Origin of the sequence: Streptomyces sp. NRRL WC-3618 (genome assembly GCF_001280005.1) — a bacterium.
Classification (GTDB): Bacteria; Actinomycetota; Actinomycetes; order Streptomycetales; family Streptomycetaceae; genus Streptomyces.
The window spans coordinates 1-57,671 of the sequence record NZ_LGDW01000426.1 but is presented as its reverse complement, the minus strand read 5'-3'; the positions used below and the strand labels follow the sequence as shown (position 1 = coordinate 57,671).

General features: G+C 70.6%; 43 protein-coding genes and 1 pseudogene (1 of these 44 running past the window's edge). 16 read left to right on the top strand and 28 right to left on the bottom strand.

The window, feature by feature from the left end:
• The 3 genes in view from zwf to ADL01_RS28255 are tightly spaced (at most 19 nt apart) and all read right to left on the bottom strand, a layout consistent with a single transcriptional unit that may run on beyond the window.
• Positions 1-237, bottom strand: partial view of a glucose-6-phosphate dehydrogenase gene (gene zwf, locus ADL01_RS28265; RefSeq protein WP_053744825.1) — the beginning only. It extends 1,329 nt beyond the left edge of the window; only the first 237 of its 1,566 coding nucleotides appear in the window; its start codon is at positions 235-237; its stop codon lies off the left edge, out of view.
• Positions 234-1,382 (bottom strand): transaldolase, encoded by a 1,149-nt coding sequence (tal, locus tag ADL01_RS28260; RefSeq protein WP_053744824.1) that lies wholly within the window; start codon positions 1,380-1,382, stop codon positions 234-236. The genes zwf and tal overlap by 4 nt, the downstream gene beginning before the upstream one ends.
• Positions 1,383-1,401: 19 nt before the next feature.
• A complete protein-coding gene (locus tag ADL01_RS28255; protein WP_053744823.1) occupies positions 1,402-3,366 on the bottom strand; it encodes a transketolase family protein in 1,965 nt (654 codons plus the stop codon).
• Between the two features lie 155 nt (positions 3,367-3,521).
• On the opposite strand from ADL01_RS28255, the gene ADL01_RS28250 reads away from it, so the two are divergent.
• A complete protein-coding gene (locus tag ADL01_RS28250) occupies positions 3,522-4,433 on the top strand; it encodes a helix-turn-helix domain-containing protein (RefSeq protein WP_053744822.1) in 912 nt (303 codons plus the stop codon).
• Positions 4,434-4,523: 90 nt separating this feature from the next.
• Here the strand turns inward: ADL01_RS28250 and ADL01_RS28245 are convergent, their stop codons facing one another.
• From ADL01_RS28245 to ADL01_RS28235, 3 genes are all read right to left on the bottom strand, one after another.
• Complete coding sequence (locus tag ADL01_RS28245) at positions 4,524-5,933, bottom strand: glycoside hydrolase family 16 protein (protein ID WP_053744821.1); 1,410 nt, start codon at positions 5,931-5,933, stop codon at positions 4,524-4,526.
• 155 nt (positions 5,934-6,088) lie between these two features.
• Complete coding sequence (locus tag ADL01_RS28240; RefSeq protein ID WP_053744820.1) at positions 6,089-6,844, bottom strand: IclR family transcriptional regulator; 756 nt, start codon at positions 6,842-6,844, stop codon at positions 6,089-6,091.
• Positions 6,845-6,900: 56 nt separating this feature from the next.
• Positions 6,901-7,326 carry a MarR family winged helix-turn-helix transcriptional regulator gene (locus tag ADL01_RS28235; RefSeq protein ID WP_053744830.1) on the bottom strand — a complete coding sequence of 142 codons (426 nt, stop codon included), beginning with the start codon at positions 7,324-7,326 and terminating at the stop codon, positions 6,901-6,903.
• Between the two features lie 221 nt (positions 7,327-7,547).
• Between ADL01_RS28235 and ADL01_RS28230 the strand changes: the two genes are divergently transcribed.
• From ADL01_RS28230 to ADL01_RS28215, 4 genes are read left to right on the top strand one after another with little or no spacing between them, the layout of a single operon-like run.
• Positions 7,548-8,465 (top strand): SDR family NAD(P)-dependent oxidoreductase, encoded by a 918-nt coding sequence (locus tag ADL01_RS28230; protein WP_053744819.1) that lies wholly within the window; start codon positions 7,548-7,550, stop codon positions 8,463-8,465.
• Between the two features lie 2 nt (positions 8,466-8,467).
• Positions 8,468-9,361, top strand: coding sequence for an amidohydrolase family protein (locus ADL01_RS28225; protein ID WP_053744818.1), 894 nt, complete (start codon positions 8,468-8,470; stop codon positions 9,359-9,361).
• A 54-nt stretch (positions 9,362-9,415) separates the two neighbouring features.
• Complete coding sequence (gene menE, locus ADL01_RS28220; protein WP_053744817.1) at positions 9,416-10,921, top strand: o-succinylbenzoate--CoA ligase; 1,506 nt, start codon at positions 9,416-9,418, stop codon at positions 10,919-10,921.
• A 58-nt stretch (positions 10,922-10,979) separates the two neighbouring features.
• Positions 10,980-11,435 carry a MaoC family dehydratase gene (locus ADL01_RS28215; RefSeq protein ID WP_053744816.1) on the top strand — a complete coding sequence of 152 codons (456 nt, stop codon included), beginning with the start codon at positions 10,980-10,982 and terminating at the stop codon, positions 11,433-11,435.
• Here the strand turns inward: ADL01_RS28215 and ADL01_RS28210 are convergent.
• The 8 genes from ADL01_RS28210 to ADL01_RS28175 all read right to left on the bottom strand — a co-directional run bounded on the left by ADL01_RS28210 (position 11,426) and on the right by ADL01_RS28175 (position 23,493).
• Entirely contained in the window at positions 11,426-12,274 is an 849-nt protein-coding gene (locus ADL01_RS28210) for a PaaX family transcriptional regulator C-terminal domain-containing protein (protein ID WP_078960798.1), read from the bottom strand. The genes ADL01_RS28215 and ADL01_RS28210 overlap by 10 nt on opposite strands.
• Before the next feature lie 318 nt (positions 12,275-12,592).
• Entirely contained in the window at positions 12,593-14,263 is a 1,671-nt protein-coding gene (locus ADL01_RS28205) for a PHP domain-containing protein (protein WP_053744815.1), read from the bottom strand.
• A 77-nt stretch (positions 14,264-14,340) separates the two neighbouring features.
• Positions 14,341-16,200, bottom strand: a complete 1,860-nt coding sequence (locus ADL01_RS28200) for a LamG-like jellyroll fold domain-containing protein (RefSeq protein ID WP_053744814.1) — start codon at positions 16,198-16,200, stop codon at positions 14,341-14,343.
• A 236-nt stretch (positions 16,201-16,436) separates the two neighbouring features.
• Positions 16,437-19,361 (bottom strand): glycoside hydrolase family 2 TIM barrel-domain containing protein, encoded by a 2,925-nt coding sequence (locus tag ADL01_RS28195; RefSeq protein ID WP_053744813.1) that lies wholly within the window; start codon positions 19,359-19,361, stop codon positions 16,437-16,439.
• The gene (locus ADL01_RS28190; protein WP_053744812.1) at positions 19,358-20,197 is read right to left on the bottom strand and encodes a carbohydrate ABC transporter permease; all 840 of its coding nucleotides are present in this window, start codon (positions 20,195-20,197) and stop codon (positions 19,358-19,360) included. Before ADL01_RS28190 ends, ADL01_RS28195 begins: the two co-directional genes overlap by 4 nt.
• A gap of 14 nt (positions 20,198-20,211) precedes the next feature.
• Complete coding sequence (locus ADL01_RS28185) at positions 20,212-21,162, bottom strand: carbohydrate ABC transporter permease (RefSeq protein WP_053744811.1); 951 nt, start codon at positions 21,160-21,162, stop codon at positions 20,212-20,214.
• Positions 21,162-22,448 carry an ABC transporter substrate-binding protein gene (locus tag ADL01_RS28180; RefSeq protein WP_053744810.1) on the bottom strand — a complete coding sequence of 429 codons (1,287 nt, stop codon included), beginning with the start codon at positions 22,446-22,448 and terminating at the stop codon, positions 21,162-21,164. Before ADL01_RS28180 ends, ADL01_RS28185 begins: the two co-directional genes overlap by 1 nt.
• 40 nt (positions 22,449-22,488) lie before the next feature.
• The gene (locus ADL01_RS28175; RefSeq protein WP_053744809.1) at positions 22,489-23,493 is read right to left on the bottom strand and encodes a carbohydrate kinase family protein; all 1,005 of its coding nucleotides are present in this window, start codon (positions 23,491-23,493) and stop codon (positions 22,489-22,491) included.
• Positions 23,494-23,620: 127 nt separating this feature from the next.
• Here ADL01_RS28175 and ADL01_RS28170 point away from each other — a divergent pair, with 127 nt between their 5' ends.
• The 3 genes from ADL01_RS28170 (at position 23,621) to ADL01_RS28160 (ending at position 28,863) form a co-directional block, all read left to right on the top strand.
• Positions 23,621-24,385 carry a DeoR/GlpR family DNA-binding transcription regulator gene (locus ADL01_RS28170; protein WP_053744808.1) on the top strand — a complete coding sequence of 255 codons (765 nt, stop codon included), beginning with the start codon at positions 23,621-23,623 and terminating at the stop codon, positions 24,383-24,385.
• Positions 24,382-25,719, top strand: a complete 1,338-nt coding sequence (locus ADL01_RS28165; RefSeq protein WP_053744807.1) for a 6-phospho-beta-glucosidase — start codon at positions 24,382-24,384, stop codon at positions 25,717-25,719. Before ADL01_RS28170 ends, ADL01_RS28165 begins: the two co-directional genes overlap by 4 nt.
• Before the next feature lie 90 nt (positions 25,720-25,809).
• Positions 25,810-28,863, top strand: coding sequence for an alpha-mannosidase (locus ADL01_RS28160; RefSeq protein WP_053744806.1), 3,054 nt, complete (start codon positions 25,810-25,812; stop codon positions 28,861-28,863).
• 136 nt (positions 28,864-28,999) lie between these two features.
• On the opposite strand, the gene ADL01_RS28155 is transcribed toward ADL01_RS28160, so the two are convergent.
• Positions 29,000-30,151 (bottom strand): ATP-grasp domain-containing protein, encoded by a 1,152-nt coding sequence (locus tag ADL01_RS28155; RefSeq protein WP_053744805.1) that lies wholly within the window; start codon positions 30,149-30,151, stop codon positions 29,000-29,002.
• A gap of 364 nt (positions 30,152-30,515) precedes the next feature.
• Between ADL01_RS28155 and ADL01_RS28150 the strand changes: the two genes are divergently transcribed.
• A complete protein-coding gene (locus ADL01_RS28150) occupies positions 30,516-31,376 on the top strand; it encodes a metallophosphoesterase family protein (RefSeq protein ID WP_053744804.1) in 861 nt (286 codons plus the stop codon).
• On the top strand, positions 31,373-32,086 hold the full coding sequence (locus ADL01_RS28145) for a 4'-phosphopantetheinyl transferase family protein (RefSeq protein ID WP_053744803.1): 714 nt from the start codon (positions 31,373-31,375) through the stop codon (positions 32,084-32,086). The genes ADL01_RS28150 and ADL01_RS28145 overlap by 4 nt, the downstream gene beginning before the upstream one ends.
• Here ADL01_RS28145 and ADL01_RS28140 read toward each other — a convergent pair.
• Positions 32,061-32,288 (bottom strand): hypothetical protein, encoded by a 228-nt coding sequence (locus tag ADL01_RS28140; RefSeq protein ID WP_053744802.1) that lies wholly within the window; start codon positions 32,286-32,288, stop codon positions 32,061-32,063. The two genes, ADL01_RS28145 and ADL01_RS28140, sit on opposite strands and share 26 nt — an antisense overlap.
• A gap of 214 nt (positions 32,289-32,502) precedes the next feature.
• On the opposite strand from ADL01_RS28140, the gene ADL01_RS28135 reads away from it, so the two are divergent.
• Positions 32,503-33,513: an alpha/beta fold hydrolase gene (locus ADL01_RS28135; protein WP_053744801.1), complete on the top strand. Its 1,011-nt coding sequence runs from the start codon at positions 32,503-32,505 to the stop codon at positions 33,511-33,513.
• On the opposite strand, the gene ADL01_RS28130 is transcribed toward ADL01_RS28135, so the two are convergent.
• Genes ADL01_RS28130 through ADL01_RS28120 form a run of 3 tightly spaced genes read right to left on the bottom strand, consistent with a single transcriptional unit; the run spans position 33,491 to position 35,932 of the window.
• Entirely contained in the window at positions 33,491-34,702 is a 1,212-nt protein-coding gene (locus ADL01_RS28130; protein WP_053744800.1) for an MAB_1171c family putative transporter, read from the bottom strand. The two genes, ADL01_RS28135 and ADL01_RS28130, sit on opposite strands and share 23 nt — an antisense overlap.
• 13 nt (positions 34,703-34,715) lie before the next feature.
• A complete protein-coding gene (locus ADL01_RS28125; protein ID WP_053744828.1) occupies positions 34,716-35,243 on the bottom strand; it encodes a hypothetical protein in 528 nt (175 codons plus the stop codon).
• 32 nt (positions 35,244-35,275) lie between these two features.
• Positions 35,276-35,932, bottom strand: coding sequence for a helix-turn-helix domain-containing protein (locus tag ADL01_RS28120; protein ID WP_053744799.1), 657 nt, complete (start codon positions 35,930-35,932; stop codon positions 35,276-35,278).
• Positions 35,933-36,156: 224 nt separating this feature from the next.
• Here ADL01_RS28120 and ADL01_RS28115 point away from each other — a divergent pair, with 224 nt between their 5' ends.
• A complete protein-coding gene (locus ADL01_RS28115; protein ID WP_053744827.1) occupies positions 36,157-36,828 on the top strand; it encodes a hypothetical protein in 672 nt (223 codons plus the stop codon).
• A gap of 101 nt (positions 36,829-36,929) precedes the next feature.
• On the opposite strand, the gene ADL01_RS28110 is transcribed toward ADL01_RS28115, so the two are convergent.
• The 5 genes from ADL01_RS28110 to ADL01_RS28095 all read right to left on the bottom strand — a co-directional run bounded on the left by ADL01_RS28110 (position 36,930) and on the right by ADL01_RS28095 (position 40,982).
• On the bottom strand, positions 36,930-37,865 hold the full coding sequence (locus tag ADL01_RS28110; protein ID WP_053744798.1) for a PDR/VanB family oxidoreductase: 936 nt from the start codon (positions 37,863-37,865) through the stop codon (positions 36,930-36,932).
• Positions 37,862-38,035: a hypothetical protein gene (locus ADL01_RS45495; protein ID WP_199834951.1), complete on the bottom strand. Its 174-nt coding sequence runs from the start codon at positions 38,033-38,035 to the stop codon at positions 37,862-37,864. Before ADL01_RS45495 ends, ADL01_RS28110 begins: the two co-directional genes overlap by 4 nt.
• Entirely contained in the window at positions 38,032-39,096 is a 1,065-nt protein-coding gene (locus ADL01_RS28105; protein ID WP_053744797.1) for an aromatic ring-hydroxylating dioxygenase subunit alpha, read from the bottom strand. The genes ADL01_RS45495 and ADL01_RS28105 overlap by 4 nt, the downstream gene beginning before the upstream one ends.
• A gap of 249 nt (positions 39,097-39,345) precedes the next feature.
• On the bottom strand, positions 39,346-39,729 hold the full coding sequence (locus ADL01_RS28100; protein WP_053744796.1) for a hypothetical protein: 384 nt from the start codon (positions 39,727-39,729) through the stop codon (positions 39,346-39,348).
• Positions 39,726-40,982 (bottom strand): glycosyltransferase, encoded by a 1,257-nt coding sequence (locus ADL01_RS28095; RefSeq protein WP_053744795.1) that lies wholly within the window; start codon positions 40,980-40,982, stop codon positions 39,726-39,728. Before ADL01_RS28095 ends, ADL01_RS28100 begins: the two co-directional genes overlap by 4 nt.
• A gap of 166 nt (positions 40,983-41,148) precedes the next feature.
• On the opposite strand from ADL01_RS28095, the gene ADL01_RS28090 reads away from it, so the two are divergent.
• Positions 41,149-42,138, top strand: coding sequence for an IS701 family transposase (locus ADL01_RS28090; RefSeq protein ID WP_324614641.1), 990 nt, complete (start codon positions 41,149-41,151; stop codon positions 42,136-42,138).
• A gap of 1,149 nt (positions 42,139-43,287) precedes the next feature.
• Positions 43,288-46,107 (top strand): helix-turn-helix transcriptional regulator, encoded by a 2,820-nt coding sequence (locus ADL01_RS28085; RefSeq protein ID WP_053744793.1) that lies wholly within the window; start codon positions 43,288-43,290, stop codon positions 46,105-46,107.
• Positions 46,108-46,173: 66 nt separating this feature from the next.
• Here the strand turns inward: ADL01_RS28085 and ADL01_RS28080 are convergent, their stop codons facing one another.
• Positions 46,174-46,923: a hypothetical protein gene (locus tag ADL01_RS28080; protein ID WP_159049672.1), complete on the bottom strand. Its 750-nt coding sequence runs from the start codon at positions 46,921-46,923 to the stop codon at positions 46,174-46,176.
• Between the two features lie 506 nt (positions 46,924-47,429).
• On the opposite strand from ADL01_RS28080, the gene ADL01_RS28075 reads away from it, so the two are divergent.
• The gene (locus tag ADL01_RS28075; protein WP_053744791.1) at positions 47,430-49,058 is read left to right on the top strand and encodes a flavin monoamine oxidase family protein; all 1,629 of its coding nucleotides are present in this window, start codon (positions 47,430-47,432) and stop codon (positions 49,056-49,058) included.
• A gap of 68 nt (positions 49,059-49,126) precedes the next feature.
• Here the strand turns inward: ADL01_RS28075 and ADL01_RS28070 are convergent.
• The 3 genes and pseudogenes from ADL01_RS28070 to ADL01_RS28060 form a co-directional block, all read right to left on the bottom strand.
• Positions 49,127-49,714: pseudogene (locus ADL01_RS28070) on the bottom strand (transposase); the annotation flags it as partial.
• A gap of 134 nt (positions 49,715-49,848) precedes the next feature.
• Positions 49,849-50,673 carry an ABC transporter permease gene (locus ADL01_RS28065; RefSeq protein WP_053744790.1) on the bottom strand — a complete coding sequence of 275 codons (825 nt, stop codon included), beginning with the start codon at positions 50,671-50,673 and terminating at the stop codon, positions 49,849-49,851.
• The gene (locus ADL01_RS28060; RefSeq protein WP_078960793.1) at positions 50,670-51,614 is read right to left on the bottom strand and encodes an ABC transporter ATP-binding protein; all 945 of its coding nucleotides are present in this window, start codon (positions 51,612-51,614) and stop codon (positions 50,670-50,672) included. The genes ADL01_RS28065 and ADL01_RS28060 overlap by 4 nt, the downstream gene beginning before the upstream one ends.
• 282 nt (positions 51,615-51,896) lie before the next feature.
• Between ADL01_RS28060 and ADL01_RS28055 the strand changes: the two genes are divergently transcribed.
• A partial coding sequence (locus ADL01_RS28055; protein WP_159049670.1) for a type I polyketide synthase occupies positions 51,897-57,671 on the top strand: 5,775 nt, incomplete at its 3' end.

The window sequence follows — 57,671 nt, the reverse complement described above, 5'->3', positions numbered from 1 at the left end:
CCAGTCCCGGCGGGCGAACCCGACGAGCGAGAAGCCCGGCGGGAGCAGACCCCGGTTGGCGAGGTCGTAGACGGCCGGCATCAGCTTCTTGCGGGACAGGTCACCGGTCACCCCGAAGATGACCAGCCCGGACGGGCCCGCGATCAGCGGCAGACGGCGGTCGCCGGGGTCGCGCAGCGGGTTGTGCCACTCCACGTCGAAGTCCTCCTCGGTCACCAACGTCGATTCGTCGCTCATTCCCCGTCAACTCCCTTGCTGTCCAGCGACTTGGTGACGGCGTCCAGCAGCTCGTTCCAGGCGGTCTCGAACTTCGCGACGCCCTCGTCCTCCAGCAGCTTCACGACCTCGTCGTACGAGATCCCGAGCCCCTCGACGGCCGCGAGATCGGCGCGGGCCTGGGCGTAGCCGCCGCTCACCGCATCGCCGTGGATGACACCGTGGTCGGCGGTCGCGTTGAGGGTGGCCTCCGGCATCGTGTTGACGGTGCCGGGCGCGACCAGTTCGTCGACGTACAGGGTGTCCTTGTACGCGGGGTCCTTGACGCCGGTCGAGGCCCACAGCGGACGCTGCTTGTTGGCGCGGGCGCCGCCGAGGGCGGTCCAGCGCTCACCCGCGAAGACATCCTCGTACGCCTCGTACGCGAGCCGCGCGTTGGCCAGCGCCGCCCTCCCCTTGAGGGCGAGCGCCTCCGCCGTGCCGAGCACCGTCAGACGCTTGTCGATCTCGGAGTCGACGCGGGAGACGAAGAAGGAGGCGACGGAGTGGATGGTCGCGAGGTCGATGCCCGCGGCCTGCGCCTTCTCCAGGCCGGCCAGATAGGCGGCCATGACCTCGCGGTAGCGCTCCAGCGAGAAGATCAGGGTGACGTTGACGCTGATCCCGAGGCCGATGACCTCGGTGATCGCGGGCAGGCCCGCCTTCGTCGCCGGGATCTTGATCATCACGTTGGGCCGGTCGACCAGCCAGGCCAGCTGCTTGGCCTCGGCGATCGTCGCCGCCGTCTCGTGGGCGAGACGCGGGTCGACCTCGATCGAGACACGGCCGTCCCGGCCGGCCGTGGCGTCGTACACCGGGCGCAGGATGTCGGCGGCGGCACGGACGTCGGCGGTGGTCATCATGCGTACGGCCTCGTCGACCGTGACGCCGCGCACGGCCAGGTCGGCGAGCTGCTCCTCGTACCCCTCGCCGGAGCCGATGGCGGCCTGGAAGATCGACGGGTTGGTGGTCACCCCCACGACGTGGTGGGTGTCGATGAGTCCGGCGAGGTTGCCGGAGGCGATGCGCCCTCGGGAGAGGTCGTCCAGCCAGATCGAGACGCCCTCGTCCGAGAGGCGCTCGAGTGTTCCCGCGGTGGCGGTTGCTTCGGTGGTCACTGTGATCATCTTCCTTCTGGCGTGCGGATCAACCGCGGGCGGCGGAAAGGGATTCCCGCGCGGCCCGGGCGACGTTCTCGGCGGTGAAGCCGTACTCGGCGAACAGGGTCTGGGCGTCGGCGGAGGCGCCGAAGTGTTCGAGGGAGACGATGCGTCCTGCGTCACCGACGTAGCGGTACCAGGTCAGACCGATGCCCGCCTCCACCGCCACGCGCGCCTTCACCGACGGCGGAAGGACACTCGCGCGGTACTCGGCCGACTGCTCCTCGAACCACTCCACGCACGGCATCGACACCACGCGCGTACCCACCCCCTCGGCCTCCAGCGCCTCGCGCGCCGCCACGGCGAGCTGGACCTCGGAGCCGGTGGCGATCAGGACGACGTCCGGGGCGGCCGTGGAGGCCTCCCGCAGGATGTACCCGCCCTTCGCGGCATCCTCGTCGCGGGCGTACGTCGGTACACCCTGCCGGGTGAGTGCCAGGCCGTGCGGGGCCGGGTCGGTGGCGTGCCGCCTGAGGATCTCGGCCCAGGCGACGGCCGTCTCGTTGGCGTCGGCCGGGCGCACGATGTTCAGGCCCGGGATGGCACGCAGGGAGGCCAGGTGTTCGACCGGCTGGTGGGTCGGGCCGTCCTCGCCGAGGCCGATGGAGTCGTGCGTCCACACGTAGTTCATCTCGGCGGCCATCGAGTGCTCGCGGATACCGAAGTGGATCGTGCGGCCGTAAGGGTCCGCCTCCGGCAGCGGGTTGTCCGCCGGGAGGAAGGACGAGGTCTTGTCGATGGTGGTGTTGTTCGAGCCGGCCAGGTCGGCCGAGCCGCCCCACAGCTCCGGGATGACCGGACCCAGGGCCTGGAGCACCTTGCCGGAAGCCGCGCGGGTGGCGACGGAGGCGCCCTCCTCGAACACCGGCAGCGCGTCCTCCCAGCCCTCGGGCAGCTGACCTGCCACGACCCGGTCGAACAGCTTCGCCCGCTCCGGCTGCGCGACGCGCCACTCGGCGAGCCGCTTGTCCCAGGCCGCGTGAGCCTCGGCGCCCCGGTCCAGGGCCTGGCGGGAGTGGGCGAGGACCTCGGCGGCGACCTCGAAGGACTGCTCCGGGTCGAAGCCGAGGACGCGCTTGGTGGCCGCGACCTCGTCGTCACCGAGCGCCGAGCCGTGGGAGGCCTCGGTGTTCTGGGCGTTCGGGGCGGGCCAGGCGATGATCGTGCGCATCGCGATGATCGAGGGGCGCGCGGTCTCGGCCCGCGCCTCCTGGAGCGCCGTGTACAGCGCGCGTACGTCGATGTCGCCGCCGGGTTCGGGCTCGATCCGCCGCACGTGCCAGCCGTACGCCTCGTACCGCTTCAGCACGTCCTCGGAGAACGCCGTCGCCGTGTCGCCCTCGATGGAGATGTGGTTGTCGTCGTAGACGAAGACGAGGTTGCCGAGCTTCTGGTGGCCGGCCAGCGAGGACGCCTCGGCGGAGATGCCCTCCTCCAGGTCACCGTCGGAGACGATCGCCCAGACGGTGTGGTCGAAGGGCGACTCACCCTCCGGCGCCTCGGGGTCGAAGAGGCCGCGCTCGTAACGGGCGGCCATCGCCATGCCGACCGCGTTGGCGACGCCCTGGCCGAGCGGGCCGGTGGTGGTCTCGACGCCCGCCGTGTGGCCGTACTCGGGGTGACCCGGAGTCTTCGAACCGTGCGTGCGGAACGCCTGGAGGTCGTCCAGCTCCAACTCGTACCCGGACAGGAACAGTTGCGTGTACAGGGTCAGCGAGGTGTGGCCGGGGGAGAGGACGAAGCGGTCGCGGCCCGTCCACTCGGGGTCGGCCGGATCGTGACGCATCACCTTCTGAAAGATCGTGTACGCGGCGGGCGCCAGACTCATCGCGGTGCCGGGGTGGCCGTTGCCGACCTTCTGCACGGCATCGGCCGCGAGTACCCGGGCCGTGTCGACGGCACGCCGGTCGAGATCGGTCCACTGGAGGCTGTCGGATGTCTGCGTACTCATCTTCAAGAAGTCCTCGGTCGGTGTGGATGAACGGGGATGAACTGGCTGGACGCGTTCAAACTTAAAAGTCTGACTTTTACGAGGCCAGGTGCCTGTGTGTCACCCTTTGGTGAATGTGGGACACGCCAGGCGGGCCGGCACGGCAAGAGAAGGACATGACGGACAGAACCACCCGAGATGTCGATCAGGGCACCGTCCGGGACACAGGCGGCATCAGGACGTTTCCCTTCCCGGTCGATCTGAGCGTCCTGGGTGTGGGCATGCAGGTCGGCGCGCTGTCACCCGACCGCACCTGGCACGAGGACGCCCCGCTGGAGCGCGTCCACCGCATCGACTTCCACGTCGTGATGCTGTTCGACGACGGCCCCGTCACCCACATGGTCGACTTCGCCGAGCACGAGGCGACAGCGGGCGACCTGCTGTGGATCCGCCCCGGGCAGGTCCACCGCTTCTCCCGCACCAGCGAGTACCACGGCACCGTCCTCACCATGCAACCCGGTTTCCTGCCCCGGGCCATAGTCGAGTCGACCGGCCTCTACCGCTACGACCTGCCCCCGCTGCTGCGCCCGGACGGCCCCCAACTCGCGGGCCTGCGGGCGGCCCTGGCCCAGCTGGGCCGTGAGTACGAGGACACGGCCACCCTCCCGATAGGTCTGCACACCTCGGTACTGCGCCACTCGCTCACCGCGTTCCTGCTGCGGTTGTCCCATCTCGCCGCGAGTTCCGCGGAGGCTGCGCGCGGGCCGGCCGACACCACGTTCACCCTGTTCAGGGACGCGGTGGAGAAGGGCTTCGCCACCAACCACAGCGTCAGCGCGTACGCCGACGCCCTCGGTTACTCCCGCCGCACCCTCGTCCGCGCGGTGCGCGCCGCGACCGGTGAGACACCCAAGGGCTTCATCGACAAACGGGTGGTCCTGGAGGCCAAGCGTCTGCTGGCGCACACGTCCCTGCCGATAGGGCGGGTCGGGGTCGCTGTCGGATTCCCGGACGCGGCGAACTTCTCGAAGTTCTTCCACCTGCACACGGGAGTCACGCCGGTGGCGTTCCGGGCGGAACTGCGCTGAGGGCGGCGCACGACCCAGGGGCGGACCTCTCGGCCCGCCCCTCGTCGTCCTCAGCCGGCACCTCGTACAACGCCTCGTACAACGGCCTTGTCAGTGGCCGAAGTTGAACCAGTTCACGTTCACGAAGTCCTGCGCCTGGCCGCTGGTGAAGGTCAGATAGACGTCATGGGTGCCGGTGACTGCGCTGATGTTCGCCGGTACGGTCCGCCAGCTCTGCCAGCCGCCCGTGGTGCCGATGGAGAAGCTGCCGACCGGCTGGCTCGTACGGCTGTCCAGGCGCACCTCGACCAGCCCGCTCACGCCCGACCCGGCGCCGCTCGCGACCCTGCCGACGAACTGGGTGGCGGGCGTGGAGCCGAAGTTGACGTTCTGGTAGAGCGCCCAGTCGCCGTTCGCCAGCGAACCGATGTTCTGCCCGCCGCCGGTGTCGGTGGTGGTCTCCGTGCTGGTGCCCGACTGGCTGTTGTACGACTCGGCCTGCACGGCGCTGTACGCGTCCCGGGTCCCGGTCGGCGGAGGCGTGGTCGTGCCGCCACCGGTGGTCGACCGGAGCACCTGCACGTAGTCGACGACCATCGGGCGCCCCGAGATCGTCCCCGCGTCCGGCCCGCCGCCGAACGCCGCCGGGAAGGCGCCGCCCATCGCCACGTTCAGGATGATGAAGAAACCGTGGTTCGTGGCGTTCGCCCAGGTCGTCGCGTCGACCTGGTTCGCGGTCACCGTGTGGTAGTTGGTGCCGTCGACAAAGAAGCGGATCGCCTCCGGGCTCACCGAACGGTCCCACTCCATACGGTAGGTGTGGAAGCCGGCCTGACACGTCGTGCCGGCGCAGCTGGTGGTGGAGCCGATGCCGGTCGTCTCGTTGCAGGCGCCGCCCGGACTCGTGCCGCAGTGCATGGTGCCCCAGATGGTGTTGCGGCCCTGGGTGTTCTCCATGATGTCCAGCTCGCCGACGCTCGGCCAGTTCTGGTAGTTGCCCCGGTAGGGCGCCCCGAGCATCCAGAACGCGGGCCAGTACCCGAGGGCGGCCGCACCGGTGACGTTCGGCACCTGGAGGCGGGCCTCGACGCGCAGCTTGCCGCCGGCCGGGGGCTGGAAGTCGGTGCGGTTGGTCTCGACGCGGCCCGAGGTCCAGTTGCCGGCGGAGTCGCGCACCGGGGTGATCCGGAGGTTGCCGCTGCCGTCGAGCGAGACGTTGTTCGTGCTGTTCGTCATCGTCTCGATCTCCCCGGTGCCCCAGTTGGCGGGGCCACCGGGGTACGAAGTCCCGGTCGCGTACTGCCAGTTGCCGGTGTTGATACCAGTCCCGGCGGTGCCGTCGAAGTCGTCGAGGAAGACCTGCGTCCAGCCGGTGGGCGGGGCCGGCGCGTCCGCCTGGGCCACCGTCACGGCGGCTGCCGCGAGGCTGAGGACGGCGCCGACGGCGACGAGTGTGCGCCGGAGTGGGCCGCGCCCGACGGGTGGGCCTGAAGCGGGTGAAGTGCCTGAAGTGTCCCTCATGGGTGCCTCTTCGGGTACGGAGTGGGGGTGCGGGGGGCCTTCGAGAAGCCTTGAGAGCGCTCTCAAAGTGGGCCCAATGTGCTCCCGGTGGCTCCGGCCGTCAAGAGGGGGAAGGCGAATTTCCTTCTGCCACAGGTGAGTTCACCCGATGCGACTCAGGCCTGCTGCTCCGGACGCCAGCCCAGCGCGCGCGAGATCCCCCGCGCCGCCAGTCGCACCGCGGGCACCAGCACCGGAACCTGGGCGTGGGCGATGGGCACCACGACCGACACCGCGGCGGTCACCGCGCCGCCCGGCCCGCGTACCGGCGCCGCCACCGATACGGCGTCGTCGGTGACCTGACGACTGCTCACCGCGACGCCGGTGCGCCGCACTTCGGCCAGGATGCGGCGCAACCGGGCCGGGTCGGTGATCGTGTGCCGGGTGAAGGCGGTCAACGGGCCCTCGCAGTACTCCTGTTGGAGCACCGGGTCGCCGTGTGCGAGCAGCGCGAGGCCGACGCCCGTGGCGTGCAGCGGCCAGCGGGCCCCGATCCGGATGTGCACCCCGACCGCCGAACGGGCCGACAGCCACTCGATGTAGACGACCTCACCGCCGTCCCGTACCGCCAACTGCACGTTCTCGTGCGTCGCTTCGTACAGGTCCTCCAGATACGGCAGGGCGATCTGCCGCAGCGCCAGCCCGCGCGGGGCGAGCGCCGCGATCTCCCAGAGCCTGAGGCCCACGTGGTAGACGCCGGCCTCGTCCCGTTCCAGCGCGCCCCAGTCGGCGAGGGCGGCCACGAGGCGGTGCGTGGTGGTGAGGGTCAGCCCGGCCCGGCGGCTGATGTCCGTCAGGGACAGCGCCGGGTGCTCGTGGTCGAAGGCGCCGAGCACGGACAGCAGTCGGTCGGGCGCGGAGCGGGTGGTCATGGGCGGGCGGCTCCCCGGGGTGTGGACTGGCGTCACTGTCAAGAATGCGCCCGCTGTCAGCTGAGCCCGTCCTCCGTGAGCCGCTGGAGCAGGGTGTGCAGAGTCTCCCGCTCCGCCGGGGTGAGCGGGTCCAGCAGTTCGTTGGTCACGCGCCGGCCGGCCTCGTCGGTGTCGCGGAGGAAGGCGCGGCCGTCCGCGGTGAGGGCGACGATCCGGCTGCGGCGGTCGTCGGGGGAGGGGCGGCGTTCGACGAAGCCCAGCTTCTCCAGGTCGTCGACCAGGCCGACGATCGCGCTCGGGTCGTAGCCGAGCGACGTGCTCAGCTCGCGCTGGAGCGCGCCCGTGGAGGTGGCCAGGAAACGGACCACCGCGTAGTGGCGCAGCCGTAGCCCCGACTCCTGGAGGAAGGTGTTGAACAACTGGCCCGAGCGCAGGCCAAGCCGGTACAGCAGGTAGCCGGTGTCCGAGTGCAGGCCGCGCATCCAGGGCTCCTGGGCGTCGATCGGGGCGGGGTCGTGGACGTCCTGCTGGCGGGCGATGGCGGGCTCCCTCGTCGAGGCCCCGGGGTGGGGCGGTTCCATGCACTGATTCCAGCATGACTCACGCGTCTGTCGGCAACAACTATTGACGTCAACAATTATTGCTCTTAGCTTCGATCTCGAGCAGTCGTCTTGAGCTGTCGTCTTGTGAAGGGACCCCCCTCGTGCCCAGCATCGATCTGACCGGCAAGGTCGCCGTCGTCACCGGCAGTGGTCGTGGCCTCGGCCTCGCCTACGCACACGCTCTCGCCGCCGCCGGCGCCTCCGTGGTCGTCAACGACGTCGACGAGACCGTGGCGGAGCAGGCCGTGAAGTCCATCACCGCGGCGGGCGGCACCGCCGTCGCCGAGGTGGTTCCGGTCGGCACGACCGAGGCCGCCGAGCGGCTCGTGAACCGCGCGGTGGAGGAGTTCGGGCGCCTCGACATCCTGGTCACCAACGCGGGCATCCTGCGCGACAAGGTGCTGTGGAAGATGACCGACGACGACTTCGACGCGGTGATCACCACCCACCTCAAGGGCACCTTCACCTGTGCCCGCGCCGCCGCCGTACGCATGCGCGAGCAGGGCGAGGGCGGCACGCTGATCCTGGTCGGTTCCCCGGCCGGCCAGCGCGGCAACTTCGGGCAGACGAACTACGCCGCCGCCAAGGCCGGCATCGCCGCCTTCGCCCGTACCTGGTCGATGGAGCTGGGCCGCGCGAACATCACCGTCAACGCGATCGTGCCGGTGGCCGCCACCGCCATGACCGAGACGATCCCGGCCTTCGCCCCGTACATCGAGGCGCTGAAGAACGGCGAGCCGTTCCCGTCGTTCCTGCGCAAGGGCGAGGGTTTCGGCACCCCCGAGGACTGCGCGGCCCTCGTCCCGTTCCTCGCTTCCGAGGCCGCCCGGGGCATCACCGGCCAGGCCATCGGCATCGGCGGCGACAAGGTGGCACTCTGGTCGCATCCGCAGGAGATCAAGACCGCGTACGCCGACGGCGGCTGGACCCCCGAGACCCTGGCCGACGCCTGGCCCACCTCGGTCGGCTCCGAGCTCCAGTCGGTGGGCATCCCCGCCCCCAAGTTCCCGGAGGCGTAACCATGGCGAACCTCAATGTCGAGGAACTCGTCGCGATCGACGTCCACACCCACGCCGAGATCTCCTCCAAGGGCACCTCGTCCCTGGACGACGACCTCCACGACGCCTCGTCGGCCTACTTCAAGGTCGAGGGCAAGCGGAAGCCGACCCTGGAGGAGACCGCCGCCTACTACCGCGAGCGGAAGATGGCCGCCGTCATCTTCACGGTGGACGCCGAGTCCGCGACCGGCACCGCGCCCGTCCCGAACGAGGAGGTCGCCGAGGCCGCAGCGGCCAACCCGGACGTGCTGATCCCCTTCGCCTCCATCGACCCCTTCCGGGGCCGGGCGGGCGTGAAGCAGGCCCGCCGGCTGGTCGAGGAGTACGGGGTCAGGGGCTTCAAGTTCCACCCCAGCATCCAGGGCTTCTTCCCCAACGACCGCGCGGTCGCCTACGAGCTGTACGAGGTGATCGAGGAGACCGGCACGATCGCGCTCTTCCACACCGGCCAGACCGGCATCGGCGCGGGCGTCCCCGGCGGCGGCGGGATCAGGCTCAAGTACTCGAACCCGCTGCACATCGACGACGTGTCCGCCGACTTCCCGGACATGAAGATCATCCTGGCGCATCCGTCGTTCCCCTGGCAGGACGAGGCGCTCGCCGTCGCCACGCACAAGCCGGGCGTGCACATCGACCTGTCCGGCTGGTCGCCGAAGTACTTCCCGCCGCAGCTGGTGCAGTACGCCAACACGCTGCTCAAGGACAAGGTCCTCTTCGGCTCGGACTACCCGGTGCTCACCCCCGACCGCTGGCTCGCCGACTTCGAGAAGCTCCCGATCAAGGACGAGGTCCGGCCGAAGATCCTCAAGGAGAACGCCGCCCGGCTGCTCGGGCTGACGAAGCCAGGACCGGTGTAACCCGTGTTCGGCCACCCGTTACCCGTCAATCGTTACTCGTAGAGGGGCGCAACGATGCGCAACGAGGGACTGGGGTCTTGGCCCGCCCGCCGGGCCCGCAAGACCCCCCAACGCACCGCCCTGATCCACGGCGACACCACGATCAGCTACGCACAGCTGTACGAGCGCACCACCCGTCTCGCGCACGCCCTGCGCGACCGGGGCGTGCGCCGTGGTGACCGGATCGCCTATCTGGGCCCGAACCACCCCACCTACCTGGAGACACTGTTCGCGGCGGGCACACTCGGCGCGGTCTTCGTACCGCTCAACACCCGCCTGGCCGGCCCGGAGATCGCCTACCAGCTCGCCGACTCCGGCACCAAGGCCCTCGTCTACGGCCCCTCGCACGCCGGCCTCGTCGCCGGACTCCCCGGCAGCACGGACGTGCGCGCGTACGTCGAGGTCGGCACCGAGTACGAGGAGGCGCTCGCCGGCGCTTCCGCCGAGCCCGTGGACGCGCCGGTCACCGCTGACGACACCTGCATCATCATGTACACCTCGGGTACGACGGGCCGCCCCAAGGGCGCCATGCTCACCCACGGCAACCTCACCTGGAACGCCGTCAACGTGCTCGTCGACCAGGACGTCATCACCGACGAACGCGCCCTGGTCTCCGCCCCGTTGTTCCACACGGCCGGGCTGAACATGCTCACCCTGCCGGTGCTGCTCAAGGGCGGTACCTGTGTCCTGGTCGAGTCCTTCTCGGCGGACGAGACCTTCGACCTCGTCGAACGGCACCGGATCACCTTCATGTTCGGGGTGCCGACCATGTTCGACCAGGTGGCGAGACACCCGCGCTGGGCCGACGCCGACCTGTCGTCGCTGCGCATGCTTTCCTGCGGCGGCTCACCCGTGCCGACCCCGCTCATCGCCAGGTTCCAGGAACGCGGACTCACCTTCCTCCAGGGCTACGGCATGACCGAGGCCTCACCAGGCACCCTCTTCCTGGACGCCGAACACGCGATCAGCAAGGCCGGTTCGGCGGGCGTGCCGCACTTCTTCAGCGACGTACGGGTGGTACGGCCGGACCTGACGCCGGCCGAGGTCGGCGAGCCCGGCGAGATCGTGGTCCGTGGGCCGCACGTCATGCCCGGCTACTGGGGGCTGCCGGAGGAGACGGCCGCCTCCTTCACGGACGGCTGGTTCCGCAGCGGGGACGCCGCCCGGATCGACGAGGACGGTTACGTCTACGTCGTCGACCGCATCAAGGACATGATCATCTCGGGTGGGGAGAACATCTACCCCGCCGAGATCGAGGACCTGCTGCTGGCCCACCCCGACATCGTCGAGTGCGCGGTCATCGGCGTCGCCGACGAGAAGTGGGGCGAGGTGCCGCGCGCGGTCGTCGTGCCCCGCGAGGGTACGTCCCTCGACGCGGACGAGGTGCTGGCCTCACTGTCCGGACGGCTCGCCAAGTACAAGATCCCGAAGTCGGTCGTCATCGCGGACCAACTCCCGCGCACCGCCTCCGGAAAGCTCCTCAAGGCCCGGGTGCGCAAGGCCTTCGGCGCGGGTTCCTGACCCGCCGGCCCGTCCCGGCACCAACTACCGGCTCAACTCCCAGTTAAGGAAGCGCGATATGAGCATCACGGTCAACGGCATCGACGAACTCAAGAAGCTCGCCGGCAGCGACCTGGGCACCAGCGAGTGGATCGAGGTCACGCAGGAGCGCATCAACACCTTCGCCGACGCGACCGGCGACCACCAGTGGATCCACGTGGACCCGGAGAAGGCCGCCGAGGGCCCCTTCGGAGCCCCGATCGCCCACGGCTACCTCACGCTCTCCCTCTTCATCCCGCTCTTCACCGAGCTGCTGGACGTCCAGGGCGTCACCACGAAGGTCAACTACGGCCTCAACAAGGTGCGTTTCCCCTCGCCCGTGAAGGTCGGCTCGAAGATCCGCCTGGTCGGCAGGCTGGCCGATGTCGAGGACGTGCCGGGCGGCGTGCAGATCACCGTGGACGGCACGATCGAGATCGAGGGCGCGCCCAAGCCGGCGGCGGTGCTGCAGAGCCTGTCGCGTTTCTACGCCTGATCCCTGGGATCCGCCGGATCCTCGCGCACAGGCACGAGGTCGAGAAGGCGTTCCGAAGCGTCCCGTGCGAGCGGCGCCAGCCATTCGTGCACCGCACGGAACGTCTTCTCGGCCTGTTCCGCGGGCCAGTCGTCCGGAAGATGCCCGACCGGCAGGCGCGGATCGCGGCGGATGATCCCCAGCCACTCCGCCTGGAGGACGAGGCGCAGGGAGAGGGCGTCGTCCGGCTCCGGCAGCTCCGTCTCCCACGGCTGCCACCGCCGTACGAACGCCTTGTAACGCGCGGCCAGTTCGGCCAGCTCCCAGGTCTCCTCGATCATCGCGCCGATGTCCAGCCCCAGGTCGGCGTGCGCCCGGAACACCTTCACGTGGGCGGCCAGGCCGAGTTCGGCGACCAGGGCCGACACGTCGACCTCGCCCGGCGCGATCCACAGGCCGCCCAACAGCGGCCCGAAGCCGCTCCACGTCAACTGCGAGCGCAGATCGTGGCGTTGGCGCTGCCAGGACTCGGGGAGCGAGAAACCGAGCAGGGTCCAGGTGCCGTCCCAGCGCCGGTTGACCGCACCGGTGTGCCAGACGCGCCGCTCGCCGTCCGCCAGGACGGCCGCCGAACGCCCGGTCAGCCCGAAGTGCATCCGGCGCCCCTCGCGCTGGCGGCGCAGCAGCCCGCGGGTCACCATCCGGGTCAGCGTCGAACGGGTCGCCTGCTCGCCGACGCCCGCCCGCGAGAACACGTCGATGACGCTGCCCGAGTACACACAGACGTCACGCCCGAGCACCTGATCGCCCAGGAACGTCAGCATCAGGGACTGCGGTCGCAGCGACTCCTCGGTGGTCACGCGGCCACGGTACGCCCCGGTCGATCAGTCCGTCAGCCCGTGACCTGCCGGTACGAGCAGACGGTGGCCGCCGGTGCGCGGACGCCAGGTCGGCCACCCCGGCGCACAGGGCGCCGGGGTTCCTGATCCACGGGAACCGGGTGCCAGAGCCGTCCGCACAGGAGGCCGGGCCCCTGACCGCTGCCCAGGGCGCCGACCTGGGCCGAGCCCGCCCGCGTGCACCGCGCGTCGGGGCGCCCGCGCCGGCGCAGCCGCCGAGTACGAGCGCCCCCGACAGGCGGACACCGCGCTGCGGGACAGGAGTTGACGCCGGATCGGTCAGTGGCCCACGACGTCGACGAACACCGGGTTGGAGTAGAACCAGGTGTCGGCCCACGGGTCACCGTTCCCGGGCGTGTGCGGGATCGGCCCGTGCGGGTCGATGGCGGCACCGAGGTAACCGGCGCCGTTCCGGTTGCCGTCGCTGCCGCGCAGCCGGACGTAGAACGACTCGTCGCCCACGGTCAGCGGCACGCGCAGGGTGTACGTCCCGGTGCGCCCCGACACGTCCTTCGACTTCACGACCTTCGTGTCCGGCGCCTGCCAGCTGTCCCGGTCGGCGACCGGACCGCGCACCGCGCCCCGGATCACGTCGACGTGCGCCAACTCGGGCAGGATGCCCTGGGGGTTGAGACGGGACGCGGTGGTCACGGTGATGTTCAGCGTGAGCTTCTCGCCCTTGCGGACGCGGAGCCGGCCGCCCAGCGTGACACCCCGGCCGAAGTCGCAGTCACGCGTCAGCCGTACGTCGAGCCCGTCCAGCAGATGACCGTGGTCCAGCCAGACCCGGCCCGCGCGCATACCCGCCATCACCGCGCGGTAGCCGTGGTGGGTGACGCCCACGTGGGTGCGGCTGAACTGGCCGGGCCAGAAGTCGCTGCCGGGCTGCGGGGAGTCGGTGTTCACCGGGTCGGGCAGCTTGCCGGTGTTGTCGAAGTTCCGCCCGGCCGGCCAGTCGCCGTTCTTCCAGGTGTCGAAGACGATCCGGTGCGCGTCGGAGTTCGTGGTGATCGAGAACAGGCTGCCTTCTGCCAGCATCGAGTCCCACAGACCACCGACCGTCGCGGTCGCCCAGTCGAAGCCGCCGTACGTCAGATACCCGTCCGCCGGGTAGCCCTGCCAGGACTGCGCCGAGGGCTTGTTCTCGTACTCGCCGCGGATCGAGGTCGCCCCGCGCCAGCCGGGGATGGCGGCACCCTGGGCGCCGGGCGCGCCCTCCATGCCGATCATGATCTCGGGGGCCGCGTCCCGCCAGGCCCGCATCTCGTGCGGGGAGTCGATGCCCAGGCGCATCGGGTGGTTGGCGAGGACAAGCACGTCGTCGACGTATCCGGTGCGGCGCTGCTCGGCCAGCCACTGGATGCCCTTGACCGCGTGCGCCTCGTTGCGGGCGGTGTTCGCGCCGCCGGCCGAGCCGTCGGTGTAGCCGAGGAGCTTGCCGTCGTAGGCGCTCTCGAACTGGGTGAGCAGGTCGACCTCGTGGGGGCCGGGCGGCGAGAAGACCGTGCAGTGCTCGGCGCCGGGGATGTACCACTCGAGGCCCTGGAAGATCAGCTGACGCGGGTTCTCCGCCCGCGCCTCGAGGATCTCGGCGTGCTCCATCGGGGCGCCGTACTGGGCGTGCCCGAAGTTGGAGTGCTCGGTGAACACCATCCAGTCGAGGCCGAACTTCTCGCCCGCCGCCGCCAGTTGGGAGAACGTGTACTTGGCGTCGTGGCTGTAGACGGTGTGGATGTGATGGTCGCCGACCAGGTAGGCGAGGCGCGGGTCGTGGCCGCCGAGCCGGCGCGGGCCGACCGCGGCGGCGGGCGTCGCCAGCGGTCCGGCGGCGAAGGCAGCGCCGAACAGGCCCGCGCGGTACAGGAGTTGACGACGGGAGACGCCCTGGGCGTCGAGGCCGGCGGGGGAGACGGTGGGGTCTGCCCAGGCGGGCAGCTGCTGCTCTGTCATGGTCTGTGGGTTCCTTGGGATCCGGAAGTCGGGGAGTCGTGGAGTCCTGGCGGCCTGGCGGAGCCTGACGGTGTGGGTCAGTGGTTCATGAACGCGCTGACAGGCAGCGCCCGTTCGACGATCCGCACATCGCCGAGGCGGGCGTGCAGGATCTGGTCGATCTTCCCCGCGTACTCGTAGCCGCCGAGCAGCCACGGCAGCCCCACCGAGGTGATGCCGATCGAGGCCGGCTTCGGATTGCGGACGACCGGGCAGCCCTGGACGTACAGCGTGGTGTGCCTGCCGTCGTTGACGACGGCGAGGTGCCACCAGGTCTCCAGCGGTGTCTCCTGGCCCCAGTTGGTGGCGATGCCCTGCTGGTTGAGCGGCCGCATGGCCCACTGGGGCTCACGGTCGTTGGACAGGGACAGCGTGGCGAGCGGCTCGTCCGGGTCGTCGCCCGTCTTGCCCGCGGCGCCGCCCGTACCGGTACGGCTGACCACTCCGGCCCAGGCATGGTGCGAGGGGTCCCAGTCGGCGGGCAGCCGGTAGAACGCCTCGATGGTGTAACCGGCCCTGAACGTGGCCGAGTTGAGGGGCGCGCCGTCGACCGTGCGCAGATAGGCGCCCTTCAGCGGCGACTTGAAGCCGTTGAAGTCGAGGCTGCCGTGGCCGGGCTGGTCCGGGTGATGGTCGCTGGACCAGTTCAGCGTGCCGCCGCCGACCGACACCAGGGTGAGATCGTTGCCGTGGCCGGACCGGTCACGGACCGTGCCGGTAAGGGCGGCCCCGTCCGTCTGCCCGTCGAAGCGCCAGTAGGCCACCGTGCCCGGGATCACCATCTTCGACGCCGGACGGGCGGGACGCGCGGGCACCGGGGCGAAGCCGGCGAAGCGCTCGGCGAAGTCGATGTCGACGGAGAACCGGTCGGCGTCGCCGCTCAGTTCGATCTCCTGCCGCTCCAGCTCGTTGATCCCCTTCGCGGCCCGGCCCAGGATCCACGGGGAGACCGTCTCCACGTCGACGGTGTTGCGGTCGAGGTCGAAACGGTAGAGGCGGATCATGGCCGCGCCGCCGAAGTACCGGTTCTGGTAGTTCGTCAGATGCAGCTCGACGTCATGCCCCGCAGCGTTCTTGCGCGTCGCCCGGCCGGCGGGCCAGTAGTGCCCGTTCAGGGTGAGGAAGATCTGGTCGTGGTCGGCGATCAGCCGGTCCCACAGCTGCTGCCCGTACTCCGACAGCGAGTCGTCCTCGGCGACCAGCTCGTGTGTCGTGAGGATCACCGGCAGGGTCGGGTGCTTCGCCAGGACGCCCTTCGCCCACGCGTACCCCTTGTCCGACAGCCGCCAGTCCAGCGCGAGGGCCAGCCACTCCCGCCCGGCCGCCCGGAACACATGGAAGGTGTTGTAGCCGTCCGCCGACGCCCCGCCGAAGGTCCGCTTCTCCTTGAACCGCTCCGGCCCGAACACGTCGAGGTAGGGGGAGGCGCCCCGCTGGTCGGTGGTGGAGGACCTCACGTCGTGGTTGCCCGCGAGGACGCTGTAGCCGACGCCCCGCCGGTCGAGGAGCCGGAACGCCTCACCGATCGCGGCGATCTCCGGCGCCGCGCCGTTCTGCGTGAGGTCGCCCAGGTGGGACAGGAACACGATGTTCTCGTCCCGCCCGTGCTCCAGCAGATAGCGCAGGGACGCCTCGACGGGCGCCTTGTCGATGCTCGGCCCGTCGAAGAGGTACTGGGTGTCGGGCATCACGGCGAGCGTGAACCGGCGGCTCTCGGTGTTGGGCCGCCATGAGGTACGTGCCGTGTCCGTCAGGGCATCGGCGGCCGTCGGCAGGGCGACGGACGTGGTGGCCGCCGCTCCGATCAGCGCGGTCGCCCGCAGGAAGGTACGCCGTCCGGCGCCCGCCTGAGGTGCTTCGAGGGCAGGCTCGTGCCCGGACTCGTGCGAGGTGCACACAACTGACTCCGTAAGAGGTTTTGTGAGGTGAGAGGCGGTGTGTGTGTGGGGGGGGGAGGCCAGGACCTGTCGTCACATTCCCGTCTGCCCGGAGGCGCCATGCACGTGCTCTCGCCGCACCGGGCACAGACCCACGTACAACCAGTACGAGGGCCTGCGCCCGGCACGCCGAGAGCACGCACCTGACGCCTCCGGGCCCGCCCTGCGGGCGGACGACGGGAATGTGACGACAGGCCCTAGAGCGTGCGAAGAGTCCAGGCCCAGCGGTGGGTGCCCGGCTGAAGGAGATAGGAGGGGAAGGTGTCGGGCCCGCACGACGCCGTGCCGAGCCCCCGGTGTGCCGCGTCGATGTGCACCACACAGCCGGGCCGTGGCCTCAGCTGGTCGTGGTGCGTGGCGGCGGTCAGGTCCTCGGCGCGGAACCGGGTCACGGAGACCTGGCGCGGCCGGTCCAGTACGACCGCGAGCCCGGTGGCGTCCGGCGCCGACAGCCTGAACTGTCGTACACCGTGCCGTCCACCGCTCTCCTGCGGACGCAGATAAGGGGTGAACAGGGAGTCCACGGATGCCGAGTGATGCCCGACGGGCGCCTTGGCGGCACGGTCCGGATAGGACTCCCAGGGGCCCTGCCCGAACCACTCCAGCAGGTCGAGCCCGGACACCGTCTCGAACACGGAACCCACGCGCGCCACATCGGCGTACGCGTCCGGCAGTTCCACGCTCTCCTCGACGCGGATGCCGCCCCGCACCGGCGTGAACACCTGCTCGTGGCGGATGACGCCCGCGTTCCCGGCGTACTCGGCGAGCACGGTCACGCCTCCGCCGTCGCGCCGCACGTCCACGGCCTGGCGTACGAGATGGTCGAGGCCCCAGGCCCGCCAGCGGGCCGCTGTTCCGCCCAGCTCGTCGTTGTCGGTCGGGGCCCGCCACAGGGACAGCGTGGGCGCGGACGTCAGCAGCGGGTGGACCAGCAGCCCGTCCGCGTCGACCTTGACGGGCGGTCCCGCGACCGCCGCCTCCGACGCGTCCGGCGCGGCCCGCAACAGCAGTTGGGGCAGGCAGACCTCGGTGCCGCGCGGAGCCCACGCCTCGTCGCCGGCCGTCGTCACCCGCAGGGTCAGCCAGGCCTCGCCGCCGTCCGCCGGCAGCTCGATCGGCAGCGGCACGGCCGCCGTCTCGCCGGGGCGCAGATCCGGCAGTTCGGCGGGCGCGGTGAGGGTACGGCCGTCCGCGAGCGCCAGTTCCCAGGTGGCCGCGAGCCAGTCCAGGCCCCGGAAGGACTGGTGGTTGGCGATCACGGGCCCCTCGTGCCGGAAGACCTCCAGGCGCACCGGAGCCGCGATCTCCCGGTGTTCGTACATGACGGGCTTGGGGGTGCGGTCGGGGAAGACGACACCGTCGGCGATGAAAGCACCGTCGTGGGGTGTCTCGCCGAAGTCGCCGCCGTAGGCCCAGCGCATGCCGGGGGCGGCGACACCGTTGTCATAGAGCCCGGCGCCCACGCGCCCGACCGGTCTGCCGCTGTTCACGGACTGAAGGATTCCGTGGTCCCAGAACTCCCAGATGAACCCGCCCTGAAGTCCTGGAGTTGACTCGATGGCGGCCCAGTGGTCCGCCAGCGTGCCGTTGCTGTTGCCCATGGCGTGCGAGTACTCGCACTGGATGAGCGGCTTGGTCTGCTCACCGGACAGGGCGTGCGCGACACAGTCCTCCAGCGCCGCGTACATCGGACACGCGATGTCGGAGGCGACCGCCGGATCCGCCCAGCCCAGCTTGGCCGCGCCCTCGTACTGGAGCGGCCGGGTCGGATCGTGCCGGCGCAGCCAGCCCGCCGCCGCGTCGTGGTTCGCCCCGTAGTCGGACTCGTTGCCCAGCGACCAGATGATGACCGACGGGTGGTTCTTGTCCCGCAGGACCATCCGCGAGACCCGGTCCACGAAGGCGTTCAGATAGCGGGGGTCGTCGGCGATCTCGTGGGCGTGGTCGTGCGACTCGATGTCCGCCTCGTCGACCACGTAGAGACCGAGCTCGTCGGCGAGGTCGTACAGCGCCGGGTCGTTCGGATAGTGCGCGGTGCGGATCGCGTTGAACCCGAACCGCTTCAGCAGGACGAGATCGGCGCGCATGTCGTCGTACGACACGGTCCGGCCGGTCAGCGGATGGAAGTCGTGCCGGTTGACGCCCCGGACGTAGATCCGCTCTCCGTTGACCAGCAGATCCCGGCCGACGATCTCGACGTCCCGGAAGCCGATCCGCCGCCGCGAGGTGTCGGCGACCGTGTTGTCCGCGCGGTGCAGCCGGACGGTCAGGTCGTACAGCTCGGGCGTCTCGGCGGTCCAGGTGCGTACGTCGGACACGCGCCCGCTCAGCCGGGGCTCGCCGAGGAAGTCGGAGACGCGGTCGTCCTCGGCGTTGGCGCGATCGAACTCGGCGTCCTGGACGAGGAGTCGCCCGTCGATCTCGCCGGTGACGTACCACCCCTCGGGCAGCGCGCCCCCCGCGTCCCGCACCCGGCAGTCGACCCGCAGCTCACCGGAGGCCGGCGCCCGCACGGTGATGTCCGCGAGGTACAGCGGGTCCGTCGCGTACAGGAGCACCGAACGCGTGATGCCGCCGTGCCACCACTGGTCCTGGTCCTCGATGTGCGTGGCGTCGGACCACTTGACGACCGTCAGCCGCACCGTCGCGGACCCGCCCGGCCGTACGACGTCGGAGAGGTCGAACTCGGCCGCCAGATGGGAGTCCTTGGAGATGCCCACCGGCCGCCCGTCGACGTGCACGAGCAGCACGCTCTCGGCGGCGCCCACCTGGAGCACGATCCGCCGGCCCGCCCACTCGGCCGGAACGTCGAACTCACGCTCGTACACGCCCGTCGGGTTGGCCGCCGGTGACCCGGGCGGGATGTCGGGCCACGGCATCCGGACGTTGGTGTACCAGGGCAGGTCGGTGGTGTCTTGGAGGGTCCAGGCGCCGGGGACCCGGGCCGAGGACCAGTCGTCGCCCACTTCGGCCATGGGGTTCGGCAGCAGCTGGAAGCGCCAGTCGCCGTCCAGACAGAGGGCCCCGGCACGCCGGTCGACGGCGTTCATGGACAGCCGCCCCCAGGAAGTCACCTCGGGTGACTCCCAGGGGCGCAGAGTCAGCAGCGGATCGCTTGTCATCCGCGCACCGCTCCCTTCGCGAGGTCGCCGATGATCTGCTTGGCGCCGATCGCGAACACGATCAGCAGGGGGACGAGGGCGAGCAGCGCGCCGGTCATCACGATGCCGTAGTCGGTGGTGCCGTGGGTGCCGTTGAGCTGGGACAGCGCGACCTGGAGGGTCACGTTGTCGGGGTTGGTGAGGGAGATCAGGGGCCAGGCGAAGTCGTTCCACTGGCCCATGAAGGTGAAGATGCCGAGGAAGGCGAGACCGGGGCGGACCACCGGCAGCGCCACGTGCCAGTACTGGCGCAGGAAGTTCGCGCCGTCGAGCGTGGCGGCGTCGAGCAGCTCGTCGTGGATGGCCGTCTTCATGTACTGGCGCATCCAGAAGATGCCGAAGGCGTTGGCGGCGGCCGGCACGATCAGCGCGGTCATCGAGCCGATCCAGCCGATCTTCGCCATGACGACGAACTGCGGGATGACCGACAGCTGCGCCGGGACCATGAAGATGACCATGAGCAGCCCGAACAGCACACCCTTGCCGGGGAACTCGAACTTGGCGAAGACGAACGCCGCCAGCGAGTCGAAGAGCAGGACCAGGAAGGTCACCGACACCGCGACCAGCAGCGAGTTTCCCATCGACCCGAAGAAGTCGATGGCGTCGAACAGATTACGGACGTTCTCCAGGAAGTGCGTGCCGGGCAGCAGCTTCGGCGGGTACGAGAAGATCTCCGACGAGCTGTGCGTCGACATGATCACGGCCCAGTAGAACGGGAAGGCCGAGATCAGCGTGCCGATGATCAGCGGCAGGTGCAGCGCGATCCCTCTGCGGCGGGACCCCTTGATGGATGCCATGAGGCGCGCCCTTCCTAGTCGCCCCGGCGCCGCACGAGGCGCCAGTTGATGATCGAGAAGAGGACGACGACGAGGAAGATGCCCCACGCCACCGCGGCTCCGTACCCGAAGTCGTTGTTGTCGAAGGTCTGCTGGAAGAAGTAGAGGACCATCGTCTGGCCCGAGTGGCCGGGACCGCCCGCGAACGTCGAGTCGTTGGACGACGTCTGGAGCAGGACCTGTGGCTCGGAGAAGCTCTGCAGGCCCGTGACCGTCGAGACGACGAGCACGAACAGCAGCGTGGGCCGCAGCAGCGGCAGCGTGATCCGGAAGAAGGTCTGGATCGGACCGGCGCCGTCCATGCGCGCCGCCTCGTACAGCTCGCCCGGGATGGTCTGGAGGCCGGCGAGGAAGATGATGGCGTTGTAGCCGGTCCACTGCCAGGTCATCAGCGCCGCGATGGTGACCTTGATGCCCCACGGCGTGTTCAGCCAGGCCACCTGGTCGATGCCCACGCCGTGCAGGACGGCGTTCACCACACCGTTGTTGGTGGAGAAGATCGAGCCGAAGACGATCGCGATCGCGACGACCGAGGTGACGTTCGGCAGGAAGTACGCGACGCGGTACCAGCTCTTGAACCGGACCGCGGAATTGAGCATCACGGCCGTGACCATCGCCAGCAGGATCATGGGGAAGGTGGCCAGCGCCCAGATGATGATCGTGTTGCCGATCGAGTTCCAGAAGTCGCTGTCGCTCAGCAGGTATTGGTACTGCGAGAGCCCGGCCCACTCCATCGGGCCGAGGCCGTCCCACCGGTGGAAGGACAGATAGAGCGAGAAGCCGACCGGGAACAGGCCGAAGCCGAGGAAGATCAGATAGAAGGGGGAGATCGCGGCGTAGAGGTGCCAGTACTTGCGCAGGCCCCTCTTCGGCCCGACCGGGGCGGGCTGCGTCACCACAGGCCGCGTTCGCTCGATGACCGCCATCAGTAGCTCACCCCCAGGTGCTTCGCGATCCGGCGGCACTTGCCCATGGCGTCACTCCAGGCCTTCTCCGGGTCCTTGCCGAGGACGCCGACGTTCTTGATCTCGTCCTTGATGGGGGTCCCGAGCGCGATGTCGTACGGGCTGTTGTAGGCGACCACGATCTTCTGCGCGGCGGGTCCGAAGACGTCGGTGGTGACCTGACCGCCGAAGAAGGGGTCGGGCTCCCGCATCTGTTTCAGACCGTAGGAGGCGGGCGTGGACGGGAAGAGACCCGCGTCGACGTAACCCTGGGCCTGGTTGGCCGCGTCGAGGATCCAGGTGATGATCCTGAACGCCCGCTCGGGCTCCCGGCAGGCCTTGGTGACCGACAGGAACGAGCCGCCGTTGTTGGCGGGCCGCACGGGCATCTGCGCCACCCGCCATCTGCCCTTGGTCTTGGGCACGCCGTTCTTGATGTCGAAGCTGGCCCAGGAGGCGTTCAGTTGGCTCGGCAGCTTGCCTTCCCCGATGGCCGACAACTGGTCCGGGGTGCCGCTGACCAGGTCCGAGACGATCCCGCGCCGCTTCGCTTCCACGGCGAGCGCCCAGGCCCGGCGCACATGCTCCTGGTCGCCGATGAAGTGACGGTCCTTGTCGACGTACCGCTTGGAGCCCTGCTGTACGACGTTCTCGAACACGGAGTTGACGTCGGTGAGGAGCATGGTCCCCGGGATCCGCTTCTTGAGCCGCTCACCCGCGGCGAAGTAGTTCTCCCAGGTGTTCAACTCCTTCGACACATCGTCGGGCTCGTACGGCAGCCCCGCCTCGCGGAACACGTCGTACTGGTAGAAGTGCGCGACCGGCCCGCAGTCGATCGGGAAGCCGACCATCGTGCCGTCGTCGGCGACGCCCTGATCCCATTTCCAGGGCAGGTACCGGCTCTTGTACCGCTCCGCGCCCAGCGTCCGCAGATCGACGAACTGGTCCGCGTTCGGCAGGTAGGCGGCCATGTCCTCGCCCTTGAGCCCCGCGATGTCGGGTATGTGGGCCTGGCCGGTGATGGTGGTGATCAGCTTGGAGCGGTACTGGCCGCCGATCTGGATGGCCCGCAGGTCGACCGAGCTGTCGAAGCGGGCCTTGGCGTTCTTGACGACGGTGTCGCTCAGACCGCCGCTCCAGTACCAGAGGACCATGTCGCGCCCGGTGGAGCCGGTCGGAACGGCGCAGCCGGTCGCCAGGCCGCCGAGCGCCGTGGCGGCCGTGCCGGCCAGGCCCGCGCGCAGCAGGCCTCTTCGTGAGAGCCGCACAGCTCCCACCGCCTTTCGGATCTGTGTGGGGATGCGGGTCTCAGGGTGTGACGGGCGCGAACCGCACCGGCGGTCCCGGATCGGCCGGCAGCCGGTCGGCCAGGAAGCCGTAGGCGCGCCGCAGTTCGGGGTCGTCGAGCGTGTGCCACCAGCGGTGGACGTGGTACCAGCCCGGTGCGGCCAGCGCCCCGCCGTGCTCCCGTACGGACAGGGAGGCGGCCAGTACGGCGAACCGCAGCCGCTCCTCCAGCGGCCAGCCGCCGAGCGAGGCGGCGACGAAGCTGGCGCCGAACACGTCACCGGCGCCCGTCGAGTCCACGACGTCCACGGGCAGCGCCGGGACGTCGGCGTACTCGCCCGTCGTCTGGTCCACGGCGACCGCGCCGGCCCCGCCACGGGTGACGACGGCCACCGGGACCAGCTCGCTGAGGGTGCCCAGCGCGGCGATGGCGGTGTCCGTGCGCGTGTACGCCATCGCCTCGGTCTCGTTGGGGAGGAAGGCGTGGCACAGGGTGAGCTGGTCGAGCAGGTCGGAGGACCACACCTGGGTGGGGTCCCAGCCGACGTCCGCGTAGATCTGCGTGCCGTTCGCCGCCGCCTTGGCCAGCCAACGGTGGGGCTCGGCCTCGATGTGCACCAGGGCGGTGCGCGCCTCGGGCGGGTCGCCCAGCAGGGTGTCCTGGGAGTACGGGGGCGGCTGCCCGTGGGTGATCAGGGCGCGGTCGCCGGCGTAGGCGAGCGAGACGGTGACGGGGGTGTGCCAGTCGTCCGCGGTGCGCGAGAGCGAGAGGTCGACGCCCTCCTGGCCCGCGAGGACGCTTCGGCAGTGGGCGCCGTACGCGTCGTCGCCGAAGACCGTGGCCAGCGAGGTCCGCAGTCCGTACCGGGCGGCGGCCACGGCGAGGTTCGCGATCCCGCCGGGGCTGGTGCCCATCCCCGATGTCCAGATTTCCTCGCCGGGCGTCGGGGGCTTGCCCAGGCCGGTGAGGACGAGGTCGAAGAAGAGCAGCCCGGTCAGCAGCACATCGGGCCGATCGTCGTCCACGCGTGCATCCTCTCGTCAAAACCCGCCAATTTGATGACCGGAATCGTGCGCGCCTTCGGAAGATTTGGCAAGAGTCGAGCAGAAGCAAGCATGGAAATGATTGAAGATGACGAGTACTGTTCAGCGCGTGCTGGCAGAACGACGACATCAACTCATCCTGCGGGCCCTGCGCTCGGGTGGCCCCGCGGCCGTGACCGATCTCTCCGAGCAACTGGGCGTGAGCCCCGCCACAATCCGGCGTGACCTGCTGCGACTCGAGGAAGAGGGCCTGCTCACCCGGGTGCACGGCGGCGCCGTGGTCGAGGAGGGCGACCAGCCCTTCGCCGAGGTCGCCGAGGTGCGCGTCGCCGAGAAGGACGCGATAGCCGTCAAGGCCGCCTCACTCGTCGAGGACGGACAGTCCGTGCTGCTCGACATCGGCACCACCGCCTACCGGCTGGCCCGGCAGCTGCACGGCCGCCGGCTCACGGTGATCACCAGCAACCTGGTGGTCTTCGAGGAACTCGTGGACGACGAGGGCATCGAACTGGTGCTCCTCGGCGGCATGGTCAGGCGCGAGTACCGTTCCCTGGTCGGCTTCCTCACCGAGGACAACCTGCGCCAGCTGCACGCCGACTGGCTCTTCCTCGGCACCAGCGGCGTCCGGCCCGGCGGCCAGGTGATGGACACCACGGTCGTCGAGGTACCGGTCAAGCGCGCGATGATCAAGTCCGCCGACCGGGTCGCCCTGCTCGCGGACCGCGCGAAGTTCCCCGGCACGGGCATGGCGAAGGTCTGCGGGCCGGGAGACCTGGACATGGTGGTGACGAACGCGCCGGTGGACCCGGCGACGCAGTCCTCTCTGCAGGAGGCCGGGGTGCAGGTCATCACGGCAGGAAAGGTGCAATCTTGAAGCTGACGATTCTGGGCGGCGGCGGATTCCGTGTACCGCTCGTGTACGGGGCGCTCCTGGGCGACCACGCCGAGGGCCGGGTGACTCGTGTCGTCCTGCACGACCTGGACGCGGACCGCCTCTCCGCGGTCACCCGGGTCCTGGCCGAGCAGGCGACGGGGGTGAGCGACGCCCCCGAGGTGAGCGCCACGACCGACCTCGACGAGGCGCTCACCGGCGCCGACTTCGTGTTCTCCGCGATCCGCGTCGGCGGCCTGGAGGGCAGGGCGAACGACGAGCGGGTGGCGCTGGCCGAGGGTGTCCTCGGCCAGGAGACGGTCGGCGCGGGCGGCATCGCCTACGGGCTGCGCACGGTCCCGGTGGCCGAGAACATCGCGCGGCGCGTCGCGCGGGTCGCCCCCGACGCCTGGGTCATCAACTTCACCAACCCGGCCGGTCTGGTCACCGAGGCCATGTCCCGCCACCTCGGCGACCGGGTCATCGGCATCTGCGACTCCCCGGTGGGCCTGGGCCGCCGTATCGCCCGGGTGCTCGGCGCGAACCCCGGCGAGGCGTGGATCGACTACGTCGGCCTCAACCACCTCGGCTGGGTGCGCGGGCTGCGGATCAACGGCCGCGACGAACTCCCGCGCCTGCTCGCCGACCCCGACCTCCTCGGCTCGTTCGAGGAGGGCAAGCTCTTCGGCACCGACTGGCTCCAGTCGCTGGGCGCCATCCCGAACGAGTATCTGCACTACTACTACTTCAACCGCGAGGCCGTACGCGCCTACAGCCAGGCCGAGAAGACCCGCGGCGCCTTCCTGCGCGACCAGCAGGCCGGCTTCTACGACGAGATGAAGCGGCCGGACGCCGCCGCCCTCACCGCCTGGGACCGCACCCGCGCCGAGCGCGAGGCGACCTACATGGCCGAGGCCCGGGAGACGGCGGGCGCCGGTGAACGCGACGCCGACGACCTGTCCGGGGGGTACGAGAAGGTCGCCCTCGCCCTGATGCGGGCCATCGCGCGCGACGAGCGCACCACCCTGATCCTCAACGTGCGCAACCGCAGGACGCTCTCGGTGCTCGATGCCGAGGCCGTCATCGAGGTGCCCTGCCTGGTCGACGCCAACGGCGCCCACCCCGTCACCGTCGACCCGCTGCCCGACCACGCCTCCGGGCTGGTCTGCTCGGTCAAGGCGGTCGAACGCGAGGTGCTCGCCGCCGCCGAGTCCGGCTCCCGCGCGACGGCGGTCAAGGCGTTCGCGCTGCACCCGCTCGTCGACTCCGTGAACGTGGCCCGCAGGCTGGTCGACGGATACACCGCGGTCCACCCCGGTCTGGCGTACCTTAAGTAAGCGCTTTCCCGCTGCCGGTCCGCTCGTATCCGGTCTGCTTATATCTGGTCTGCTTGAATCTGCTGCTCACATCTGGTCTGGAGACTTCTCATGCACGACGAACGCCGGCGGATCGAGGAGCGCGTCCAGCGCCTCCACGACCAGCGGATCAAGGCGGCGATCTACGCGGCCACCGCTCCCCTCGCGGTCGAAGCCTGGCAGGCGCCGGGCGAGCCGGTCTCCTTCGAGGAGGCGGCGGCCGCGACCTACGCGCCCTTCGCCATGGACACCCCCTGGGGCCCGCCCTGGGGCACCACCTGGTTCCGGATGCGCGGCCGGGTGCCCGCCGAGTGGGCCGGCCGGCGCGTCGAGGCGGTCATCGACCTCGGCTTCGTCGGCGACTGGCCCGGCAGCCAGGCCGAGGCCCTGGTCCACCTCACCGACGGCACCCCGCTGAAGGCGGTCAACCCGCTCAACCAGTACGTGCCGATCGCCAACCCGGCGACGGGCGGCGAGGAGATCGACTACCTCGTCGAGGCGGCCTCCAACCCGGACATCCTCGCCGCCAACTTCTCCAAGATCACCCCCATGGGTGACATCCTCACCGCCGGTGACAAGCCGCTCTACACCTTCGAGCGCGCCGACCTCGCCATCCTCGACGAGGAGGTCTTCCACCTCGACCTCGACGTCCAGGTACTGCGCGAACTGATGCTGGAGCTCGGCGAACACGACCCGCGCCGCCACGAGATCACCCACGCCCTGGACCGCGCCCTCGACCTCCTCGACCTGGACGACGTGGCCGGATCGGCGGCGGCGGTACGAGCGGCCCTGGCGCCCACGCTGGCCAAGCCCGCCAACGCCAGCGCGCACAAGATCTCGGGCGTCGGCCACGCGCACATCGACTCGGCGTGGCTGTGGCCGATCCGCGAGACGAAGCGCAAGACGTCCCGCACCTTCTCCAACGTCACCTCGCTCGCCGACGAGTACGAGGACTTCATCTTCGCCTGCTCGCAGGCCCAGCAGTACGAGTGGGTGCGCGACAACTACCCCAAGGTGTGGGCGCGCATCCAGGAGTCGGTCAAGAAGGGCCAGTGGGCGCCGGTCGGCGGCATGTGGGTCGAGGCCGACGGCAACCTGCCCGGCGGTGAGGCGATGGCCCGCCAGCTCATCCACGGCAAGCGGTTCTTCATCGAGCACTTCGGCGTCGAGACCAAGGGCGTGTGGCTGCCCGACTCGTTCGGCTACACGGCGGCCTACCCGCAGCTCGCCAAGCTCGCCGGCAACGAGTGGTTCCTCACCCAGAAGATCTCCTGGAACCAGACCAACAAGTTCCCCCACCACACCTTCTGGTGGGAGGGCATCGACGGCACCCGCATCTTCACCCACTTCCCGCCGGTCGACACCTACAACGCCCGCTTCAGCGGCGAGGAGATGTCCCGCGCGACCCGCAACTACCAGGAGAAGGGCGTCGCGAACCGCTCGCTGGCCCCCTTCGGCTGGGGCGACGGCGGCGGCGGCCCCACCCGCGAGATCATGGAACGGGCGCGCAGGCTGGCCGACTTGGAAGGTTCGGCGACCGTCGAGATCGAGCACCCCGACGAGTTCTTCGCCAAGGCCCGCGAGGAGTACCCGGACGCCCCGGTCTGGGTCGGCGAGCTGTACCTGGAGCTGCACCGGGCCACGTACACCTCCCAGGCGCGCACCAAGCAGGGCAACCGGCGCAGCGAACACCGGCTGCGCGAGGCCGAGTTGTGGGCCACGACGGCCGCCCTGCACGCGCCGGGCTACGCATACCCGTACGAACACCTGGACCGTCTCTGGAAGACGGTGCTGCTCCACCAGTTCCACGACATCCTGCCGGGCTCGTCGATCGCCTGGGTGCACCGCGAGGCGGAGGCCGAATACGCGCGTGTGGCCGAGGAGTTGGAGGCGCTCACCGCCGAGGCGGTGGCCGCGCTCGGCGGCGGCGAGTCCCGTGCCTTCAACACGAGCCCGTACGACCGGTCCGAAGTGGTCCGCACCTCGACGGGCGTCCCCATGTACGTGGAGGTCCCGGCGAGCGGCAGCGCCCAGCTGTCCGTCGCGGAGCCCCCGCAGCCGGTGACGATCGCCTCGGCACGGATCCTCGACAACGGGCTCGTACGGGTGGAGGTCGCCGAGGACGGCACGCTGGCCTCGGTCCGCGACCTGAAGGCGAACCGTGAAGTCCTCGCCGACAAGGGCAACCTGCTCCGTCTGCACACCGACCTCCCGAACTACTGGGACGCCTGGGACATCGACAAGCACTACCAGAACCGCTACACCGACCTGCTGGAGACGACCTCCGTCACGGTGACCGACGAGGACCCGCTCCTCGGCGCCATCCGCGTGGAGCGCGCCTTCGGCAAGGGCTCGAAGATCGTCCAGACGATCACCGTCCGGGCCGGCAGCCCCCGGATCGACTTCGAGACGGAGATCGACTGGCACGAGGCCGAGAAGATCCTCAAGGCGGCCTTCCCGGTGGACATCCGTGCGGCGCACTCCAGTGCGGAGATCCAGTTCGGCCACGTCCAGCGGCCCACGCACACCAACACCACCTGGGAGTCGGCCCGCTTCGAGGTCTCCGGCCACCGCTGGGTGCACCTCGCCGAGCCCGGCTACGGCGTCGCCGTCCTCAACGACTCGACGTACGGCCACGACGTGTCCCGCACGGTCCGCGAGGACGGCGGTACGACGACCACGGTCCGCCTGTCGCTGGTGCGCGCCCCGCGTATCCCCGACCCCGGCGCCGACCAGGGCAAGCACCGCTTCACCTACTCGCTGCTGCCCGGCGCGAGTATCGAGGACGCGGTCGCCGAGGGCTACTCCCTCAACCTGCCGCTGCGGGTCGCGGACGCCGCGGGCGCGCCGGAGCCGGTGGTGTGGGCGGACGGCGACGGGGTGACGATCGAGGCGGTGAAGCTCGCCGACGACGCGTCCGGCGACGTCGTCGTCCGGCTCTACGAGTCGCGCGGCGGGCGGGCGGAGGGTGCGCTGTGCACCGGGTTCCCGCTGGCGGGCGCCAAGATCACCGACCTGCTGGAGCGGCCGCTGTCCGAGGCGGCGACTGACGGTGACTCGGTGCCGGTGACGTTGCGGCCGTTCGAGGTGCAGACGCTGCGGCTTGCTGTCGGCTCCGCCGGGTAGGTCTTCGGCTGCGGGTCCGGTGGGGGCTGGTCGCGCAGTTCCCCGCGCCCCTTTGGGGCGCGGGGGGCATGCCGAAAGCCCCCTGCCCCGGGTCGCGTGATCACGCGACCCGGGGCAGGGGGCTTCGTTTGGGCTCTTACGCGGTGGCTGCCGCCGTTGCTCCCGCTGATGCCTCCGCCGTCGCTTCCGTGACCGGTTCCTCTACGGCTGCCGTCGGCGGTACGACGGGCAGTGTGGGCGTTGGGACCTCGTCCGCGGGGGCCGAGACCGTGCGCACCTGGCGCGGCGCGGAGATCACCGCGTAGTCCTGGCCGAGGAACGGCGGCACCAGGTCGCCCGGGTCCTCACCGAGCGCCAACTGCACTGCCGCCCAAGGGGCGTTGACACCGCACAGGGAGAGCTGGTGCAGGCCTCCGGCCGGACGCGTGTTGACGTCCATCAGCACCGGCCGGTCCTCGTACATCCGGAACTGGATGTTGCTCAGGTGGTGCAGCCCGAAGCCCTCGGCGATGAGCCGCGCGGGCTCCAGCCAGGCCTCGTCGAGGGTGAAGCCGCGGCGCCGGCCGTTCTTGGTGCGGCCGATCGCCATCCGGATGCGCGAGTCGGGGCCGGTGAGGCAGTCGACGGACACCTCCGGCTGCTCCAGACGGGGCATCACCAGCCAGTCGACGTCCTCGTCCGTGTTCCGCAGGACGTCGAGGACCATGTCCAACTGGACGTAGGGGGAGGGGAATCCGTTGAGGTGCGACATCGAGAAGGGGGCGCGCGTGATCACCCGGAAGCCCACCCCGCCCGCGCCCGCCGCCGGCTTGAAGCACGCCTTGTGGCCGTCGGCCTCCAACTGCTCGACGGCGACGAGGAGTTCGTCGGCGCTGCGCACCCGCCACCACGGCGGCACCGGAACACCGACCGCTGCGACGGCCTGGTACGCGGTCGCCTTGTCCTGGAAGACGGCCACCGCCTCCGGCGTCGGCGCGAGCAGCTTGGTGCCCACGGCCTCGAAGTCCGCGCGGTGCCCGACGATCGCGTCCTGGTGCAGACGCGGCACGAACACGTCGATCTCACGGCGGTCGCACTGGTCGAGCGCGTACTCCACGTACGCGGCGGGGGACAGGCCCTCGGGCTCCATGGCGGCGGTGTCGGCGGCGGCCAGGACGGGCGAGTCGGCGTCCCCGTGGGTGGCATGGATCTCGACCGCGCGGTCGCTGGGATTTCTCCGCAGCTGTTCCATGAAGAACACGTTCTCCGCGTACGTGCGGTTCAGCCAGACGCGTACGCGAGAGACCATGCAGGGCCACCTTTCAGGGTTCACGGGCACGGCGCAGCAAGGCCGAGCCCGGCCAGGGAAGAGTTGGGAACACGACAAGCCGCCGGGTGCGAACCGGGTTTCTGGCAGAAGTGTTGAGGCGATCATAAGGCTCCGCGGACGCAGTTCCTGCTACGCGCGTGTTACGGAATTGACAGCAGTACGCCGTGTGTTGCCTTGCGCACCAACCGTGGCCCCCTGTAATGATCTTCGACCCGCCCGGTGAGCTGCTCCAAGAGGGTTACCGGACGGTGGACAGCCGTACTTGTCCGGCTGCCGATGATGTGTTCTTGTGGGTCCGAACGTGCGCCCGCGGAGGCGGAGTTCGGATGCGGAAGGGGCAGGAGTGGAGACGACGGCCGGCGGTGCCGGACAACTGCTGGCGATCAGTGATCTCCACATCGGCTACCCGGCGAACCGCGCCCTGGTCGAACGAATGCGCCCGGAAACCGACGACGACTGGCTCCTGGTCGCCGGCGACGTGTCGGAGAACGTGGCCGACATCCGCTGGGTCCTGGAAACCCTCGCCGGCCGGTTCCGCAAGGTGATCTGGGCGCCCGGAAACCACGAGCTGTGGACCCACCCCTCGGACCCGGTCACCCTGCGCGGCGTCGCCCGCTACGACCACCTGGTCGAGCTGTGCCGTGAGCTGGGGGTGACGACGCCCGAGGACCCGTACCCCGTGTGGGAGGGCCCCGGCGGCCCCGTGGTCGTCGCGCCGCTGTTCCTCCTCTACGACTACTCCTTCCTGCCGAAGGGCTCCGCGACCAAGGAGGAGGGGCTGGCGTACGCGCACAGCACCGGCATCGTCTGCACCGACGAGTACCTCCTGCACCCCGACCCCTATCCCACCCGCGAGGCCTGGTGCCGGGCCCGGGTGGCCGACACCGAGCGGCGGCTCGCCGAGCTGCCCGAGGACCTGCCGACGGTGCTCGTCAACCACTATCCGCTGGACCGGCACCCCATGGACGTGCTCTGGCACCCCGAGTTCGCCATGTGGTGCGGCACCACGCTGACCGCCGACTGGCACCGCCGGTTCCGTGTCGCGACCATGGTCTACGGTCATCTGCACATCCCGCGCACCACCTGGCACGAGGGTGTCCGCTTCGAAGAGGTGTCGGTGGGCTACCCCCGTGAATGGCGCAAGCGACCGGGAGAGCCGGGAAAGCTGCGCCGCGTACTGCCGATGGAGGTCGGACCCCGATGATCGAGGAACTGCTTCCGGCCACAGTGGTGGCCGTGGAGGCACACGGCGACGAGACGGCCGTGGGCGATCTCTGGGGTGCGACGCTGTATCCCGAGGAACAGGAGATCGTGGCCCAGGCGGTACCCAAGCGCGTCCACGAGTTCACTCTCGCGCGCGCGTGTGCCCGCCGGGCCATGGAGAAGCTCGGCGTGCCGCCGCAGCCCGTGCTGCCCGGCGAGCGGGGCGCCCCGCAGTGGCCGGCCGGCCTGGTCGGCAGCATGACCCACTGCGAGGACTACTGCGCCGCCGCGCTGGTCCGGGCCGCCGACCTGGCCTCGATCGGCATCGACGCCGAACCCCACGAGCCGCTGCCCGCGGGGATCCTCGACTCCGTGTCCCTGCCCGTGGAGCGGGCACACCTGCGCGCACTGGCGACGGACAGCGCGGGCGGGTACGGGAACCCTGTGCACTGGGACCGGCTGCTGTTCAGCGCCAAGGAGTCGGTCTACAAGGCGTGGTTCCCGCTCACCGGTCGGTGGCTGGACTTCTCCGAGGCCGAGATCGCGTTCACGGCCGCCTCCGGCCCGCATCCGCACGGAACGTTCCGGGCCCGGCTGCTGGTGCCCGGACCGGTCGTCGACGGACGGGTGCTCGGGTCCTTCGACGGGCTGTGGACCGTGCGGCGCGGGCTGCTGGGCACGGCGGTCAGCGTGCCGCACCAGCCTGTCTGAGCAACTGGAAGAACCTCTCCTCGTTGCCGGTCAGGCCCGCCTGGGACAGGGCCGCCTCCGCCTCCGCGAGGACGGCGGGCGGCACCACGGGCGGCCGGCGGCTGCCCGGCGCCACGTCGAAGGCTGCGCGGACGGTGTGCAGCAGCCGCAAGTAGGCCTGGACTGCGGTGCGCTCACGGTCGGTCAGTACGGCGGTCGGCATCGGACGGCTCTCCCCATGTCGGCGTCATCTCTGCTCATCCCTGCGTCTCCAAGCTTGCCGCCCACCACTGACAATCCCCTTTCCGCCCACGTCGGTTCGCCCGCTTAGCGGAGCCGAAACCTCCTCGAAACCCCTCGTGGGAATGGGGTTCTACGCTGGGGGAAAGGGCTTTCGGCAAGGAGTTCAGCGCACAGGAAACGGGGAGGCGAGCGATGTGACGGACATCCCGCGTCACGGACCGGCACGCGCCGTACGGCTGCGGTCGGTGGGCGACGACGAGCTGGAACTGCGGTACCGCGTCGTGCACGGGTACCGCCGGGCCTTCCGGATGGCCGGCGAGGGCCCCGCGCTCGTCCTCATCCACGGTATCGGCGACTCCTCGGCGACCTGGGCCGAGCTGATCCCCGACCTCGCCCGCAACCACACGGTGATCGCCCCCGACCTGCTCGGCCACGGCGCCTCCGACAAGCCGCGCGCCGACTACTCGGTGGCCGCCTACGCCAACGGTGTGCGCGACCTGCTCACCACCCTCGGCATCGAGTCCGCGACGCTCGTCGGACACTCCCTCGGCGGTGGGGTGGCGATGCAGTTCGCCTACCAGTTCCCCGAACGCACCGAGCGGCTCATCCTGGTCAGCACGGGCGGCGTGGGCCGCGAGGTCAACCCCGTCCTGCGGGCGGCCTCGCTGCCCGGCGCGCATCTCGCGCTGTCCGCGCTGCGGTTGCCGGGGATGCGGCTCCAGGTGGGGCTCGTCGTACGCCTGTTGGAGCTGCTGGACACCGATCTCGGGCAGGACGCCCCCGACTTCCTCACCCTCGTCGACGCGCTGCCCGACGAGACCTCCCGCAACGCCTTCATCCGTACGCTGCGTGCGGTGGTCGACTGGCGGGGACAGGTCGTGACGATGCTCGACCGGTGCTATCTCACCGAGGGCATGCCGACGATGCTGCTGTGGGGGGACCGGGACAGCGTGGTGCCGGTACGGCACGCGTACGGGGCGCACGAGGCGATGCCGGGCAGCCGGCTGGAGATCTTCGAGGGGGCGGGGCACTTTCCGTTCCACAGCGATCCGGCGCGGTTCGTCGCCCTGGTGGAGGAGTTCACCGGGGGGAGCGCGCCGGCGGCGTGGAGTCGGGAGCACTGGCGGGAGCTGCTGGTCGACGGGCGGCCCGGGCAGGTGGTGGAACGGGATCTGCGGGAGGTCAGTGAGCGAAGCGCGACGTAGGTTCGTCCCCGGCCCAGGGCATCGCTCCCTCGCGCACCGCCGCCACCACCGGAGAGCAGCGCAGGGCGTGGGACATGGCGACCAGGTCGCGCGGGCCCCCGGCAGCCGCCGGCGGACCGCTGTTCTCCGTCGCCGCGCTGATGACCCTGCCCTCCGGGTCCGCCGCCCGGGCCCGGAGCGCCGCCGTCACCATGGCCGCGTCCGCCTCGGCCCGGGCGACGTCGGGGGAGGAGCCCGCGGCGCCGGCCGCGTCGTAGGCCCGGGCCCGGACGGCAGGGTCGAAGTACGGGTACAGGCTGAGCATGCCGTCGTGGATGTCGGACTCCCGTTGGGTGACCAGGAGTTCGACCGGCGACCACCAGCCGATCCGGACCGTGCGGTCGCCGTGCTCCGACAGCGGGGCGAGCTCCCGCCACAGCGGGTTGAGCCGGCGGTACGTCGACCAGGTGCTCCACGTGTCCCCGACGCGCTGGCAGGCCAGGGGGATGCAGAAGCCGACCGCGGTGATGACCTCCGCCGCGGCGGCCATAGCGGGGGCGACATACGTGCTCAGGTAGTCGAGGTTCCCGCCGTTCCAGCGGGTGACGACGGCTGTCAGCTTGGTGGCCGCGAAGGTGATGTTGCAGGAGAAACCGACCGTGATGACGAGCAGCCCCACCCGCAGCCAGCCGCGCACCTGCAGCGCCCACGGCCAGCAGACCGCGTTCATCGCGATGTTCGAGAGCGTGAGGGCGACGAGGTACAGCACGATCATCTCGCGGATGAACGGCGTGTCGGCGTAGTGCGTGTCGAAGTCGCGCAGGCGCTGCTCGGACGCGTCGCCGAGGGCGAACAGCGTGGCCGTCGCCACGATCACCACGGCGTACCCGGCGATCCAGCGGCGTGAGGCGCGCCGGGTGGTCTCGGGCGGGCCGCCGCGCCAGTTGATGATCAGCACCAGACACGAGGCGCTGAAGGCACTCAGCAGGCAGTACACGAGCGGCGCCGAGATGTTCGGGACGCCGGTGACGCGGTTGACCCAGGAGATGGTCGGCGGGGCCGCGAAGAAGAACACGAGCACGGACAGCAGGAGCAGCGAGTACACCGACCGCAGCAACGGGTCGCGCCAGGCGCGCAGTGCCGCCCGGCCCTTGAGGAGAAGGACGATCGCCATCGCGGCGGACGGAACGTAGTAGCTGGAGTCGTTCACGCCGGGCGCTCCCTCAGCTCCGTGGCCAGCGATAGCCCAGGGAGGCCTCGATCCGGCCGGCGAGCTGGTCCCGCCCCACCGGCCGGTGCGCCGAACCGGCGAGCCACGTACGGCACTTGCTGGCCAGCAGCAGGCCGAAGCTCTCGGCTTCCTGTTCGTCCGCGAGGTCGGAGCGGGTCCGGGCGGCCACCTTGTGGACCGTGGCCTGGAGGTCCGCGGTGTCGTGGAGCAGCCGGGCGGCGACCGCGGCGCCCTCGACGTGGTGGCCGCAGTGCCCGGCCTGCATGTGCCACAACTCGTGGCCCAGGATCACCAACTGGTGGTCGGGCGCGGTGCGTTCCTCGATCACGATGAGATCCTGGTCGGCCATGTCGAGCCACAGTCCGCTGGCCGTGCCGGGCGGGAAAGGGGCCGCCCGGAACAGCACGGGCCGGCCGCGGCGCCTGCTCATGGCGGCGCACAGCGCGGCGTAGAGGTCAGTGGGTTCCGCGGGTGCCGGAAGCTTCAGCTCGGTCACCAGCTCGCCGCACAGGCGGCGCATTGCCTTGCCGATGTTCACAGTCATCCCTCGGATCACGACTCCGGCCGCTTGACGCTCTCCAGAAGCATGTCCAGCCACTCGGCGACCTTGTCGCGGTGCTGGTCGGAGGGCAGCTGCGCGGCCCGCCAGGCGATCCCCCGGACGCCGTGGTCCTGCAGCAGCCGCTCCAGCGGGTCGTGGGCGGCTTTCGCCGCCTCGCGCTCACGGTCGGCGAGCTGCTGGAGAAGCTCTTGTTCGGAAGTCCGCAGAGCGCTCGCGAGGGCCTCGGGATCCTCGGCGGTGAGGAATCCGGCGTGCACTCTGAAGAAGCGCTGGATGGCGTCGCAGTGCTCCATCGTGGGGCGCCGGTCGCCGTTGATGAGGGCGCCCGCCTGCTGGCGGGACATCCCGGCGCCGTCGGCGATCTCCTGCTGTGTGTACTTGCGGCCGTTCGGCTTGAGCCGGGTACGCCGCAGCAGGCCCAGCCGCTGAAGGAAACGGGCCTGGAGGTCGGGCTCGCCGGCGCTCTGGCCGCCCAGCAGCGCCTTCACGACGCTCTCCGGGACACCGGACGCGATGGAGAGACGCCCGGTGTGGAAGACCTCGGCGTGCGCCACGCCGAGGCGGTCCGCGAGTGCGGTGACGCGGGTCACAACCGCGGACAGCAGAACCGTCGCCGTGGCGCCCGGAACCTCGTAGCCATCCGTCACCGACAGGTCTCCTACGTCTTCTTCGTGTACGTCATCGCTGTTGCTGTGAACTGCCCGGAGAGAGTAGCGGGTTGTTCGAACTCACATCCAGCTCTCGCCACATCTGTGGCCAGATTCAGCCGTCAACAGGCATGAAATGCCACGATAGTTGACACGGCTTGTAGCGGGGCAGCAGGATCAGGGCGCCGCGTGAAGGCCGCATGAGCAAGAGGGGTGACCTCCCGATGGCATACCAGGCAGGTGGGCAGCGGCCGGCGCCGCGACCCGTCCCCGAGAGTCCCGAGGCCCAGGCGTATCTACGGGACTACGCCACACTCCTGGAGGCCGTGTCCTTCCCGTCGGTCGTCCTCGACCACCGGTGGGACGTGGTCCTCGCCAACACCGCGTTCGAGACACTTTTCCGTACTGTCGGCCCACATCCCACCGCCATGCCGGGCGACAACTTCCTGCGGTTCGTCCTCTTCCATCCGGACGCGGGCACGGTCCTCGGCGAACACGAGTCGAGCTGGTGCCTGCCGATGCTCGCCCAGTTCGCCGCCGCCGTGGAACGGCACGCGGCGGACCGCGGCCTCCAGTCCATCCGCCGGGACATCGCCCAGGACCCGATCATGGAGGCGGCCTACCGGCAGGGACTGCCGCACTGGATCCGGTCGGTCGGCGCGGCGGCCGTCCAGCAGGACGGGGCCGTACGCCCGCTGCTGCACCCCGACCCGCGCTGGGGCGCCACGACCTGTCGTATCGTGAGCGAGACCCCCAACGCCCTTGAGGACATGGGCTATACGAGGCTGACGCTGGTGCTCCGCGAGCCGGGGCGTCCGGCGGACGTACCGCGTGGACCACGCCGTCCGCGGCGCTCGGCGAGCCACCTGAGCGTGGTGCCGTTCCCCGAGGCGTGAGACGGACCCGGCCCCGGAACCGTCGGCGTTCAGGTCGCCGACGGCACCGGGGCCACCGCCATGTCACCGGCTGCGGCCTGGCGCCTTCTCGGGACGCGGCACTACAGGTCGAGGACGAGTCGTGGTCCGCGGCACCGGGACACGCAGATGAGCATCGTCTCCCCGGCCTCCCGCTCCTCGTCCGAGAGCACCGAGTCCCGGTGGTCCGGGGTGCCTTCGAGCACGTCCGTCTCGCAGGTCCCGCAGGTGCCCTCGGTGCACGAGTAGAGCACCTCGACCCCGGCACCGCGCACGGTGTCCAGCACGGACACGTCGACGGGCACGGTCAGCGTACGACCGCTGCGCTGCAGGACCACCTCGAACTCGCTGTCCTCACCGCCCTGTTGGGCCTTCGGCGCGAACCGCTCGACATGCAGCGCGCCGGCCGGGCAGACCGACTCCACCGCGTCGAGGAGCGCGCCGGGGCCACAGCAGTAGACAAGGGTGCCGTCCGCCAGCCCGCCGATCTCCGAGTCGAGGTCCAGCAGCCCCGTCTCGTCCTGCGGAGCGAACGTGACCTTGTCCCCGTAACGCCCCAACTCCTCGGTGAACGCCATGGATTCACGCGTGCGCCCGCCGTACAGCAGCGTCCACTCGGCGCCCGCGGCCTCGGCGGCGGCGAGCATCGGCAGGATCGGGGTGATGCCGATACCGCCGGCGACGAAACGGTAGCGGGGCGCCGGTTTCAGGGCGAAGTGGTTGCGTGGACCCCGTATCCGCACTCGGTCGCCCGGCGCCAACTGCCCGTGCACGTACGTCGATCCACCGCGCCCCTCCGGCTCACGCAGCACCGCGATCCGCCACGCCGACGAGTCGGCCGGGTCGCCGCACAGCGAGTACTGCCGCTCCAGCCCGGGCCCGAGGACGACATCGACATGCGCGCCCGGTTCCCAGCCCGGCAGTTCCTCGCCCAGCGGATGCCGCAGGGTGAGCGCGAGCACGCCGTCCGCTGCGAACTCCCGCCGCTCGACGACGAGTTCGGCCTCGTACACGTTCATGAGCTGCTTCCTTGTGGCTGATGTCCCTGGGGATGGGCGAGCATCCACTCCCACATCTCGATGGGGTCCTGCGAACGGTGTTCCCGGCCGCAGTGACAGGTGCCGTGCAGGATGTCCGTGCCCGGCAGCCAGTCGATGCGGTAGACCTCGCCCGTCGGGCTGCCGCTCACAGGACCTTCTCCGCCGACTTGTCGCCCTCCTCGACCAGCCGGGCGAGGATACGGCGGGCGGCGAGACCACCGGTGTCGATGTTGATGCTCAGCTCCTGGTACCCGGACCGCTCCGCACCCAGCGTCCGCTGAAGGAGGTTGAGCGCGTCGACGTCCTGCATGACCACGGTGTGGTTGTTGCCCCGCAGGAACTCGGTGACCTCGTCGTCGTCCGTGGCCCAGTCGCGCGAGACCATCCAGAAGTCGTACACCTTGCCGTCGGCCGACGGCGTGATGGCGTACGTGATCTCGGTGTGGAAACCGTTCGGGTCGCTGCCGTCGGCCTCGGGCACGACACCCACCGGTGCGATCCGGCTGTGCAGCAGATACAGACACGGCGCGTGGTACTCGATGTCCTGCCAGCGCGTGATCCGGCCCTCGATGCCGGTCGACCTGGCGTAGAACGGGGGACACTCGGCGTCGTCCATGTGCCGGCTCACCCGTACGATGCCCGCGCCCTCGTCGACCTCCGTGGTGATCGGCGTCTCGGCGACCTCCGGGGTGCCGATGTAGCCGCCGTGGAGGTAGGTCTCGTGCGAGAGGTCGAGAAGGTTGTCGACGAGCAGACCGTAGTCGGCGTCGATCGGCTCCATGCCCTTGACGGTGGTCCAGCCGGGGGAGTCGAGGTGCCGGGCCCGCGGAATGGTCCCGGCGTCGGCGAGGGCCGGGTCGCCGATCCACACCCAGATCAGGGCGTCCTGCTCGACCACCGGATAGGAGGCGACGCGGGCGGTGCGCGGGATGCGCTTCTGCCCCGGTACGTACACGCACGCGCCGGTGGTGTCGTAGGTGAAGCCGTGGTAGCCGCACACGATCCGGTCGCCGTCGAGGCCGCTCTCGGAGAGCGGGTAACGCCGGTGCACACAGCGGTCGGCGAGGGCGACGGGCGTCCCCTCGCCCTCGGTGCGGTAGAAGACGAGGGGCTCACCGAGGATGGTCCGGCCGAGCAGCTCCCGCCCCACCTCGTGGCTGTAGGCGGCGACGTACCACTGGTTCCTGGCGAAGGCGGTCGTGTGCGGCATGGTGTTCCCGTCCCTGTCGGCGGGGCGCCCTCGCCCCGCGTGCCGTGGTTGGAATCAGGGTCGTGAGGGTTGCATCGGCTCGGCAAGGCGTCTTCTGCCAGGCGGAAGAACTTCTGTAAAGAGGCTGGTCAGAGCCTTGTTCTGTTAACCCCTAGTCGCCAGAGTTAAGTGCCGCCTGGTACGGCCATTCGGTTCGCGCTCGGGGAGCCGGAGGCGGCGACGGCGAGTGTGACTACTCGCAGCGTGGCGTTAATCGCCCTGGCTAACGCGCCTCGCCGGCGCCACGGACGCCCGCGACACCGACCCGGCCGCGCCGCGCTCACCCCACTCACCGCACGAGGAGATCCGCCGACTGCCCTTGGCGTCGAGAAGGATCGACTCCGCGGGGTGCCCGAGGTCCTCCAGGGCGCGGTGCGCGCAGTGGCGGCCCGTGGCGAACTCGCGGCGCCGGCTCTCCACGGACCGGGCGATCAGGGCCTGCTCGTCGGGGTGCAGGACGATGCCGTCAGGGTCGCCCAAGAGCTCGTAGCAGACGACGTCTTCGGGCACGATCCGCGCCAGCAGGGCTGCCGGTGATGGGTCGGGGTGCGGCGCCGCCGGGTGCGTACCGCCGTGCTGGACGGCCGTGTTCACGGTGTGCCTTCTTTCTCCCGCTTCCCGGACGCGAGCGAGGCGTCCGCGCCCGCTTCCTTCGCCCGGCCGCCGCGCCCGGGGAGATAGATCAACAGCTCGGTGGCGGCGAAGCGGATGACGAACGTCGTGAGGAGTGCGAGGGCTGTCGCGGGCAGCACCGCCATGCCCATGCCGTCGACGATCAGCGCGATCAGCGGAATGCGCAGCACGAGGTCGGCGTTGGCGAGCAGCGCGAACCGGCCGAGGCGGTCGGCCCAGTGGCGGTGCCCGCGCCGGTCGCGGAACAGCAGCAGATCGATGAAGAGGAAGTTCCACAGCACGCCGAACTGGTTGGCGAGCACCTCGGCGGGCAGATAGTGCAGGCCCGTGGCTGTGAGCGCGGCGAGGGCGCCCAGGTTCGGCAGGAAGCCGGTCAGGCCGATGAGGCCGAAGACCACCATCCGGGCCACCGGGGTCGCGGTGCGCAGCGACACCAGGTGCGCGAGGAACCGCATCCCCTCGCGCACGGTCGACTTCGACTCGCCCGCGAACCGCTCCTGGAAGGAGAACGGCACCTCGGCGACAACGCGCGGGCGGCAGCGGATGGCCAGCTCGAGCAGGATCTTGTAACCGAGCGGCTTGAGGATGTCGGCGTGGGCGTGCACCGTGCTGCGGCGGATCGCGAAGAAACCGCTCATCGGGTCGCTGATGCCGCGCAGCGCCGACGGGAAGAGGCCCTTCGTCACCAGCGTCGAGGCGCGCGACACCGCGACGCGGTAGCGGCCGGAGAGACCGGCGTGGCTGCCGCCGCCCGCGTACCGGCTCGCGACCACGAGGTCGGCGTCCGCGCGGCGCCCCGTCTCCACCAGTTCGGGCATCAGAGACGGCGGGTGCTGGAGGTCGGCGTCCATGACGACGATCCACTCCGACGCGGCGGCCTTCAGGCCCTCGACCACGGCTCCGCTCAGGCCGCCCGTCGCGACCTCGCGGTGGATGACGTTCACGGGGAACAGGCAGGTGAGGGCGGCGCGTTCGATGGCGGCCGGGGTGTCGTCGGTGCTGTCGTCGACGAACAGGGCCGCGCAGTCCAGGTGCGCGGGCAGGGCGGCGGCGAGCCGCGTCAGCAACTCCTCAACGTTCCCAGCCTCGTTGAAGGTCGGGATGATCACGGTGACGGTGGTGCGCGCCGAGGGGCCCGCGTCGTCGGGTGCGCCGTCGGGGGCGGCGTGATCCTGCTCCTCGGTCTCCTCGGCGCCGGTGCCGGACACGGTCATCGGGGCACGCTCCCGGGACGGAGTGTGCTCGCTCGGGGGTGATTTCTCGCCATCGTCGTCCTCTACGGGTCTGCGCGGGTGCGCGTCACATCGGCGTGCCCTGGCCGGCGGTGGCCGGGGACGGGCGTGAACGTGTTGTGCCTGTCTGCTGTGCACAGCAACCGCTGTGCACGGGAACTGTGGCGGCCGGGCGGAGAGGTCGCCGTCGTACGAGGGGTGGCCGTCGTCCCGAGAGGATCACGGATGGCTGCCCGTTGCCGGAGGCTATCCGGGGGGCGTGCCGCCCTCCACCCCTATCCGTCCCCTAGTACTACAGCCGGTGGTCGCCGCCCTGGCCGCCGACGACGCGGTGCTGATCGCGGACGAGACCGGCGACATCAAGAAGGGCACCAAGACCGCCGGGGTGCAGCGTCAGTACACCGGCACTGCGGGCAGGGTCGAGAACGCCCAGGTCAGCGTGCACCTGTCGTACGGATCCGGTAAGGGCCGCACCTTGATCGACAGTGAGCTCTACCTCGGTAAGGGCTGGGCCGGCGCCACCGCTGAGCACGAACGCCGGTGCGCCGAGCAGGGCATCCCGCCCGAACGCGCGAACGCGGTGGCCACCAAACCGGAGCTGGCCCGGCGGATGCTGGAGCGCGCGCTGGCCGCCCCGGTGCCGTTCACCTACTTCCTGGCCGACGAGGCATACGGGCAGTGCCGGGCGCTGCGCGTCTGGCTGGAGGAACACCAGGTCCGCCACGTGTTCGCCGTCCCGAAGGACGAGGTGCTGCCGCTGCCCGACGGGCGCACCCGGCAGGCCCGCGAGCTGTGGGCGCTGGTGCGGGAGGATGCCTTCGAGCGCCGGTCCTGTGCTGACGGCGCCAAGGGTCCGCGCGAGCACGACTGGGCCGCTGTCCAACCCGCCTCCGTTTCCACGGGGTTGGAGCGTCACCTGCTGATCCGCCGCTCGACCGTGCCCAACAAGAAGGACAAGAAGACCGGCGCGCTCGTCCGGGAGATCGCCTGCTTCCTGTGCCACACCCACCCGGACACGACCCTGGCCGAGATGGTCGTCGCCGCCGGACAACGCTGGATGGTGGAGGAGTCCTTCCAGGTCGCGAAGGGACAGGTGGGCCTGGACGAGCACGAGGTACGCAAGTGGTGCTCGTGGTAGCGGCACACCACCGTGTGCATGCTCGCCATGGCCTTCCTGGTCACCGTCCGGAGGTCACCCCGCCGGCGACACCCGACCCCCGACCGTGAACGAGGTCCGCCGCCTGCACGACCGGATCGTCCCCACCTCCGCACGCACCGCCCGGACCTGGCTCGCCATGCACGGGCACCGCTGGCGCACCCGCCACCAGAACCGAGCCCGAACCAGCCACTACCGCACCCGGACCGCCCGAGCTCACTCACCGTAAGACCACCGGCTGTAGTAGGCGCGCCGCGGCCCTCGGCCCGTTGCGGCGGCGGCCATGCCGAGTTTGCGGTGCGTTCACCGGCCACGGAATGGACCGTGGCCTGAAATAGCGGCGTAACAATGTGACGTGTCTGGCAGTCCCTGCAGGTGTACGTCCCGGCATGCGGTCTGACTTCGGCAGGATCGTCGCCGGGGCGCTCTGAACGCTATGGACTTCCTTGGTGAATTTAGCCGTCAAATTGCCGTTGGATTGTGTTCGGTTTACCGTTTCGGCGACTCGCGGCGGGACTTTCCTCCCGCCGCCAACGCCGAACGGATCCGTAACGGTGCTGCCCTCGGAGGGGTGGCAAGGTGCCCGACTGGGGCACCGAGGAGGAGTGCGGAGCGGACCCCGGGCAGGGTCCGCAGGGGCAGCCCGGAGATCGACGGGCGTGCGTCCAGGCGGCGTTGAGGGGCGGTGGCGGTCGGCGTGATCCCACCCGTGGCATCCGGGCGAGCGCGTGGCCAGGGTATTTCCGGACAGGATGGTTTGATGATCTCCGCGCGTAGCCCGGTATGGCCGGTTCCTCTTCGCCTTCCCTTTAATTGGAATTCAAAGTTCCGCATGTGGGCGCGTCGGCGTCGGGTCTAATATCACATGCGAGGCCGGAGTGGGAAGAGCTGAACGTTGCGATTCATCATGGATTTGGGAGGTGGGCTCACTTCTTTCGGGGCTACCTCGCCGTCAAGATTCAGTCATAGTTGTGTTGTTGCTCGGGGGCTGTGAGAAGCCGCGGTCAGGATATCAGGGAATGTGCCCTGGTATCCTGCAAAGGAGCTCCATTTGGTTACTCGATGAGTGCGTCATGCGAATAAGGCGCCCCGGGGCGGTTTGTGAAATTTCTTATCGGGAGGAAATGCACTATGAGCCTGGTCGAGCGAGTCGATGAATGGGCTCTGTTGGAGGAGGTTCTGGGGAGCAGCGCTGCACGGCCCTCCCGGGTCGTCGTGGTGAGAGGGCCGGTGGCCACCGGCAAGAGCGAGCTCCTCAACGGCGTCGCCGAGCGGGCCGAGGCGCGCGGCCTCACGGTCCTCAAGGCGACGGGTTTACGAGCGGAGCGCCGGACCCCCATGGCGCTCTTCAGTCAACTGCTCCTGCGTACCGGCCAGTTAGGGGAACGGGAGAGCGGTGCCGCCGAGCGCGTGGAGCGCCTCCTCGACGACGCCCGGTTCACCGCGATGCTGCGCGACCCCGCGAGCGAGCGAGAGGAGCACGTACGCGCGCATGTGATGTGCTCACTGACCGCCGCCCTGCACGCCATGGCCGGCGGCCGCCCCCTCGCGGTCCTCATCGACGACGTCCAGTACGCCGACATCCCGTCCCTGCAATGCCTCCAGCACGTGATGCGTGAACTGCGTGCCAAGCCCGTGGTGATCGTCCTCGGCCTGCGCACGGGACCGCACGCGGAACGGCCCATGTTCAGTGCGGAACTGCTGCGCCACCCGCGCCTGACCCAACTGCGGCTCGGCACCCTCGGCGAGCGGGCCACGGCCGAAATGCTGCGCGACCACGTCGACGAGGCCACCGCACGCGGCCTCGCCCCCGACGTCCACCGGATCAGCGGCGGCAACCCGCTCCTCATCCGCGCCCTGACCCACGACATCCTCGCCCACGGCCCCAGCTCCGACACCTCCCTGCCTGCCCTGCACACCCTCACCGTCGGCGACGCCTACCGGCAGTCCGTGCTCAGCTGCCTGCACCGCGGCGACGACGCCGTCCTCGCCGTGGCCCGCGGCCTCGCGATCCTGGACGACGCCGCGTCCGACGCCGCACTCGCCGGACTGCTCGAACTCGACCACAAGACCGTCGCGTTGAGCCGACGCGCTCTCGAATCCGCCGGACTGACCCAGACGGGAACGTTCCGCCACCCCCTGGCCACAACGGCCGTCCTGGACGACCTCACCCGCAGTGACCGCCTCGCGCTGCACCGCCGCGCGGCCGTCCTGCTGCGCCGCGCCGGCGCCGAACCGCCCGTCGTCGCCCGGCACATCGTCGCCGCCGGCGAAGTCACCGACGCCGAATCCCTCGACACACTCTGGGAGACCGCCACTCGCGCCCGGCGCGACCAAGACGTCTCGCTCGCCATCGCCTGCCTCCAACTCGCCGAACAGGCGTGCCCACGGGGGGCACGCCGCAGCGAGATCCTGGCCGAACTCACCCGCTGCGCGTGGCGGGTGCGCCCCTCCACCGTCGGACCCCACCTGGCCGCGCTGCGCGCCGCGTTCGACGAGGGCTGGCTCAGCGAGCAGGCCGTGCCGGTGCTCCTCGCCGGGCTGCTCTGGCAGGGCAGGTTCGACGAGGCCGCCGAAATCGTCCGCAAGTGCCAGGACGCGTACGAAGGTTCCTCCGCCGTCGCGGCCTACCTGGCCACCAGTGCGGTGCGCACCGCCTACCCCGCCCTGCGCGAACGCGTCGGTGTCGACAACTGGCCCGCCGCACAAGGCCCCGCCGACCTCACGGCGGCGCGCGGCCACGACCCGCGCAGCCGCGCGGGCGCCGCCCTCAACGCGGTCCTCACCCGAGGCGTCGACCAGCACGCCGCCGACCTCGCCGAGACCGTCCTGCAGGGCACCACGCTGAGCGACGCCACCCTGGAGGCGCTCACCTGCTCCCTGTCCACCCTCATCTACTCCGACCGGCTCACCCGCGCCGCGCACTGGTGCGACGCGCTGCTGCGCGAAGCCACCAAGCTCGGCGGCCCCGGTTGGCAGGCACCCCTGTCCGCGCTCAGAGCCAAGATCGCGCTGCGCCAGGGCAACGCCGTCGACGCAGTCCGCTACGGCACCAACGCGCTGTCGTGGATGACACCGCTCGGCTGGGGCGTCGGCATGGGCTCGGTCCTCGCCACGCTGATCTCCGCGCACACAGCGATGGGCCAGTACGAGCAGGCCATGACCTACCTGGACCACCATGTCCCCGACGATCCCCCGGAATCCCGCTACGGCCTGGAATTGCTGTACGCCCGCGGCCAGCTCCACGCGGCCACCGGAAGGGTCCGCCCGGCCCTCGACGACTTCCTCACGTGTGGCGAGCTGATGACGCGCTGGGGCATCGACCAGCCGGCACTCGTGCCGTGGCGGTCCGCGGCCGCCGAGATGCACCTGCGCACCGGAGGCGAGGCCGAGGCCGACCGGCTCGTCAGGGAACAGCTCTCCAAGTGCGGCTCGGGGCAGTCCCGTACGCGCGCGCTGACGCTGCGCGTGCTCGCCGAGGTCGCCGGACTGCGGCGCCACCACCAGGCCCTGCACGAGGCGATCGAGGAACTGGAGGAGTGCGAGGACCGGCTCGAACTGGTGCGGGTCCTCGGCGCTCTCAGCCGCTCCCACCACGCCCTGGGCGAGCTGGGCCAGGCCCGCATGATGGCGCGGCGGGCCTGGCGCATCGCCCGCGACGCCGGGGCCGAGTCGCTGTGCGAACACCTCCTGCCGGACACCGACGGCGAAGTGAGCGCACCGGATCGCCCCGCGCGGGACGGGGAGAGCTGCCCCTCGGAGGAACTGACCGACGCGGAGCGGCGCGTGGCCTCCCTGGCCTCCTTCGGGCACAGCAACCGCGAAATAGCGCGGAAACTGTTCGTCACGGTCAGCACCGTCGAGCAGCACCTGACGCGTGTATACCGGAAGTTGAACGTCACGCGCCGCAAGGATCTGCCGCACGACCTGCTCGCGGACACGGCGTGCTGAGCGGATTCCGCGTGCTGAGCCGCGGACACGGCGTGCCGAACGCCCGGCAGGCCGCGACCGCCGCCCTCAGTGGGGCGCCGACGGGCACGTGAAGCACACCTCGTCGTCGTGGACCGAGAACACCAGGCCCGCGACGCGGTGCGCGGTCGGCCGGGACCGGGTGGAGAACACCGCGGTCCCGGTCGACGCCGTATAACGGCTCAGCACACGACAGATGATCTTCTCCGACGCGCTGTCCACCTCGTCCAGCGGCTGACACAGCAGCAGCAGCTTCGGTACGTGCAGCAGCGCGCAGCCCAGGGCCACGCGGGAGCGCTGGCCGCGGGAGAGGCCGGACACGGCGGCGTGCTCGACCGCCCGCAGGCCGAGCACGTCCGTCAAGTCCGCCGTGCGCTGCGACGTGGTCTCCGGGGACAGCCCTTTGTGTCTCCCCGCCGTCATCAGGGCGTCACGGACCGGGACTTCGGGCAGCGGCATGCCCACGGATACCACGCCGACGAGCCGTTGCACGGCCGCGCGGTCGGCGCGCACGTCCACGCCGTACACCGACACGGAACGCCCCGGTTTGTCGCCGCGCAGCAGCCGGGCCAGGAACCAGTCCGCCGCGTCGTCGTCGGAGACCGCCGCCACGCACGCGTGGGGCTCGATTCGCAGGGGGCGTGCCCGGCTCGCTGCGCAGGCGTCGAGGGCCCCGGACGCCTCGTCCGCCGTGCGCCGCACCTCCAGGGCCATGGGCTCCGGCGGAGATCCGCCGGGTGTGGCACCCGGCCGGTGGTCATGCACCGCGAACCTCCGGCCGACCGACCCTGAATGCATGGAGTCTTCCCTTTCTGGCGAATGGTGCTGGGTGCGGGCACGCGGGGACTGTGGGGGCGCGCGGCGCGGACACCTTAGATCATTTCAAGGCTTCCGCTGACTTCGTACTGTCTTCAGGATCGAGACCTGGCTACTAAAGTACTCATTGCGTGGCGCACGAATTTTCGGTCCTTCCCTCCCGCGTCGACCGCACGGGCCAGGCGCCGCCCCTGCGCAACGTAGGAGGCGTAAGGGGATGCTGAGGGGTTCCGAGCACCCCGCGGCCGTCGCCATAATCAAGGGCACCGTCAGACGTGCCGTCGATTCGAGGGCGATTCGCGGGTCCGACCGGCCCCCACGGGGCGAGGCCCGGCCGTGCCGATCGCGGACCCTTCTCCTGCTGCCGCAGCCCGGTTCACCGCGGCCGTCTGCAACGTAACCCGGGCCGGCCTCCACCACGGTCAGAGGAGTATCCGTTGGTTGCCCTCAACGGCAGTTCGCGTCTCGGAACAACAGATTCCATCACCATGCTCGGCCCGGACTTTCCCTTCGCGTACGACGAATGGCTGTCGAGTCCGCACGGCCTCGGCGAAGTTCCGGAACGCGAGTTCGGGACGCCCGTCGCGGTGATCGGGGCGGGCATATCGGGCCTCGTCACCGCCTACGAGCTCATGCGCCTCGGGCTGCGCCCCGTGGTCTACGAGGCCGGGCAGGTGGGCGGCCGGATGCGCTCGGCGGCCTTCGACGGCGGCCCGGATGCCGTGGCCGAGCTCGGCGCCATGCGCTTCCCCGCTTCGGCGACCGCGCTGCGGCACTACCTGGATCTGGTCGGCCTCCAGACGCGGCCCTTCCCCAACCCGCTGACCGCCGCGAGCGGCAGCACCGTCGTCGCCCTCAACGGCACCCGGCACTACGCCCGGCGCGCCGCCGAACTCCCGGACATCTACCAGGAAGTCGGCATGGCCTGGGACAAGACCCTCCAGGAGCACGCCGAGCTGTTCGCCATGGACGACGCGATCCGCCGCCGCGACACCGCCGCCATCAAGGCCATCTGGAACCCGCTGGTGCGCGCCCTGGACGACGAGTCCTTCTACGGCTTCCTCGCCCGCTCGCCGTCCTTCCAGTCCTTCAAGTATCGCGAGATATTCGGGCAGGTCGGCTTCGGCGCCGGCGGCTGGGACACCGACTTCCCCAACTCCATGCTGGAGATCCTGCGCGTCGTCTACACCGGCGCCGAGGACGACCACCGGCTCGTCGTCGGCGGCTCCCAGCAGCTTCCCCAGCGGCTCTGGTCCCTCCCGGCCGACGACCTCGTGCACTGGCCCGCGGGCACCTCCCTGGAGACCCTGCACCGCGGCGGCCCGCGCGGCGGCGTCGCCCGCATCGAGCGCACCGCCCGCGGCATCACCGTCCACGAAAGGAACGGCACGGCCCGCGCCTTCCCGGTGGCCGTCTTCACCCCGCACAAGCGGACGCTCGTCACCAACGTCCGCTGCGACCAGGCACTGCTGCCCACGCCTGTGTGGACCGCGGTGGAACGCAGCCACTACATGGGCTCGTCCAAGCTGTTCGTCCTCGTCGACCGCCCCTTCTGGCGCGAACGCGACCCGCTCACCGGCCGCGACGTGATGAGTACGACCCTCACCGACCGTATGCCCCGCGGCGTCTACCTCTTCGACGAGGGCCCGGACCGCCCCGGCGTCATGTGCCTGTCGTACACCTGGAACGACGACTCCCTGAAGATGGCCCCGCTGACGCCCGAGGAGCGCCTGGACGGCGTCCTCGACGCGCTCGCCGGCATATACCCCGGTGTCGACATCCGCTCCCGCGTCATCGCGCCGCCGCGCACGGTCACCTGGGAGACCGACCCGCACTTCCAGGGCGCCTTCAAGGCCAACCTGCCGGGCCATTACCGCTACCAGCGGCGGCTGTTCACCCACTTCATGCAGGAGGACCTGGCGCGGACCCAGCGCGGATTCTTCCTCGCCGGTGACGACGTCTCCTGGACGGCGGGCTTCGCCGAGGGCGCCGTGACGACCGGCCTCAACGCCCTCTGGGGCGTACTGCGCCATCTCGGCGGCGCCACCATGCCGTTGAACCCCGGCCCTGGGGACCTGTTCGCGGAGCTCGCACCCGTGGACCTGCCCGAGGACTGAGTACGCCAAAAGCACGAGAAGGGCCCCGGAGCGGTTGACTGATGCTGTTGGTTAATTCGGGGTCGTGATCACTTCGCCCCGCCGATCATTTGGTCGGCGGGGCGAAGTTGTGCGAAGTGGCTGGTGCGAGTCTGGGCCCGGGGTGTGTCGGTGAGGTGGGCGTCGATGCGGGCCAGGTTGATGGCGGCGCCGGTGAGCTGGTGCTGGAGACTGGTCTTGGCCAGACCCTGGTAGCGGGATCTGCGCATGCCACAGCGCTGGACGCCTTGGGAGATCGTGCCTTCGACTCCCGCACGGGCCTTGTAGCGCTCCTTCCAGGTGTCGGTTTCCTGTTCGGCGCGGGCCTGGCGGAGGGCCTCATGCTCGGCGCGGGGCTGCAGGGTCAGGCGCCGGCCGGTGCTGGAGGTTGTGCACCGCTCACGGACCGGGCAGGGCCGGCAGTCGCCCTTGTTGAAGCGGACCCGGATCACGGGAGTACCTTCCTCGCTGCGGTCGGGGTTCCAGCGTCTGGTGGTCCTGCCTCCGGGACAGGCCACCTGCCTGTTCTCCCAGTCGATGGTGAAGGCATCGCCGGTGAAGCCGCCGCCGGCGCGGGTCTGGGGACTGGCGTCCTTCTTGGCCGGTCCGGTGAGTGTGATGCCGTACTCGCGACGGGCGTGGACGAACTCGTGTACGACAACGTCGGCCTTCAAGACCACAACCGAGTCTTGAAGGCCGACGTCACTCAGGGTCCGAATAAACCAACACGTCGGTTGACTGCTCCGGGGCCCTTCTTACGTACGTGTACGTCTCACGCTTGCGCGCGCCGCAGGAACCCGCGTATCCCCACCGCCGCGAACAGACAGATGGAGCCGACGAGCACGATCAGCGTGATCGGCAGTGGCACGTGCTCCACGTTCGGGGACGTAACGGCCCGCATGCCCTCACTGGCGTACGACAGCGGATTGGCGCCGCAGATCACCTGGAACCAGCGCACCTCGTCCAGCGCGACCAGCGGGAACTGCGTGGAGCCCGTGAACAGCAGTGGCATCAGGACGAGGGTGAACATCACGTCCACCTTGTCGCTGCTCACCGACGTGCCCAGGCACATGCCGATCGACGCCCCGGCGAGCGCGCCGAGCCCGGCGATCCCGAGGGCAGGCACGGTCTTGCTGATCGGCCACGACAGGTCCAGGAGAATCATGCCGACCGGCGTCATCATCAGCGACGCCACGAATCCGTACAGCGCGCCGAAGAGGATCTTCTCCACGGCCACCAGTCGCAGCGAGATGGGCGAGAGCAGCCGGTCCTCGATCTCCCGCGTGTACGAGAAATCGACGACGAGTGGCAGTGCCGTGTTCTGCATGCCGCCGAGGAATCCGTTCAGGGCCAGCACACCGGGCAGCAGGACGGCGCTGTAGTCGCCATCCACATATCCCGCGTCGCTGAGCAGCACGCCGAACACGAACAGTGTGAAGAACGGCTGGATGATGGCCTGCCCGATGAACGTCGGGAACTGCCGCAGGGCGACGAAGACATCGCGCCACAGGATTGCGCCGAAGGTGTGCAGTTGGCTCTTGGCCGGTGCGGCAGCGACCTCCGCGGCGGGTGCTTCGGTCGCGGTCGTCGCAGTCATCGCAGGTTCTTTCCGGTGAGGTGGAGAAAGACGTCTTCCAGGGACACCTTTCCGACGCCGACGTCCGTCACCCGGTGGTCCGCGGCCGTCAGCGCCGCGAGCGCGGGCTGCAGCGCCGTCACCGGTTCGGTGTCCGTGTAGATGCGGAACCGGAACCCGTCCACGGGCGTTGCGTCCGGGTCGACTTCATCGACCTGGCGCACCCCGGGAAGGTCCGCGAGCAGTTTCGCCACCGGCGCCGGGCCCTGCGCCGATTCCACGGTCAGGGCGAGCGTGGAGTGCGCGGGCAGCAGTTTTCCCAGGCCTTCGGGGGTGTCGAGGGCCAGCAGGGTGCCCCGGTCGACGATGCCGACGCGGTCGCAGAGCTTGGCGGCCTCGTCCATGTCGTGGGTGGTGAGGACCACCGTCACACCCCGCCCGGCGAGTTCGACGACCCGCTCGTGCACGAAGAGCCGCGCCTGCGGATCGAGTCCGGTCGCGGGCTCGTCGAGGAACAGCACGCTCGGCCGGTGCATCAGCGCACGCGCGATCATCACGCGCTGCACCTGACCGCCGGACATGTCGTCGACCTTCGACTTGCGGTAGTCGGCCAGGCCCATCTGCTCCAGGAGCTCATCGGCCCGCGTGCGCCGTTCGGCCCGCGGCATGCCGTGGTACGTGGCGTGGAAGAGGAGGTTCTGACGCACCGAAAGCGACCGGTCGAGGTTGTTGCGCTGCGGCACCACCGCAAGCACTCGCTTCGCCTGTCTCGGCCGCGCGACCACGTCCACGCCGTCGATGACGACGTCACCCGAGGTCGGCCGCACCCGGGTGGTCATCATGCCCACCGTCGTGCTTTTCCCCGCGCCATTGGGGCCGAGCAGGCCGAACACCTCGCCCTTGTACACATCGAAGCTCAGGCCGTCGACAACGCGGCGTGCGTCGGACGCGTACTGTTTCACCAGATTCTCAACCCGGACGGCATTTTCCACGTGCCCGACCCTAGAGCGTGGCTGCCTTTCCCGACCACCCCTGTGTCCGCCCGCGGCGCCGGCCTCGTAGGGGCTGGTTAGGGGTAGGGGGACCGGGAACGCGCTGTTAGCCTGCCACGGTATTGTGGGCAAATTTATCTGAAGTGCGGCCAGGAATTCTGCGGCGTTCTGAAGCGCGGTCGGTGAATTTACCCGAAGTACAGTCAGGGAATTTCTGAAAAGCCATCACGGCCGGTGCTACGGAGTGGAAGAATGAGCGACTTCGAGGAATTCGCAGACGAATCTCCCGCGGCGGTTCACCCGGAGTCCCACCCGGAGACTCCAGCGGAGTTCCGGCCGCCCCGGGAGAACCTGCGCGACACCCTCGAAGGCCGCCCGCGCGCGGAACAGGAACGGCGACTTCGCACCGTTGTCGCGGGTGAGGTCGCCGCGGTCCTCGGCGGCGCCGACGGCGAGCGACCGGCCGGCGATCTGTCACGCCCCTTCCTGGATCTGGGACTCGACTCCCTGACCGCCGTGGAGCTGCACCGCCGCCTCCAGCGGGCCACCGGCCTCAAGCTGCCCGTCACCACCGTCTTCGACCACCCCAGCGCCGATGCGCTCGCCCGCCATCTGCGCGCCGAACTCTTCGACACCGCCGACGCCGCGTACGTTCCCGTGGCGGCCCGCCGCGTCGACGACGAGCCCATCGCCATCGTCGCCATGAGCTGCCGGCTGCCCGGCGGCGTCGAAACACCCGAAGAGCTCTGGCAGTTGGTGGCCGACGGCGTCGACGCCATCTCCGACTTCCCGGCCGACCGCGGCTGGGACCTCTCCGCCCTGTACGACACCGACCCCGACCGGCCCGGCACCAGCTATGTCCGCGAGGGCGGATTCCTGCACGACGCGGGCGAGTTCGACGCCGACTTCTTCGGCCTCTCGCCCCGCGAGGCCCTCGCCACGGACCCGCAGCAGCGCCTCCTCCTGGAGGCCTCCTGGGAGGCCCTGGAACGCGCGGGCATCGACCCCGCCACGCTGCGCGACTCCGGCACCGGCGTCTTCGTCGGCGCCGAGACCCAGGAATACGGTCCCCGCCTCAGCGACGCGGGCGACGGCTTGGAGGGCTACCTCGTCACCGGCACCGCCGCCAGCGTCGCCTCCGGACGCATCGCCTACACCCTGGGCCTCCAGGGGCCGACCATGACGGTCGACACGGCCTGCTCGTCCTCCCTCGTCGCCCTACACCTGGCCGTTCAGGCGCTGCGTCAGGGCGAGTGCGCCCTCGCCCTCGCGGGCGGCGTCGTGGTCATGGCGTCCCCCGGCTCCTTCCTCGCCTTCAGCCGCCAGCGCGGCCTGGCCGCCGACGGCCGCTGCAAGCCCTTCGCGCAGGCCGCGGACGGCACGGCGTGGGGTGAGGGCGTCGGCATGCTCGTCCTGGAGCGGCTTTCCGACGCGCGCCGCAACGGCCACCGCGTGCTCGCGGTCGTGCGAGGCTCCGCCGTCAACCAGGACGGCGCGAGTAACGGTCTGACCGCCCCGAACGGCCCCTCCCAGCAGCGCGTCATCCGCGCCGCCCTCGCCGACGCGGGCCTTTCGCCCGCCGATGTCGACGCCGTCGAGGCGCACGGTACGGGCACCACGCTCGGCGACCCCATCGAGGCCCAGGCCCTCATCGCCACGTACGGCAAGGACCGGCCCGAGGGCCAGGAGCCGCTGTGGCTCGGCTCGTTGAAGTCCAACGTCGGCCACACGCAGGCCGCCGCGGGCGTCGTCGGCGTCATCAAAATGGTGCAGGCGATCCACCAGGGAGTGCTGCCGAAGACCCTGCACGTGGACGAGCCCAGCTCGCACGTGGACTGGTCGGAGGGCTCCGTCGAGCTGCTGACCGAGGCGCGGGCCTGGCCCGAGCGGGCCGACGGCGCGCCGCGGCGCGCGGGTGTGTCGTCGTTCGGGATGAGCGGTACGAACGCGCATGTCGTCGTCGAGCAGCCGCCTGCCGAGGAGCCGGTGTCCGCCGCCGACTCGGAGGGCGAGTCCTCCGGAGGCGCCGCATCGGCGGTCGTGGCGGGCCTCGTCCCCGTGGCCCTGTCGGCGAAGACTCCGGAGGCGCTGCGGGCGCAGGCTGGGCGGCTCCGTGAACACCTGCTAGCGAACGCCGAGTTGGGCGTGGAGGATGTGGCCTGGTCACTGGCGGTGGCGCGGTCGCGGTTCGAGCACCGGGGTGTCGTCGTCGGGCGGGACCGGGACGAACTCCTCGCCGGGCTGGCGGCGTTGGCGGCTGACGACGCCACGGCGGGGCAGGTGGTGTCGTCCGGTGGGGCGGCCGCGCAGGTGTTGTCCGGGCGCGCGCAGGGCGGCACCGGCGGCGTCCGTCCCGTCTTCGTGTTCCCGGGGCAGGGGTCGCAGTGGGCGGGCATGGCTCGTGAACTGCTCGACTCCAGCCCGGTGTTCGAGGAGCGCATGCGGGAGTGCGCGGACGCGCTCGGCCCGTTCGTGGACTGGGACCTGTTCGACGAGCTGAGCGGCGACAACTTCGACCGCGTGGACGTCGTTCAGCCGGTCCTCTTCGCCGTGATGGTGTCGCTTGCCGCCGTGTGGCGTGCGGCCGGTGTCGAACCTGCGGCCGTGGTCGGCCACAGCCAGGGCGAGATCGCCGCCGCCTGCGTCGCGGGCGCGCTGTCCCTGGAGGACGCCGCCTGGGTGGTGGCGCTGCGCAGCCAGGCCATCCTCGAACTGTCGGGGCGCGGCGGCATGGTCTCCGTACCCCTGCCCGAACAGCAGGTGCGCACCATCCTGGACCAGTGGGGCGACGACCTCTCCGTGGCCGCCGTCAACGGCCCCGCGCACGTCGTCGTCTCCGGCGCCTCGCAGGCCCTGGAGGAACTCGTCGCGCAGTGCGTGGCCCGCGACATCCGCGCCCGCACCATTCCCGTCGACTATGCCTCGCACTCCGCGCACGTCGAAGCCATCGAGGAGCACCTGGCGCGGGTCCTCGCCCCCGTCGCGCCCCGCTCGCCCGACGTGTCGCTGTACTCCACCGTCACCGGAGACTGGCTGGCCGACGACACCCTCATGGACGCGGACTACTGGTACCGCAACTTGCGCCGGACCGTCCTCTTCGAGCACGCAACGCGCGGCCTCCTCGCCGAAGGCCACGACCTGTTCATCGAGATGAGCCCGCACCCGGTCCTGACCGTCCCGGTCCAGGCCACCATCGACGACGCCGAAAGCCCCGCCTCCACCCTCGGCTCCCTCCGCCGCGACGAGGGCGGCGCCCGGCGCCTGCTCACCTCCCTCGCCGAGGCGCACGTCCGGGGTGCGGAGCCGGACTGGTCCGCACTCTTCCCGGGCGAGCGGACCGTCGTGGACCTACCCACATACCCCTTCCAGCGCCGCCACTTCTGGCTGACCGGGGAGAGGGGGTCCAGTGGTGGCGGCACCCCCGCTGCCGCGGACGCCGCCGAGACCCGCTTCTGGGACGCCGTGGAACGCGAGGACGTCGACGAACTGACCTCCACCCTCGGCGAAACCCTCGACGGTGTGGCACAGGGCGCGCTCAGTGAGGTGCTGCCCGGCCTCTCCGCGTGGCGCCGGCAGAGGCGTGAGCGCGGCGTCATCGACAGCTGGCGCCACCGTGTCGGCTGGCAGCCACTGCCGGGCGGCCGCCTGCCGTCGGCGGGACTGTCGGGGCGGTGGCTGGTCGTGGTGCCCGACAGCGCGGGGGATCACCCGTGGGCCACGGGGGTCGTTGACGCGCTGGGCGCCTCGGGTGCCGAGCCAGTGCGGTTGAGCGTGGGCGCGGGGTCGGTGACGCGTGCGGCGCTGGCGGAGCGGTTGCGGGAGGTGGCCGGGGGCGACGCGGGGATTGCTGGTGATGCGTCCGCCGACGTTCCGTTCGTCGGCATCGTGTCGCTGCTCGGGCTCGACGAAACCCCTCTCGACGACCACTCCGCCGTGCCCGCCGGGCTCGCGGCCACCGTCGCGCTGGTGCAGGCGCTCGGCGACACCGGGTCCGAAGCCCGCCTGTGGGCCCTGACCCAGGGCGCCGTGTCGACCGGCCGCAGCGACCGCCTCGACCACCCCGCCCAGGCCCACCTGTGGGGCCTCGGCCGGACCGTCGCCCTCGAACACCCGGACCGCTGGGGCGGACTCGTCGACGTGCCCCTCTCCTACGACACCCGCGCGGGCGCCCGCCTCACCGGCATCCTCGCTGCGGCCGGTACCAGTGCCGAGGACCAGCTCGCGGTGCGCGGCTCGGGAGTCTTCGTACGCCGCCTCCTCAGGGGAGAGGCGACGGGCGCCGACCTCACCCGGCACACCCGATGGACGCCGAGGGGCACGATCCTGGTCACCGGCGGGACGGGCGCGCTCGGCGGCCACGTCGCGCGCTATCTGGCCCGCGAGGGCGCCGCGCACCTCGTCCTCACGAGCCGCCGCGGCCTCGACGCCCCCGGAGCGACCGAGCTGCGCGCGGAACTGGAGGGGCACGGCGCACGGGTGACCGTCGCGGCGTGCGACGTCGCGGACCGCGAGGCGCTGGCCCGCGTCCTGGACCGGATACCCGCCGACGCACCCCTCACTGCCGTCGTCCACACCGCCGGAATCCTGGACGACGGCATCGTCGACGGCCTCACCCCCGCGCGCTTCGACGATGTGCTGCGCCCCAAGTCTCCGGCGGCCGCCGTCCTGCACGAACTCACCCTCGACCTGGACCTGGACGCCTTCGTTCTGTACTCGTCGGCGTCCGGCGCCCTCGGCAGCGCCGGCCAGGCGAACTACGCCGCCGCCAACGCCTACCTCGACGCCCTCGCCGAACAGCGCCGCGCCGACGGACTGCCCGCGACCTCCATCGCCTGGGGCACCTGGGACGGCGCCGGTCTCGCCGACACCGCCGTACGCTCCGACCGGGCACGGCGCGACGGCATGCCGCCGATGCCGCCCGAGCCCGCGGTCGCCGCCCTGCGGGACGCCGTCGAACGCGGCGACGCCAACATCGTCATCGCCGCCGTCGACTGGGACACGTTCCTGCCGGGCTTCGTCGCCGCCCGCCCCAACCCGCTGTTCGACGCCATCCCCGAAGTGCGGCGACTGACCGCCGACCCGGCGGACGGCGGCACCCCGGCCCCCTCCGGCGCCGCCGGCGTCACCGGCCCGGACTGGATACGACGGCTCGCCCCGCTCCCCGCCGCGGAACGCGACGCCGCCCTCGTCACCTTCGTACGCTCCCAGGCCGCCGCCGTTCTCGGCCACTCCGCGCCCGACGCCATCGACCCCGCCCGCGCGTTCCGCGAGCTGGGCTTCGACTCGCTCACCGCCGTGGAACTCCGCAACCGCGTCCAGGCCGCCACCGGCCTGCGCCTGCCCGCCTCACTGGTCTTCGACTACCCCAACGCAACTGTCCTCGCCGCCTACTTGGGTGACGAGGCTTTCGGCGCCGCGCAGGCAACCCCAAGCGCCCCCAGGGCTGCCGCCGACACCGCTCCGGACGACGGCGACCCCATCGCCATCGTCGCGATGAGCTGCCGCTTCCCCGGCGACCTACGCTCCCCGGAGGACTTGTGGCGCCTGGTCGCCGACGGCCGCGACGCCATGGGCGAGTTCCCCGCCGACCGCGGCTGGGACCTCGCCGAGCTGTACGACCCGGACCCCGACCGCGCGGGCCGTACCTACGTCCGCGAAGGCGGATTCCTGCACGACGCGGGCGAGTTCGACGCGGACTTCTTCGGGATCTCGCCGCGCGAGGCCCTCGCCATGGACCCGCAGCAGCGCCACCTCCTGGAAACCTCCTGGGAACTCTTCGAGCGTGCGGGCATGGACCCGACGACCCTGGGCGGCACCCGCACCGGCGTCTTCGTCGGCTCCAACGGTGACGACTACATCACCCGCAACTCCACCGTCCCCCAGGACATCGAAGGCCACGTCCTCACCGGCAACGCCGTCAGCGTCATGTCCGGCCGCCTGTCGTACGCGTTCGGCCTCGAAGGGCCGGCGGTGACCGTCGACACGGCCTGCTCGTCGTCCCTCGTTGCGCTGCATCTGGCGGCGCAG

Coding starts and splice junctions, on each gene's coding strand:
- tal (WP_053744824.1), bottom strand. CDS start 1,382: ATGATCACAGTGACCACCGAAGCAACCGCCACCGCGGGAACACTCGAG.
- ADL01_RS28255 (WP_053744823.1), bottom strand. CDS start 3,366: ATGAGTACGCAGACATCCGACAGCCTCCAGTGGACCGATCTCGACCGG.
- ADL01_RS28250 (WP_053744822.1), top strand. CDS start 3,522: ATGACGGACAGAACCACCCGAGATGTCGATCAGGGCACCGTCCGGGAC.
- ADL01_RS28245 (WP_053744821.1), bottom strand. CDS start 5,933: ATGAGGGACACTTCAGGCACTTCACCCGCTTCAGGCCCACCCGTCGGG.
- ADL01_RS28240 (WP_053744820.1), bottom strand. CDS start 6,844: ATGACCACCCGCTCCGCGCCCGACCGACTGCTGTCCGTGCTCGGCGCC.
- ADL01_RS28235 (WP_053744830.1), bottom strand. CDS start 7,326: ATGCGCGGCCTGCACTCGGACACCGGCTACCTGCTGTACCGGCTTGGC.
- ADL01_RS28225 (WP_053744818.1), top strand. CDS start 8,468: ATGGCGAACCTCAATGTCGAGGAACTCGTCGCGATCGACGTCCACACC.
- menE (WP_053744817.1), top strand. CDS start 9,416: ATGCGCAACGAGGGACTGGGGTCTTGGCCCGCCCGCCGGGCCCGCAAG.
- ADL01_RS28215 (WP_053744816.1), top strand. CDS start 10,980: ATGAGCATCACGGTCAACGGCATCGACGAACTCAAGAAGCTCGCCGGC.
- ADL01_RS28205 (WP_053744815.1), bottom strand. CDS start 14,263: ATGACAGAGCAGCAGCTGCCCGCCTGGGCAGACCCCACCGTCTCCCCC.
- ADL01_RS28195 (WP_053744813.1), bottom strand. CDS start 19,361: ATGACAAGCGATCCGCTGCTGACTCTGCGCCCCTGGGAGTCACCCGAG.
- ADL01_RS28190 (WP_053744812.1), bottom strand. CDS start 20,197: ATGGCATCCATCAAGGGGTCCCGCCGCAGAGGGATCGCGCTGCACCTG.
- ADL01_RS28185 (WP_053744811.1), bottom strand. CDS start 21,162: ATGGCGGTCATCGAGCGAACGCGGCCTGTGGTGACGCAGCCCGCCCCG.
- ADL01_RS28160 (WP_053744806.1), top strand. CDS start 25,810: ATGCACGACGAACGCCGGCGGATCGAGGAGCGCGTCCAGCGCCTCCAC.
- ADL01_RS28155 (WP_053744805.1), bottom strand. CDS start 30,151: ATGGTCTCTCGCGTACGCGTCTGGCTGAACCGCACGTACGCGGAGAAC.
- ADL01_RS28145 (WP_053744803.1), top strand. CDS start 31,373: ATGATCGAGGAACTGCTTCCGGCCACAGTGGTGGCCGTGGAGGCACAC.
- ADL01_RS28140 (WP_053744802.1), bottom strand. CDS start 32,288: ATGCCGACCGCCGTACTGACCGACCGTGAGCGCACCGCAGTCCAGGCC.
- ADL01_RS28125 (WP_053744828.1), bottom strand. CDS start 35,243: ATGCGCCGCCTGTGCGGCGAGCTGGTGACCGAGCTGAAGCTTCCGGCA.
- ADL01_RS28115 (WP_053744827.1), top strand. CDS start 36,157: ATGGCATACCAGGCAGGTGGGCAGCGGCCGGCGCCGCGACCCGTCCCC.
- ADL01_RS28110 (WP_053744798.1), bottom strand. CDS start 37,865: ATGAACGTGTACGAGGCCGAACTCGTCGTCGAGCGGCGGGAGTTCGCA.
- ADL01_RS28105 (WP_053744797.1), bottom strand. CDS start 39,096: ATGCCGCACACGACCGCCTTCGCCAGGAACCAGTGGTACGTCGCCGCC.
- ADL01_RS28095 (WP_053744795.1), bottom strand. CDS start 40,982: ATGACCGTGTCCGGCACCGGCGCCGAGGAGACCGAGGAGCAGGATCAC.
- ADL01_RS28085 (WP_053744793.1), top strand. CDS start 43,288: ATGAGCCTGGTCGAGCGAGTCGATGAATGGGCTCTGTTGGAGGAGGTT.
- ADL01_RS28080 (WP_159049672.1), bottom strand. CDS start 46,923: ATGCATTCAGGGTCGGTCGGCCGGAGGTTCGCGGTGCATGACCACCGG.
- ADL01_RS28075 (WP_053744791.1), top strand. CDS start 47,430: ATGCTCGGCCCGGACTTTCCCTTCGCGTACGACGAATGGCTGTCGAGT.
- ADL01_RS28065 (WP_053744790.1), bottom strand. CDS start 50,673: ATGACTGCGACGACCGCGACCGAAGCACCCGCCGCGGAGGTCGCTGCC.